The organism is Streptomyces sp. NPDC093252 (assembly GCF_040683675.1).
Classification (GTDB): domain Bacteria; phylum Actinomycetota; class Actinomycetes; order Streptomycetales; family Streptomycetaceae; genus Streptomyces.
The window spans coordinates 434,151-490,830 of sequence record NZ_JBFBEM010000003.1; the positions used below are offsets into that span (position 1 = coordinate 434,151).

General features: G+C 73.0%; 49 protein-coding genes, 3 pseudogenes and 1 riboswitch. Of the genes and pseudogenes, 20 read left to right on the top strand and 32 right to left on the bottom strand.

Annotated elements, in window-relative coordinates; translation table 11 throughout:
* The first annotated feature begins 237 nt into the window (after window positions 1–237).
* The 4 genes from AB0O01_RS07975 to AB0O01_RS07990 all read left to right on the top strand — a co-directional run bounded on the left by AB0O01_RS07975 (window position 238) and on the right by AB0O01_RS07990 (window position 3,797).
* Window positions 238–1,629: an MFS transporter gene (locus tag AB0O01_RS07975; protein ID WP_365311607.1), complete on the top strand. Its 1,392-nt coding sequence runs from the start codon at window positions 238–240 to the stop codon at window positions 1,627–1,629.
* Between the two features lie 89 nt (window positions 1,630–1,718).
* Window positions 1,719–2,192 carry a DUF2771 domain-containing protein gene (locus AB0O01_RS07980; RefSeq protein ID WP_365311608.1) on the top strand — a complete coding sequence of 158 codons (474 nt, stop codon included), beginning with the start codon at window positions 1,719–1,721 and terminating at the stop codon, window positions 2,190–2,192.
* A gap of 29 nt (window positions 2,193–2,221) precedes the next feature.
* A complete protein-coding gene (locus AB0O01_RS07985) occupies window positions 2,222–2,959 on the top strand; it encodes a futalosine hydrolase (RefSeq protein WP_365311609.1) in 738 nt (245 codons plus the stop codon).
* Window positions 2,928–3,797 (top strand): 1,4-dihydroxy-6-naphthoate synthase, encoded by an 870-nt coding sequence (locus AB0O01_RS07990; protein ID WP_365311610.1) that lies wholly within the window; start codon window positions 2,928–2,930, stop codon window positions 3,795–3,797. The genes AB0O01_RS07985 and AB0O01_RS07990 overlap by 32 nt, the downstream gene beginning before the upstream one ends.
* Window positions 3,798–3,878: 81 nt before the next feature.
* Here AB0O01_RS07990 and AB0O01_RS07995 read toward each other — a convergent pair whose 3' ends face one another.
* On the bottom strand, window positions 3,879–4,262 hold the full coding sequence (locus tag AB0O01_RS07995; protein ID WP_355734324.1) for a cold-shock protein: 384 nt from the start codon (window positions 4,260–4,262) through the stop codon (window positions 3,879–3,881).
* Between the two features lie 174 nt (window positions 4,263–4,436).
* Here AB0O01_RS07995 and AB0O01_RS08000 point away from each other — a divergent pair, with 174 nt between their 5' ends.
* Entirely contained in the window at window positions 4,437–4,712 is a 276-nt protein-coding gene (locus AB0O01_RS08000; protein WP_365311611.1) for a hypothetical protein, read from the top strand.
* Here the strand turns inward: AB0O01_RS08000 and AB0O01_RS08005 are convergent.
* Genes AB0O01_RS08005 through AB0O01_RS08015 form a run of 3 tightly spaced genes read right to left on the bottom strand, consistent with a single transcriptional unit; the run spans window position 4,664 to window position 8,028 of the window.
* Complete coding sequence (locus AB0O01_RS08005; protein WP_365311612.1) at window positions 4,664–5,323, bottom strand: haloacid dehalogenase-like hydrolase; 660 nt, start codon at window positions 5,321–5,323, stop codon at window positions 4,664–4,666. The genes AB0O01_RS08000 and AB0O01_RS08005 overlap by 49 nt on opposite strands.
* 43 nt (window positions 5,324–5,366) lie before the next feature.
* Window positions 5,367–6,374: a hypothetical protein gene (locus AB0O01_RS08010; protein ID WP_365311613.1), complete on the bottom strand. Its 1,008-nt coding sequence runs from the start codon at window positions 6,372–6,374 to the stop codon at window positions 5,367–5,369.
* Between the two features lie 28 nt (window positions 6,375–6,402).
* Complete coding sequence (locus AB0O01_RS08015) at window positions 6,403–8,028, bottom strand: substrate-binding domain-containing protein (RefSeq protein ID WP_365311614.1); 1,626 nt, start codon at window positions 8,026–8,028, stop codon at window positions 6,403–6,405.
* 324 nt (window positions 8,029–8,352) lie between these two features.
* Between AB0O01_RS08015 and AB0O01_RS08020 the strand changes: the two genes are divergently transcribed.
* Window positions 8,353–11,055, top strand: a complete 2,703-nt coding sequence (locus tag AB0O01_RS08020; RefSeq protein WP_365311615.1) for a helicase C-terminal domain-containing protein — start codon at window positions 8,353–8,355, stop codon at window positions 11,053–11,055.
* Window positions 11,056–11,255: 200 nt separating this feature from the next.
* Window positions 11,256–11,504: a hypothetical protein gene (locus AB0O01_RS08025; protein ID WP_365311616.1), complete on the top strand. Its 249-nt coding sequence runs from the start codon at window positions 11,256–11,258 to the stop codon at window positions 11,502–11,504.
* On the opposite strand, the gene istB is transcribed toward AB0O01_RS08025, so the two are convergent.
* The 10 genes from istB to AB0O01_RS08075 all read right to left on the bottom strand — a co-directional run bounded on the left by istB (window position 11,488) and on the right by AB0O01_RS08075 (window position 26,279).
* Window positions 11,488–12,801: an IS21-like element helper ATPase IstB gene (gene istB, locus AB0O01_RS08030; RefSeq protein ID WP_365311617.1), complete on the bottom strand. Its 1,314-nt coding sequence runs from the start codon at window positions 12,799–12,801 to the stop codon at window positions 11,488–11,490. The two genes, AB0O01_RS08025 and istB, sit on opposite strands and share 17 nt — an antisense overlap.
* A gap of 103 nt (window positions 12,802–12,904) precedes the next feature.
* Window positions 12,905–14,245 (bottom strand): metallophosphoesterase, encoded by a 1,341-nt coding sequence (locus tag AB0O01_RS08035; RefSeq protein ID WP_365311618.1) that lies wholly within the window; start codon window positions 14,243–14,245, stop codon window positions 12,905–12,907.
* A gap of 116 nt (window positions 14,246–14,361) precedes the next feature.
* The gene (locus tag AB0O01_RS08040) at window positions 14,362–16,596 is read right to left on the bottom strand and encodes an MMPL family transporter (protein WP_365311619.1); all 2,235 of its coding nucleotides are present in this window, start codon (window positions 16,594–16,596) and stop codon (window positions 14,362–14,364) included.
* Between the two features lie 173 nt (window positions 16,597–16,769).
* Window positions 16,770–17,963 (bottom strand): alpha/beta fold hydrolase, encoded by a 1,194-nt coding sequence (locus AB0O01_RS08045; RefSeq protein WP_365311620.1) that lies wholly within the window; start codon window positions 17,961–17,963, stop codon window positions 16,770–16,772.
* Window positions 17,960–19,183: an alpha/beta hydrolase gene (locus AB0O01_RS08050; protein WP_365311621.1), complete on the bottom strand. Its 1,224-nt coding sequence runs from the start codon at window positions 19,181–19,183 to the stop codon at window positions 17,960–17,962. Before AB0O01_RS08050 ends, AB0O01_RS08045 begins: the two co-directional genes overlap by 4 nt.
* On the bottom strand, window positions 19,180–21,486 hold the full coding sequence (locus AB0O01_RS08055) for an MMPL family transporter (protein ID WP_365311622.1): 2,307 nt from the start codon (window positions 21,484–21,486) through the stop codon (window positions 19,180–19,182). Before AB0O01_RS08055 ends, AB0O01_RS08050 begins: the two co-directional genes overlap by 4 nt.
* A complete protein-coding gene (locus tag AB0O01_RS08060) occupies window positions 21,483–22,565 on the bottom strand; it encodes an NAD-dependent epimerase/dehydratase family protein (protein ID WP_365311623.1) in 1,083 nt (360 codons plus the stop codon). The genes AB0O01_RS08055 and AB0O01_RS08060 overlap by 4 nt, the downstream gene beginning before the upstream one ends.
* Window positions 22,562–24,511 (bottom strand): FAD-dependent monooxygenase, encoded by a 1,950-nt coding sequence (locus tag AB0O01_RS08065; RefSeq protein WP_365311624.1) that lies wholly within the window; start codon window positions 24,509–24,511, stop codon window positions 22,562–22,564. The genes AB0O01_RS08060 and AB0O01_RS08065 overlap by 4 nt, the downstream gene beginning before the upstream one ends.
* A complete protein-coding gene (locus AB0O01_RS08070; RefSeq protein ID WP_365311625.1) occupies window positions 24,508–25,239 on the bottom strand; it encodes an HAD family phosphatase in 732 nt (243 codons plus the stop codon). Before AB0O01_RS08070 ends, AB0O01_RS08065 begins: the two co-directional genes overlap by 4 nt.
* Window positions 25,236–26,279 (bottom strand): ScbA/BarX family gamma-butyrolactone biosynthesis protein, encoded by a 1,044-nt coding sequence (locus AB0O01_RS08075; protein ID WP_365311626.1) that lies wholly within the window; start codon window positions 26,277–26,279, stop codon window positions 25,236–25,238. Before AB0O01_RS08075 ends, AB0O01_RS08070 begins: the two co-directional genes overlap by 4 nt.
* 495 nt (window positions 26,280–26,774) lie before the next feature.
* Here AB0O01_RS08075 and AB0O01_RS08080 point away from each other — a divergent pair, with 495 nt between their 5' ends.
* Both AB0O01_RS08080 and AB0O01_RS08085 read left to right on the top strand, forming a co-directional pair.
* Complete coding sequence (locus tag AB0O01_RS08080) at window positions 26,775–27,578, top strand: BTAD domain-containing putative transcriptional regulator (protein ID WP_365311627.1); 804 nt, start codon at window positions 26,775–26,777, stop codon at window positions 27,576–27,578.
* Window positions 27,579–28,009: 431 nt separating this feature from the next.
* On the top strand, window positions 28,010–29,653 hold the full coding sequence (locus AB0O01_RS08085; RefSeq protein ID WP_365311628.1) for a DNA repair helicase XPB: 1,644 nt from the start codon (window positions 28,010–28,012) through the stop codon (window positions 29,651–29,653).
* Here AB0O01_RS08085 and AB0O01_RS08090 read toward each other — a convergent pair.
* From AB0O01_RS08090 to AB0O01_RS08100, 3 genes are all read right to left on the bottom strand, one after another.
* Window positions 29,605–30,732, bottom strand: coding sequence for a glycosyltransferase 87 family protein (locus AB0O01_RS08090; protein WP_365311629.1), 1,128 nt, complete (start codon window positions 30,730–30,732; stop codon window positions 29,605–29,607). The two genes, AB0O01_RS08085 and AB0O01_RS08090, sit on opposite strands and share 49 nt — an antisense overlap.
* 20 nt (window positions 30,733–30,752) lie before the next feature.
* On the bottom strand, window positions 30,753–30,923 hold the full coding sequence (locus AB0O01_RS08095) for a hypothetical protein (RefSeq protein ID WP_365311630.1): 171 nt from the start codon (window positions 30,921–30,923) through the stop codon (window positions 30,753–30,755).
* Window positions 30,924–31,535: 612 nt separating this feature from the next.
* On the bottom strand, window positions 31,536–31,895 hold the full coding sequence (locus tag AB0O01_RS08100) for an ATP-binding protein (protein ID WP_365311631.1): 360 nt from the start codon (window positions 31,893–31,895) through the stop codon (window positions 31,536–31,538).
* A gap of 394 nt (window positions 31,896–32,289) precedes the next feature.
* Here AB0O01_RS08100 and AB0O01_RS08105 point away from each other — a divergent pair, with 394 nt between their 5' ends.
* Both AB0O01_RS08105 and AB0O01_RS08110 read left to right on the top strand, forming a co-directional pair.
* On the top strand, window positions 32,290–33,156 hold the full coding sequence (locus tag AB0O01_RS08105; protein ID WP_365311632.1) for a helix-turn-helix transcriptional regulator: 867 nt from the start codon (window positions 32,290–32,292) through the stop codon (window positions 33,154–33,156).
* Window positions 33,153–33,404: a DUF397 domain-containing protein gene (locus AB0O01_RS08110; RefSeq protein ID WP_365311633.1), complete on the top strand. Its 252-nt coding sequence runs from the start codon at window positions 33,153–33,155 to the stop codon at window positions 33,402–33,404. Before AB0O01_RS08105 ends, AB0O01_RS08110 begins: the two co-directional genes overlap by 4 nt.
* Window positions 33,405–33,571: 167 nt before the next feature.
* On the opposite strand, the pseudogene AB0O01_RS08115 reads toward AB0O01_RS08110, so the two are convergent.
* A pseudogene (locus tag AB0O01_RS08115) lies at window positions 33,572–34,030 on the bottom strand (helix-turn-helix transcriptional regulator); the annotation flags it as partial.
* Between the two features lie 69 nt (window positions 34,031–34,099).
* On the opposite strand from AB0O01_RS08115, the gene AB0O01_RS08120 reads away from it, so the two are divergent.
* Together AB0O01_RS08120 and AB0O01_RS08125 are read left to right on the top strand one after the other, a co-directional pair.
* A complete protein-coding gene (locus AB0O01_RS08120; RefSeq protein WP_365311791.1) occupies window positions 34,100–34,621 on the top strand; it encodes a SigE family RNA polymerase sigma factor in 522 nt (173 codons plus the stop codon).
* Window positions 34,618–35,208, top strand: a complete 591-nt coding sequence (locus AB0O01_RS08125) for a PASTA domain-containing protein (protein WP_365311634.1) — start codon at window positions 34,618–34,620, stop codon at window positions 35,206–35,208. Before AB0O01_RS08120 ends, AB0O01_RS08125 begins: the two co-directional genes overlap by 4 nt.
* A 423-nt stretch (window positions 35,209–35,631) precedes the next feature.
* Here the strand turns inward: AB0O01_RS08125 and AB0O01_RS08130 are convergent.
* From AB0O01_RS08130 to AB0O01_RS08145, 4 genes and pseudogenes are all read right to left on the bottom strand, one after another.
* Window positions 35,632–35,890: pseudogene (locus AB0O01_RS08130) on the bottom strand (site-specific integrase); the annotation flags it as partial.
* 353 nt (window positions 35,891–36,243) lie between these two features.
* Window positions 36,244–36,450: a hypothetical protein gene (locus AB0O01_RS08135; protein WP_365311635.1), complete on the bottom strand. Its 207-nt coding sequence runs from the start codon at window positions 36,448–36,450 to the stop codon at window positions 36,244–36,246.
* Window positions 36,451–36,893: 443 nt separating this feature from the next.
* Window positions 36,894–38,099, bottom strand: coding sequence for a helix-turn-helix transcriptional regulator (locus AB0O01_RS08140; protein WP_365311636.1), 1,206 nt, complete (start codon window positions 38,097–38,099; stop codon window positions 36,894–36,896).
* Between the two features lie 212 nt (window positions 38,100–38,311).
* On the bottom strand, window positions 38,312–38,491 hold the full coding sequence (locus AB0O01_RS08145; RefSeq protein WP_355734267.1) for a hypothetical protein: 180 nt from the start codon (window positions 38,489–38,491) through the stop codon (window positions 38,312–38,314).
* Between the two features lie 493 nt (window positions 38,492–38,984).
* On the opposite strand from AB0O01_RS08145, the gene AB0O01_RS08150 reads away from it, so the two are divergent.
* Window positions 38,985–41,108 (top strand): UvrD-helicase domain-containing protein, encoded by a 2,124-nt coding sequence (locus AB0O01_RS08150; protein WP_365311637.1) that lies wholly within the window; start codon window positions 38,985–38,987, stop codon window positions 41,106–41,108.
* A 348-nt stretch (window positions 41,109–41,456) separates the two neighbouring features.
* Here the strand turns inward: AB0O01_RS08150 and AB0O01_RS08155 are convergent, their stop codons facing one another.
* Together AB0O01_RS08155 and AB0O01_RS08160 are read right to left on the bottom strand one after the other, a co-directional pair.
* On the bottom strand, window positions 41,457–42,152 hold the full coding sequence (locus AB0O01_RS08155; RefSeq protein WP_365311638.1) for a copper homeostasis protein CutC: 696 nt from the start codon (window positions 42,150–42,152) through the stop codon (window positions 41,457–41,459).
* A 249-nt stretch (window positions 42,153–42,401) separates the two neighbouring features.
* Complete coding sequence (locus AB0O01_RS08160) at window positions 42,402–43,061, bottom strand: maleylpyruvate isomerase family mycothiol-dependent enzyme (protein WP_365311639.1); 660 nt, start codon at window positions 43,059–43,061, stop codon at window positions 42,402–42,404.
* A gap of 117 nt (window positions 43,062–43,178) precedes the next feature.
* Between AB0O01_RS08160 and AB0O01_RS08165 the strand changes: the two genes are divergently transcribed.
* Both AB0O01_RS08165 and AB0O01_RS08170 read left to right on the top strand, forming a co-directional pair.
* Window positions 43,179–43,862, top strand: a complete 684-nt coding sequence (locus AB0O01_RS08165; protein ID WP_365311640.1) for a hypothetical protein — start codon at window positions 43,179–43,181, stop codon at window positions 43,860–43,862.
* Window positions 43,863–43,882: 20 nt separating this feature from the next.
* A pseudogene (locus AB0O01_RS08170) lies at window positions 43,883–44,371 on the top strand (GNAT family N-acetyltransferase); the annotation flags it as partial.
* Between the two features lie 10 nt (window positions 44,372–44,381).
* On the opposite strand, the gene AB0O01_RS08175 reads toward AB0O01_RS08170, so the two are convergent.
* Both AB0O01_RS08175 and AB0O01_RS08180 read right to left on the bottom strand, forming a co-directional pair.
* Window positions 44,382–44,648 carry a DUF4031 domain-containing protein gene (locus AB0O01_RS08175; RefSeq protein WP_365311641.1) on the bottom strand — a complete coding sequence of 89 codons (267 nt, stop codon included), beginning with the start codon at window positions 44,646–44,648 and terminating at the stop codon, window positions 44,382–44,384.
* Window positions 44,645–45,094: a hypothetical protein gene (locus AB0O01_RS08180; protein WP_365311642.1), complete on the bottom strand. Its 450-nt coding sequence runs from the start codon at window positions 45,092–45,094 to the stop codon at window positions 44,645–44,647. Before AB0O01_RS08180 ends, AB0O01_RS08175 begins: the two co-directional genes overlap by 4 nt.
* A gap of 76 nt (window positions 45,095–45,170) precedes the next feature.
* Between AB0O01_RS08180 and AB0O01_RS08185 the strand changes: the two genes are divergently transcribed.
* The 4 genes from AB0O01_RS08185 (at window position 45,171) to AB0O01_RS08200 (ending at window position 49,252) form a co-directional block, all read left to right on the top strand.
* Entirely contained in the window at window positions 45,171–46,091 is a 921-nt protein-coding gene (locus AB0O01_RS08185) for a MurR/RpiR family transcriptional regulator (RefSeq protein WP_365311643.1), read from the top strand.
* A gap of 131 nt (window positions 46,092–46,222) precedes the next feature.
* Entirely contained in the window at window positions 46,223–47,158 is a 936-nt protein-coding gene (gene murQ, locus AB0O01_RS08190; RefSeq protein ID WP_365311644.1) for an N-acetylmuramic acid 6-phosphate etherase, read from the top strand.
* A 139-nt stretch (window positions 47,159–47,297) separates the two neighbouring features.
* Window positions 47,298–48,686, top strand: coding sequence for a PTS transporter subunit EIIC (locus tag AB0O01_RS08195; RefSeq protein ID WP_365311792.1), 1,389 nt, complete (start codon window positions 47,298–47,300; stop codon window positions 48,684–48,686).
* The gene (locus AB0O01_RS08200) at window positions 48,683–49,252 is read left to right on the top strand and encodes a hypothetical protein (protein ID WP_365311645.1); all 570 of its coding nucleotides are present in this window, start codon (window positions 48,683–48,685) and stop codon (window positions 49,250–49,252) included. The genes AB0O01_RS08195 and AB0O01_RS08200 overlap by 4 nt, the downstream gene beginning before the upstream one ends.
* Window positions 49,253–49,323: 71 nt before the next feature.
* On the opposite strand, the gene AB0O01_RS08205 is transcribed toward AB0O01_RS08200, so the two are convergent.
* From AB0O01_RS08205 to thrC, 6 genes are all read right to left on the bottom strand, one after another.
* Complete coding sequence (locus tag AB0O01_RS08205; protein ID WP_365311646.1) at window positions 49,324–50,826, bottom strand: MFS transporter; 1,503 nt, start codon at window positions 50,824–50,826, stop codon at window positions 49,324–49,326.
* 106 nt (window positions 50,827–50,932) lie between these two features.
* Entirely contained in the window at window positions 50,933–51,817 is an 885-nt protein-coding gene (locus AB0O01_RS08210) for a metallophosphoesterase (RefSeq protein WP_365311647.1), read from the bottom strand.
* Window positions 51,818–52,169: 352 nt separating this feature from the next.
* Window positions 52,170–53,792 carry a chaperonin GroEL gene (gene groL, locus AB0O01_RS08215; RefSeq protein ID WP_365311648.1) on the bottom strand — a complete coding sequence of 541 codons (1,623 nt, stop codon included), beginning with the start codon at window positions 53,790–53,792 and terminating at the stop codon, window positions 52,170–52,172.
* 316 nt (window positions 53,793–54,108) lie between these two features.
* Entirely contained in the window at window positions 54,109–54,312 is a 204-nt protein-coding gene (locus AB0O01_RS08220) for a cold-shock protein (protein ID WP_004986573.1), read from the bottom strand.
* 389 nt (window positions 54,313–54,701) lie between these two features.
* On the bottom strand, window positions 54,702–54,980 hold the full coding sequence (locus AB0O01_RS08225) for a MoaD/ThiS family protein (RefSeq protein WP_365311649.1): 279 nt from the start codon (window positions 54,978–54,980) through the stop codon (window positions 54,702–54,704).
* A 93-nt stretch (window positions 54,981–55,073) separates the two neighbouring features.
* Window positions 55,074–56,357, bottom strand: a complete 1,284-nt coding sequence (thrC, locus tag AB0O01_RS08230) for a threonine synthase (RefSeq protein ID WP_365311650.1) — start codon at window positions 56,355–56,357, stop codon at window positions 55,074–55,076.
* Window positions 56,358–56,375: 18 nt separating this feature from the next.
* Window positions 56,376–56,557, bottom strand: a riboswitch (SAM riboswitch).
* Window positions 56,558–56,680: the final 123 nt, after the last annotated feature.

A 56,680-nucleotide genomic window follows, 5' to 3' on the forward strand; every position in this document is an offset into this window, starting at 1 on the left:
GTGCGGGGCTCGGGTTCCCCGCCGGAAGCACGCCCGGGTTCCCGCCGGACGGATCCCGGGTTCCCGCCGGCCGGGTCCTGGGTTCCCCGCCGGAGGCGCGCCCCGGGGTCCCCGCCCGAAGCACGCCCGGGTTCCCCGCCGGACGGGTCCCGGGGCCCCCGCCGGAGGCGTGCCCCCGGGGCCTGGAAAACACCCGGCTCCGGCGATTCCGCCTACCGGGCGATATCTCGGGGCACTATGAACGGCGTGGCAGCCGCGGGCAGGCGTGGGCGTGGGGCGGGTCGGGCGGGTGAGGCCGTCCGGGCGGTCGGGCGTGCCCTGCGGTCGCCGTTCTCCGGGACGGCCCGGGGGATCCGGAAGGCCACCCACGCGCACGGGGCCGGTGAGTCCGGGCTCGGCAAGCTGATCGAGCTGCACGCGGTGAACGGCGCCGGTGATGTGATGATCACCGTCGCCCTCGCCTCCACCGTCTTCTTCTCCGTCCCCACCGACGAGGCCCGCGGCCGGGTCGCCCTCTATCTCGCCATCACCATGGCGCCCTTCGCACTGCTCGCCCCCGTGATCGGGCCGCTCCTGGACCTGGTGCCGCACGGGCGGCGGCTCGCCATGGGGTGCGCCATGCTGGCCCGCGCGCTGCTCGCGCTGGTGCTGTCGGCCGCCGTGGTCAGCGGCGGGATCGAGCTGTACCCGGCCGCGCTCGGGGTGCTGGTCGCCTCCAAGGCGTACGGGGTGGTGCGCAGCGCGGTCGTGCCGCGGCTGCTGCCGCCCCGGTTCTCGCTGGTCAAGGCGAACTCCCGGGTGACACTCGGCGGGCTGCTCGCCACCGGGGTCGCCGCGCCCGTCGCCGCCGGGCTCCAGTTCATCGGGCCGCGCTGGCCGCTGTACGGGGCGTTCGTCATCTTCGTCGCCGGGATGTTCCTGTCCTTCTCGCTGCCGCCGAAGGTGGACTCCGCGAAGGGGGAGGACACGGCGCTGCTCGCCGCCGATCCCGACCATCTGCACGGACCGCACCGCAAGCCGATAAGGCGGCCGGGGCTGCGGACCGTCGGGACCGCCGTCACCCACGCCCTCGGGGCGAACGCCGCCCTGCGCTGTCTGTCCGGGTTCCTGATCTTCTTCCTGGCGTTCCTGCTGCGCGAGCATCCGCTGACCGGGCAGAGCGCGGCCGTCTCGCTCGGCACGGTCGCGGTCGCCGCGGGCGCGGGCAACGCCTGCGGTACGGCGGTGGGGGCGTGGCTGCGGGCCCGCGCGCCCGAGATCATCATCGTGACGGTGGTGGCGTTCGTGCTGGGCGCGGCGATCGTCGCGGCGGTGTTCTTCGGGGCGTTCCTGGTGGCCTGTCTGGCGGCGGCGGCCGGGTTCGCGCAGGCGCTGGCCAAGCTGTCGCTGGACGCGCTGATCCAGCGGGACGTCCCGGAGCAGGTGCGGACCTCGGCGTTCGCCCGCTCCGAGACGCTGCTCCAGATGGCGTGGGTGGTGGGCGGCGCGATCGGGATCGTGCTGCCGCTGAACGGGCCGTTCGGGCTGTCGGTGGCCGCCGTGATCGTCGCCGCCGGGTGGCTGAGCACCGTACGGGGGCTGCTGGGGTCGGCGCGGCGCGGGGGGCGGGCGCGGCCGAGGGTGGCGTGAGGGCCATCGGCTGACGGCCGGTTCACGTACCCCGCATGGCCCCCACCCCGCATGACCGGCGGGGCCCGTGTGCCCGATAACCTTCCGCCATGACCACCATGCAATCCCGTGTGCGACGCCGCCGCGCCGTCGCCACCGCCGGCGCCGTCTCCGCCGGACTGCTCGCCCTGTCCGCCTGTGAGAAGCCGACGCCGATGGCGACGATCACGGTGGGCACGAACTCCGTCAGCTCCGAGGCGAACTGCTACAACGACGGCAAGGCGCTGTCCACCGCCGAGCTGACCGCGTGCCTGCGGGACACGGACATCAAGACGATCTCGGTGGACCCGGACGAGACCGTCCGCTTCGGAGTCGACCCGGACATCGCGGACAAGGGCTGGACCATTCTGATGAACGGCCAGCCGCTGACCGAGTCCTCCACCAAGACCTACCGGACCATCCCGGGCAGCGTCTTCTTCAACGCCCAGTACGGGGCCAGCGGCAACACCACCACGGTGTCCGTCAAGGAGGGCGAGACCGAGAACATCGGGCTGTGGTCCTTCAAGCTGGAGAAGGACGCCTGATCCCGGCCGCGTCCGGATCGGCACCCGCCATGCTCCGCGTACTCGTCGCCACCGCCGTCCCGGCCGAACGGGACGCGGTGGCGCGCGCCTTCCCGGGCCCTCCGCCTCCGCAGGAGGGCGCGCTGCCCGGCGGCACCGCGCTGGTCCGCACCTCGGGGCCCGATCTGCTCGCCGCCGGGGTCGGGCCCGCCCTCGCCGCCGCCTCCACCGCCACCGCGCTCACCGCCGCCGCCCTCGCCGGGGCGCCCTACGGGCTGGTGATCAGCGCCGGGATCGCCGGTGGTTTCGCGCCCCGCGCGCCGCTCGGCGCCCTGGTCGTCGCCGATGCCGTCACCGCCGCCGATCTGGGCGCCGAGACACCCGAGGGATTCGTACCGGTCACGGAGCTGGGCTTCGGAACCGTCACCCACCGGCCGCCCGCCGCCCTGGTCGCGTCCGTGGCGCTCGCCACCGGCGCCCTGCCGGGGACCGTGCTGACCGTCTCGACCGTCACCGGCAGCGCCGCCCGCGCCGCCGCGCTGCGGGCCGCGCACCCGGAGGCGCTGGCCGAGGCGATGGAGGGGTTCGGGGTCGCCGAGGCCGCCGCCGCCCACGGGGTGCCGGTGCTGGAGCTGCGGGCGGTGTCCAATGCCGTGGGTCCGCGCGACCGGGCCGCCTGGCGCATTCCCGACGCCCTCGCCACCCTGACGCAGGGGTTCGGGAAGCTCCCGCCCGCCCTGGAGAGTTGGAAGCGACATGACGACACCCGAGTCCCCGACGTCCCCTGATCCGGTGCGGATCGCCTACTCCCCCTGCCCCAACGACACCTTCGTCTTCGACGCCCTCGCCCACGGCCGTCTCCCGGGCGCCCCCGCCCTGGACGTGACCTTCGCGGACATCGACCTCACCAACGGCATGGCCGAGCGCGGTGAGCTGGATGTGCTGAAGGTGTCGTACGCGGTGCTGCCCCATGTGCTCGATGAGTACGCGCTGCTGCCGTGCGGTGGGGCGCTGGGGCGCGGCTGCGGGCCGCTGGTGCTGGCGCGGGAGGAGGGGACGGAGCTGACCGGGCGGACGGTCGCCGTGCCGAGCGAGCGGTCGACGGCGTATCTGCTCTTCCGGCTGTGGGCGGCGGAGGTGCTGCCGGGCGGGGTCGGCGAGATCGTGGTGCTGCCGTTCCACGAGATCATGCCCGCCGTGCGGGACGGGACGGTGGACGCCGGTCTGGTGATCCACGAGGCCCGCTTCACCTACCGGAACTACGGGCTGTACAAACTGGCCGACCTGGGCGAGCACTGGGAGCACACCACCGGGCTGCCGATCCCGCTGGGCGCGATCATCGCCCGCCGGTCGCTGGGCGCGGAGCGGCTCACCGCGCTGGCCGACGCGATCCGGCGCTCGGTGCGGGCCGCGTGGGAGGACCCCGAGGCGTCCCGGCCGTATGTCCGCGAACACGCCCAGGAAATGGACCCGTCGGTCGCCGACCAGCACATCGGGCTGTACGTCAACGAATTCACCGCCGACCTCAGGGCGGACGGGTATGCGGCGGTCCGCGGTCTGCTCACCCGCGCGGCGGCCGAGGGACTGCTTCCGCCCCTCGGCCCCCACGCGCTGGATTTCCCGTGAGAAGTCCCGCGACGACCCGCGAAGTCCCGCGACATCCTGAGAGGTCGCGGGAATGCGTGGGAAACGGGATGGCCGGTACCGCTATACGTCGAGCTGGTCGGCGACCGCGCGCAGCAGCCCGGCGACCTGCTTGCCCGCCGTCTTGTCGGGGTAGCGGCCCCGCTCCAGGGTCTGGGTGACGTTCTCCAGCAGGGTCGTCAGGTCCTGGACGATGGAGGCCAGCTCGTCGGGCTTTTTGCGCTGGGCGGCGGCGACCGACGGTGTCGGGTCCAGCAGCACCACCGAAAGGGCCTGGTCACCGCGCTGTCCGGCGACGACTCCGAACTCGACGCGCTGTCCCGGCTTGAGTGTCTCGACTCCGTCGGGGAGAACCGAGGAATGGACGAAGACGTCACCGCCGTCGTCGCGGGAGAGAAAGCCGAAGCCCTTCTCGCTGTTGAACCACTTGACCTTGCCGGTAGGCACGTCTGTCCTCGTCCTCGTACTCGTCGGAAAACTGCTTCGGAAACCGCTCTTGACAGCACTGGGGCGGGTCGACCGTGACCCGCCGCTACCAAGCGCTACCAAGGCTAATGGTCTTGGGGCGGGTGACAAGACGTCGCCCGGTTGTTCCTTTGCGCTGGGAACTACCCTGGTCGGGTGCGTGACAAAACCCAAACGAATTCCGCCGCGCCCGGTGACCGGCTGATCAGGGCCGGTGCCGCGGTGTTCCTCGTCGGTACGGTGGCCACGGTGGTCACGGTGACCCCGCTGTTCCTCGGGACGACTCCTTTTCCGACCTACATGTTCCTGCTGAGCATGCTGATGGGTGTCGGATTCCTGATCGCCGGGGTGGGGGTGTTGCAGTCGGTGGCGGCCGGGCGGCGTCAGGCGCGGGCCTCGGTCGCGTCCTCGCCGGGGGCGCCGTCGAGGTAGTCCGAAAGCCATCCGGGGAACTCGGTCAGATCGCGCAGGACGACATCCGCGCCCGCCTGCCGCAGTTCCCCGGCCGTGCACGGCCCGGTCGGCACGGTGACCGAGAGGGCGCCCGCGGCCCGCGCGCCCCGGACGTCCCCGAGGTGGTCGCCGACGTAGACGGCGGCGCCGTGCTCGCGCAGGGCCGCCGCCTTGGCCTCGGCCCACAGATCGCCGACCACCGCGTCCGGCTCGATGCCCAGGTGCGCCAGGTGCAGCTTCGCGTTGGGCTCGTACTTGGCGGTGACGACGAGCGCCCGCCCGCCGGCCGCCCGGACCGCCGCCACCGCGGCGTGCGCGCCGGGCATGGCCGGGGTCGCGGCGATGGCGACGCCCGGGTACATCTGCCGGTACAGGTCCGCCACGGCCGGGACGCGCTCGGCCGGGAACCAGTTGATCAGCTCCTCCTCCAGCGGCGGCCCGAGCCGGGTGATCGCCAGATCGGCGTCGATGAACGCCCCCGTCCGCTCCGCCAGCGCCCGGTAGCAGGCGTGGATGCCGGGCCGGGAGTCGATGAGTGTCATGTCGAGGTCGAATCCGACGGTGGGGGGCGCGGAGGCGGCGTGTGTCATGGGTCCATTGTGGGTGGCCACCCTCAGCGGCCGGAGGGGGATCTCAGCGGTCGCGCTGGGAGCGCCAGAGCAGGAAGACCGCCGACGCGACGGCCGCCCCCCTCAGGACCCAGGGCCAGGTCTCGCCCAGCGCGTCCTGCATCCGCCCCTCGGCGATGGGGTCGCCCCAGCGGCCCTCGGTGCGGCCCCAGAGCCACACCACCCCGGCGGTGACGGCGAGCGCGGGCAGCACCATCACCGCCCACTTGGTCTCGGCGGGGGTCAGCCGGCGCGAGGCCCAGGCGATGAGCCAGCCGACGGCGAGCGCGAGCAGGTTCCCGAGGACCGCGCCCGCGACCAGCAGGGCGGCGGCGATCAGCAGCAGCGGGTTGCGCCAGGAGCGGCGGACGCCGGTGGGGAGGCGGAGCAGACGGCGGGAGCGGCGGGGTTCGCCCTCGCCCTCGTCTCCGGCGTCCGGCTCGGGCTCGTCCTCCTCCGTCTCCGCCTCCGCTGCCGGCTCCCCCGGCTTCGTGCGGCGCGGGGGCGGTTTGAGGAGTTCGGGGATCTCCACGCCGCCGATGAAGCCGGGGACCTCGTCGCCGGGGCCGAAGGCGGTGCTGTCGGTGCGCCACCAGTCGGGCTGGGTCGCGGGGTCGCCCAGTTCGTGGGCGGGGGCGAGATGGGGGGCGGAGGGTTCGAAGGGCGGGCCCGGGTCGGGCTCGGGGGCGGGGTCGGCCGTACGGGGCCGGGGGATCATGCGGCGCAGCCGGCCGGGGCGGGCCGGGGGCGTCTCGTCCTCGCGCTGGAGAGGGACCGCGGCGCTCGGGGTGTCGGGGACGACCGCGCCGCCACCGGCCCTGGTGACGATCTCGTCCGGGGTGCCGAGCCGGGTCAGGATGCGGCGCACGGCTGCGGGGCTGTCCACGGGGACCCTGGCCCGCCGCCGGTCGATCTCGTCGCGCAACTGGCTGACCAGCCGCATCCGGGCCGACGACGGCAGTTGGCGCTGCTGCGCCACATCGCCGACCCGGCTCAGATACTCGTAGACGACCTGGTCGCTCTCGATCCCCACGGGACGACGGTAGCGCAGGGGGGCGGGGTCAGATCGGGCTGCATTCGTCCGCGTTCCGGGTTTCGGAGCAGAGGCCGTGGCCGCGGTCCTCCAGGATGTCCCGGCCGCTCTGCTGGGTGAGGAAGGTGAGGAAGGCGGCGGCGACGGAGCCGGGGGGCGGGTCGCCGAAGGTGTAGGCGAACTCGGTCTGCCAGAAGGGGTAGCCGTCGTCGCCGACCTGGTCGGCCCGCGCGGGCCGGTCGTCGAGGGTGATCTGCCGCAGGGGTGCCGCCGCCGAGCCGTCGACGGCATGGGCCTCGCTGTAGCCGATGGCGCCCGGGGTGTCGCCGACCGCGCGGAGCATGGCGTCGGTGTCGCCGACCTCGCAGACGCCGAAGGAGCCGTCGTGGAGGGCGGCGCAGTCGCGCTCGGTGAACTGGGGCGGCTGGTTCCCGTCGAGGACCTTGTCGACGAGGGTGGCGCGGGTGCCGGAGCGGGCGTCGCGGTTGACGAGGTGGACGGCCGCGTCGGCGCCGCCGACCTCGGCCCAGTTGGTGATCTCACCGGCGAAGATCCGGCGGAGCTGACCCGTGGTCAGCCGGTCCACTCCGGTGTCCTTGTTGACGACGACGGCGAACACGAGGAAGGCGACGGGGTGTGCCCGCAGTCCCTGGCGGTTCTCGTCGGCCTTGCCGTCGGTGAAGGCGAGATGGTCGCCGAGGCCGCCCGCGCCGACCCGGATCCCGGCGTCCTCGGCGGCGGCGACCAGGTCGCCGATGCCCTCGGTGCTGCCCTCGAAGATGTCGCCGTCCAGGTCGATGGCCAGGCCCGACCCCTCGCACCGCTCGACCAGGTCCTCGGCGGCGGCCCGCACGGCGGGGGCGAAGGCGCTGGAGCCATGGAGCCTCAGCTCGCCCCCGACGCAGTCCAGGGGCGGGCGCGGCCCGTTGGGGACGAGGACCAGGACCGCCTGCGCGACGACCGCCGCGGCCAGCACCCAGATGCCGTACCAGGCGGGGCGGGAGGCGAAGACATGGCTCTCGGTGCGGGTCAGCTTCAGCCGCAGGAAGCGGGTCAGGGGGTCGAACCAGCGGGTGCCGCTGCCGACCGCGCCGAGGAAGACCGGGTCGGGGAAGGGGCCGGTGCCGGGGTCGTCGGGCCGGCGTTCGAGGACCACCAGCACCTTGTACTCGGCGCCGCGCGGCAGGGTGGCCTTGGGCAGCCGGATGACGCCGGAGCCGTCGTTGTTGTCGAAGCGGAAGCCGGGGGTGGCGACGGTCTGCCCGGTCTCGTCCACCTCGGAGAAGAACTCGCCCAGTTCGGCCTGGCTCAGCTCGGTGACGACCATGGCGGCGACCTGGCGCTCCCGGAAGGTGACCTTGACGCCGTGCTCGACATGGGCGGGCGCGAGATAGTCGGCGGCCTCGATCTGGGCGGATCCGGCGTTCTCGATGCGCAGCAGCACGAAGGAGGGGTCCTTGAGGCGGTGGCCGTCGCGTTCGAGACCGCGCAGCACCTCGGCGTGCTGGGACTGGATGGCGTCGGCGGCCAGGGTGTCCATCTGTACCCGGTAGCCGAGCCGCTTGCGGCCGACGACGAAGAACTCCCACAGGAACGCCGCGACCGGAACGGCGAGCGAGAGCACGGCGATCCACCGCTCCACCTGATCATTCACCGGATGTCCCCCTGATCCGTCGGCCGACCCCCGGTCACCGTTGACCGGGGGTCAAGGGTGACCGGGGGCGGGCGGGATGTGACCCGGGTCACGGCATTTCGCCCGGTGCTGTTTGCCCCCGGGCCATCTCGGCAACGTCCCGTTCGCCGGACGGACCCCCGGACCCCCGGACCCCGGCCCTCCGGACCCCCCGGGCCCCCGGGCCCCCGGGCCCGCGGGTGGCGGCCACCGCCCGGCACTCCGGCGCACGGGCCGTGCGGGCGCCGCGCACACCTCACGCCGACGGCGGGCGGGCTGTCACACCGACCCGCTACCGTGGAGCGGATGAGCGACGAGAAGCCGGCGGCAGCCCCGCGCTCCCTCGCGGAAGCGCTCCGCGCCAGGGACGACGCCTCACTGGCCGCGCTGCTGCGCAGCCGCCCGGATCTCATCACCCCGGTGCCGACCGATCTGACCCAGCTCGCCACCCGCGCGGCCACCCGCGCCTCGGTGCTGCGCGCCCTGGAGCGCCTGGACCGGTTCGCCCAGCAGACCGCCCAGGCCCTCGCCGTCGCCCCGGACCCGGCGTCGTACGGCGAGCTGCTCGCGCTGCTGGCCGGGGACGAGGGCGACGCGGCGGTCGCGGGCGCGCTGCCGGGGGCCGTGGGAACCCTGCGCGAACAGGCCCTCGTGTGGGGCGGTGACGACCGGCTGCGGCTGGTGCGCACCGCCCAGGAGCTGCTGGCGCCCTCCCCGCAGCACCCGTCGCCGACCGGTCTGGGGCCGACCGTGCGGGAGGCGGCGGCCGGGATGTCGCCGGGGCGGGTCCAGGAGATCGTGACGGCGGCCGGGCTGCCGGGCACCCATGACGCGGTGTCGGCGGCGGCCTCGCTCAGCGCGCTGTTCAGCGACCGGGCGCACCTGTCGGCGCTGCTGGCGAAGGCCCCGGCGGAGTCCCTGGAGGCGCTCGCCCGGCTGGTCTGGGGGCCGCCGTACGGGCAGGTCACGGCGGATCCGGCGCCCCGGCTGCGGTGGCTGCTGGACCGGGGGCTGCTGCTGCCGACCGCGCCGGGGACGGTCGTCCTGCCCCGCGAGGTGGCCCTGCATCTGCGCGACGGACGGGCGCACCGCACGCCGGAGCCGCTGCCCCCGGCGCTGGTCCCGGCCGCCGTCCACGCGCCCCGGGTGGTGGACGCGACCGCGGCCGGCCAGGCGTACACGGCACTGGCGACGGTCGAGGAGCTGCTGGGCGACTGGGACGAGGGCGGCCCGGCCGTCCTGCGCGCGGGCGGCCTGAGCGTCCGCGATCTGAAGCGTACGGCGGTGGCGCTGGACGTGGCGGAGCCGGTCGCCGCGTTCTGGGTGGAGCTGGCCCTCGCCGCCGGGCTGATCGCCTCGGACGGCGAGGCCGACGAGCGGTTCGCGGCGACCCCGTTCCACGACCAGTGGCGCGAGCGTCCGGCCGCGGAGCGCTGGGCGGGGCTCGCGGGGGCCTGGCTGACGGCGACCCGTACCGCGGGGCTGGTCGGCGGGCGGGACGGCAAGGACCGCACGCTGGCGGCGCTCGGTCCGGGCCTGGACCGCTCCGCGGCCCCCGAGGTGCGGCACCGGGTGCTGACCCTGCTGGCCGAGCTGCCGCCGGGCGGCGCCCCGGCCCCGGAGACGGTCCTCGACCGCCTGCGCTGGGAGCGCCCGGCGCGCCGCGAGGACGACCTGCGCGCCCGCCTGGCCCGCTGGACCCTGACGGAGGCGGAACTCCTGGGGGTGACCGGCCGGGGGGCGCTGTCGGGGCACGGGAGGGCGTTGCTGGGGGTCGCGGGGATCACGGGGGCTGCGGGGGCTGCGGGGGCGGTGGAGGGGGATGCCGGGGGCGGCGGCACGGCGGAGACGGCGGCGCCGGGTACCGCCGAACCGGTCGGCGGCCCGTCCCTCACCCTTCCCTCCGCCACCGCCCCCTCCGCCACCGCTCCCTCCCCCTCCAGCCCTTCCGCCGACGGCCCCGCCGCCGCTGGTGACAAGCTCCCCGTCCACCATCACACCCCCCTCCACCGCCTCCCCCACCCCGAGCCGCTCTCCGCCGCCGAGCAGGCCGTGGCGTGCGCGGCGGCGGCCGGGCTGCTGGCGCCGCAGTTGCCCGAGCCGCTGGACCACGTCCTGCTCCAGGCCGACCTGACGGCCGTCGCCCCCGGCCCGCTGCGGCGTCCGCTGGCCGAGGTGCTGGGCGTGATCGCGGACGTCGAGTCCAAGGGCGGGGCGACGGTGTACCGGTTCACCCCGGCGTCGGTGCGGCGGGGCCTCGACGCCGGGCAGACCGCCACCGAGCTGCACACCTTCCTCGCCGCGCACTCGCGCACCCCGGTGCCGCAGCCGCTGGCGTACCTCATCGACGACGTGGCCCGGCGGCACGGGCATCTCCGGGTGGGCGCCGCCTCCGCCTACGTCCGCTGCGACGACGACACGGTGCTCGGCGAGATCCTCGCCGACAAGCGGTCCGCCGGGCTGCGGCTGCGGCGGCTCGCACCGACCGTGCTGGCCGCGCAGACCGACCCGGGCACGCTGCTGGAGGGGCTGCGGGCGATGGGCTTCGCCCCGGCCGCCGAGTCCGCCGAGGGGGACGTGGTGATCACCCGGGCGCTGGCCCACCGCACCCCGCCGCGCGCCGCGCCGGAACCGGTGCCGGACGGTCCCCCGCCGCCGGACGCCGTGCTGCTGACGGCCGCGATCCGGGCGATCCGGGCGGGCGACCTCGCCGCGACCGCCCCGCGCAGACCGGCGGCCACCCCGGAGCCGGGCGCCGGGCACCTGCCGCGCACGGAGCCCGCGGACACCCTGGCCGCGGTGCAGGCCGCCGTACTGACCGGGCAGCGGCTGTGGATCGGGTATGTCAACGCCGAGGGCGCGGCCAGTCAGCGGGTGATCGCCCCGGTGCGGGTCGAGGGCGGTTTCGTGACGGCGTACGACCACACCGCGGACGAGGTCCGCACCTATCCGCTGCACCGGATCACCGGGGTGGCGGAGCTGGCGGACGGACCCCCCGACCCCGCCTGACGGGCGGGGCGGAGCGGGGGCCTCACCCGGCCGGGTGTACGCGGCGTTCCATGCGCGCCACGCCGGGCGCTTCCCACCCATGGGGGAGCTTGCCCGGCGTGCCGTGTCCGGGGCGGGGGGCGGGGGCAGTCACGGGGTGTCGTGCTGTCTCTCCCCCGTCAGCCGGGCCGCAGCCCCCTCCGGAAGGAATCCCGACGCCCATGCCCGACAAGCGCTCCACCCTCGCCGTCTCGCTCGCCGCGCTGATCTCCGTCGCCGCGCTGCTCGCCGCCCTCGCCCCGGAGGCCGGTGCGGCCCCCCGGGCGTCCCCGGCCCGGTCGGCCCCGGCCGCCGCCCCCCACAACCCGCCCGTCCTGCCCCTGCCGGAGCAGTTGATCGGGGAGGGGGTGACGATCGAGGGGCCGCTGCTCCAGAACATCGCCCTGCCCTCGCTCACACCCCTGCTGTGAGGCGTCGGGTGCGGTAGCTGTCCCCGTCGAGCCGGACGATCTCGGCGTGGTGGGCCAGCCGGTCCGCCATCGCCGCCGCGGCCGGGCCGCCGAAGATCTCGTCCCAGCGGTCCGGCGGGCGGTCGCCGGTGACGACGATCGAGCCGCGCCGGTAGCGGTGGGCGACCAACTGGAAGAAGAGCCCGGTGGTCTCGGCGTCGAAGGGCAGATAGCCGACCTCGTCGAGGATCAGCAGCCCGTAGCCGTCGAGTTCGGCCAGTTCCCGGTCCAGTCGCCCGGCCGAGCGCGCCGCGGAGAGCCGTACGGCCCATTCGGCGGCGGTGGCGAAGCGGACCCGGTGGCCCGCCTCGCAGGCCCGGATGCCCAGGCCGACGGCGAGATGGGTCTTGCCGGTGCCGGGCGGGCCGGTGAGGACGGCGTTCTGGCGGGCGATCAGGAAGTCCAGCTTGCCGAGCCGGGCGACGGTCTCCCGGTCGTAGCGCCGGGGGTGGTCGGCGTCGAAGTGCTCCAGCGGGGTCCGGGCGGGGAAACCGGCCTCGGCGATCCGGGACTCGGCGCCGGGCTCGCCCGTGCGGGGCGCCGGGATCGCGGCCAGGGGGCCGCCGGGTGCCGGGCCGGGGTCCGGCGTGTCGGGGAAGGACGGTCCGTCGTGGTCCCCGGGCCGGGGACCGGCCTCCCGGTGCTGCTGGTGGTGCTGGTGCTGGTGCTGGATCTCGCTGTGGATCTGGTCCGCGCGCGCCGACATCGGCCCCGACATATAGGCGAGGATCGCCGCCGACAGGATGAACGCCATGTGGATCACCGTCCCCCACAGCAGCGAGTGGCGTGAGGTGCCGTGCACGTCCACGAACATCTGGAGCAGATGCACCGAGGAGATCCCGACGATCGCGGTGGCCAGCTTGACCTTGAGGACGTTCGGGTTGACGTGCGAGAGCCATTCCGGCTGGTCCCGGTGGCCCTGGAGGCCGATGCGGGAGACGAAGGTCTCGTAGCCGCCGACGATCACCATGATCAGCAGATTGGCGATCATCACCACATCCACTAATTTCAGGACGGCGAGCATCACATAGGTCTCGGTGGCCCGTCCTCCCACACAGGTGAGGATCAGTTTCCACAGTTCGTAGAAGAACTTGTAGACGTACACCCCCTGCACCGCCACCAGGCCGAAGTAGAGCGGCGCCTGGAGCCAGCGGGTGGCGAACAGGGCCAGTCCCAGGGTCCGGGGCGGCGGTGACGAGGTGGGGGCGTAGGGGCCGGAGGGGACGGGGGGCGGGGTTGTGGGGGAGAAGTGCTGCACACCGCCTGATTCTCCGGACCCCACCGCCGTCCGGCTCAACTCCGGCCACCCTCAGGACTGAATAGACATCCCGTACTAAGGGTGACCATGTGAGAGTTTATTGTCACGTTCCGTGCAGTTCGATGACGCTGATGTCCGGCGCGGCACCGACCCTGAGCGGTGGACCGAACGTTCCGACCCCCTTCGTGACATAGAGCTGGGTGTCCCCGACCCTGCCGAGGCCGGACAGCACCGGGTTGGACAGGGCGGCGATGGCGTTCAGCGGGAACATCTGGCCGCCGTGGGTGTGCCCGGAGAGCTGGAGGTCCACCCCGTGGTCGGACGCCTGCTCGGCGAGGACGGGCTGGTGGGCGAGGAGGACCACGGCGCGGTCGGCGTCGCGGCCCGCCAGGGCGCGGGTGAAGTCGGGGCCGCGGTCGTGCTCCTCGCCGGTGACGTCCTCCACCCCCGCCAGATCGAGAAGACCGCCGTTGTGATGGATCTCGACCCGTTCGTTGAGCAGCGGGCGCACCCCGAGATCGCGCAGTTCCTCCACCCAGCCCTGGACGTCGTCGTAGAAGTACTCGTGGTTGCCGGTGGCGAAGAAGGTGCCGTGGCGGGACTCCAGGGACCGGAACGGGGTGATGGCGTGGCCGAGCTGGGCGCTGGTGCCGTCCGCGAGGTCGCCGACGATCGCCACGAGGTCGGGCTCCAGTCGGTTGATCAGCCGGACGACCCGCTCGGTGTGGGAACGGCCCAGGATCGGGCCGAGATGGAGATCGCTGATGGTGGCGATGCGCAGCCCGGTCACCCGGGGGTCGAGCCGGGGCAGCCGGACCGGGACGCGTTTGATCACCGGGTCGCCGAGGGCGCTGCTCATCCCGTATCCGGTGGTGGCGAGCGCCGCCGTGCCGACCGCGGCGCCCACGGTCCGGCCGAGGAACAGCCGGCGGTCCATGGTGGCGACGGGCCGGATCGTGGGGCGGCCCCGGGTGATCCGGACCCGCCGGGTGCTCTCCGTGCCGTCGGGGGTGCCGGAGGTGTCGTCGAGGGGGTCGGTGCCCGCTCCGGCGGGGACGGCCCCACCCGTCCCCGCCGGCACCATGGTGTCCACCGGCACCATGGCGTTCACGGCCCCCTGGGCGGCCCGCTCGGCGGCGCGGATCCGCCGTACCGCGAGGGCACGCGGGATCTCCGCGAGGGCGAGGCCGGTCAGGAGGTAGAGGATGACGCCGATCAGGATGTAGCCGGGCCAGGCCAGCCAGCGCCCGTTCTCCGGCCCCAGATAGGGCATCAGGATGCGGGTCGCGGGGGCGACGGCCGCGGAGATCACGATGGCGACCGTGCCCCAGCGGCGGCCGGTGCCGCCCGGCCGGGTGGTGTCACGGACCAGCCGTACCCACAGATAGAAGTGGAAGAGGGCGGAGCCCGCGACCATGGCCGCGTAGAGGCCGATACCCAGCATGGAAGATCTGCTTTCCGTGTTCTGTGTGAGGTGCTACGTGTTGTCGTCGCTCGGATCTGGACGGGGCACCGCCCGCCGGGGCGGCCCGTGCGGGCCGGTCCCGGCGGGCGGTGGCGTCAGTCCGCGATGCCGAAGCGGTCGTGGAGGCGGCGCAGGGGCGACGGGGCCCACCAGTTGGCGCGGCCAGCCAGGCGCATCAGGACCGGGACCAGCACCGCGCGGATCAGGGTGGCGTCCACCAGGATGACCACGACCATGCCGAGGCCGAGCATCTTGAGGTAGACGATGCCGGAGGAGGCGTATGTCGCGAAGGACGCGGCCAGGATCACGGCGGCGGCGGTGATCAGCGGGCCGCTGCGCTCCAGGCCGGTGGCGACGGCCGCCGCGTTGTCGCCGGTGCGGTCGTACTCCTCCTTGATCCGGGACAGCATGAACACCTCGTAGTCCATGGACAGTCCGAAGGCCGTGCAGAACATCAGGATCGGGATGGACGGCTCCAGGCTGCCGGTGGCGGTGAAGCCGAGCGCGGAGGAGAGATTGCCGTCCTGGAACACCCAGACCAGCGCGCCGAACATGACGGCCATGGAGAGGGTGTTGAGGATCATCGCCTTGGCCGGCAGCAGCAGGCTTCCGGTCATCAGGAACAGGATCACAAAGGTGACCAGCAGGATCAGCCCGAAGACCAGCGGCAGCCGGTCGACCAGGACGGTGCGGAAGTCGGCGAGTTCGGCCGGGTAGCCGCCGATCTCCACGTCCGTGGCTCCTTCGCCGCCCCCGGCGAAGGAGGTGCGGACATCGGCGATCACCGCGTCCGGGTCGTCGGCGAGCGCGTCCTGTTCGGCGATGACGGAGAACCAGGTGGCGTCGGAGCCCTCGAACCGCGCGGAGGACTCGCCGGGTTCGAGGATGCGCTGCCCCTCGGCGTAGGAGCCGGTGAGCGCGTCGACCTGGGCGATCCCGTCGAGGCGGGACAGCTCCTGGGCCCTGGACTCGATGCCGGTGCGGTCGGTGAGGCCGGGGGTGAGGACCTGGAGGGCGTCCATCTCCTCGGCGGTGAAGTTCGCCCGGATCTGGTCCTGCACGACCCGGCTGGAGACCTCGGCGGGCAGCACCCGGTCGTCGGGGGTGCCGAAGTTGACGCCCAGGGCGGGCGCGGCGAGGGCGAGCAGGACGCCGAGCGCCGGGATGCCGTAGACCAGCGGGCGGCGCATCATCCGCAGGGCGGTGGTGTGCCACCAGCCGTCACCGCCGCGCTCACCGGCGCGGGCGGGCTTCTTGCGCTGGATGCGGTGGCCGAGCCGGGCGAGGGCGGCGGGCAGGATCACCACGGCGGCGAACACCGAGGTGAGGACGACGGCGATCCCGGAGTAGGCGAAGGAGCGCAGGAACGGGAACGGGAAGAGCAGCAGGCAGGCCAGGGAGACGATGACGGTCAGACCGGAGAAGGCGACCGTGCGGCCGGCCCGGCCCACCGCCTGCCGGACGGCCTCGGGGACCTCGCGCCCGTCGGCCAGTTCCTCGCGGAAGCGGCTGATGATGAACAGGGAGTAGTCGACGCCGAGGCCGATGCCCATGACCAGGGTGAGGTTGGCGGCGAAGGTGGAGACATCGGTGAGGCTGGTCAGCAGCCGCATCAGGGCCAGCGTCATGATCACCGAGAACAGGCCCATGCCGAGGGTCAGCAGGGCGGCGTTGAAGCGCCGGTAGATGACCGCGAGCAGCAGCAGGACCAGCGGGAAGACGATCAGTTCCGCGCGCAGGAAGTCGGTGCGGGCCTGCTCGGCGGCCTGCCGGAACACCTCGTCACCGCCGCCGACCTGCACCCGGACGGTGTCGCCGTCCCGGTCGAAGTCCGGGGAGAACTCGGCGAGGTTGGTCCGGGCCTCGGTGACCGTGCCCGCCATCCGGGCGATGACCAGGGCCTGTTCGCCGTTCTCGGAGCGCATCACCGGGGAACCGCCGCGCGACCAGTACGAGGCGGTCTCGGCGACGCCCTCCTGGGCGGCCAGCTCGCGCTCCAGCTCGCGGCCGGCGTCCGCGACGGCGGCCGAGTCGACATCGCCGCCGTCCTTGGCGGTGATCAGCAGGAGCACGCTGGGGGTCCCGGTGCCGAACTCCCGTTCCAGGGCGGCGCGGGTGTCCAGGGACTCGGAACCCGGGCTCTCGAACCGGCTGAGCACCAGCCGGTCCATCGCCCCGGCCGCGAGGGCCAGCCCGATGACGGTGAGCAGCACGCTCAGCCAGATCACCAGGCGCGGGCGGCGGGCGGTGGCGGCACCGAGCCGGTGCAGGGCGGTATCGCCGCCGGGCGGTGCCGCCGTGTTCCGGGAGGGGGTGGAGGTGGAGGCCACAGTTGTCTTCCTTAGGTCGGTGAACGCCTGCCCGGGGCCGTTCGTCGGTGGGCGGTCGTTCGTGGGGGTGGGCTTGTGGGGAGCGGGAGTGGGTGGGGAGGGGACGGAGGTCGTGGGGGGTACGGGTCGCGGGCCGGGTCCGTGGGGCGGGTCGCCGGACCGCGACGGGGCGGTCAGTCCAGGTGGGTGTCCAGCCAGCCGTCCATCTCGTCCTGGAGACGGGCGGCGTCCTGGTCGAGCGTCACGAAGTGGCCCGAGTCCGCGAGGGTCACGGTCCGTACGTCGTCGCTGGCGGTGAACAGCGCGGGATAGCCCTCGACGCCCTGGCGCAGGACGTCCTCGGCGCCGAAGGCGAGGAACACGGGAGTCTCGATCCGGCCGATGAGCTGGAGGTCGGTGAGGATCCCCGCAGGTTCGGAGGCCATCACCCCGCAGGGGTTGCGGGGCCACAGCGGGGCGACGTCCGCCAGCACCTCCGGATCGGTGCCGGGACCGAATCCACCGGCCAGGAAGTCCTCGCGCACCGGGTCGAAGTGGACGTACCCCTTCGGGTCGCCCGCCTTGTCCTTCGGTTCCCCGCCCTGCTGGCAGACGGCGTACGCGGCGAGGAAGCGCCGGTTGGTCTCGCCGGTGACGCCGACCGCGGCCCAGCCGGTCAGCAGCAGGCCGTCCACGGCACCCTCGAAGGAGGCGGCCACGGTCTCGGCGACCAGGGCACCGCTGGAGTGCCCGGCGAGGAACACCTGGCCGAAGCGGGGGCGGCCGTCCGTTCCCCGGGGCATCTCCCGGACCGTGTAGGAGCCGCTGCGCACCTGCTGCACGATCTGGTGGGCCATGTCCGCGTGGGCGCCGCTGCACGAGGCGAAGCCGTCGGGGATGTCGCTGGATCCGTAGCCGAGCCGGTCGATGGTGACGGAGGCATGGCCTCGGCGGGCCAGCTCATGGGTGAGGCCCGCGCGGGGGCCGGGCGGGTCGAGCCGCCAGACCCACTCGCCGGTGTTGGTGCCGTGCACATAGAGTGTGACGGCCGGAGCGGCGTCCGCGCCGCCGTCGCCGGTGGCCGTCTCCAGGACGGAGCGCGGGGCGGTGAGATGGCCGCGCAGGGTGTAGGGCTTTCCGTCGCTGGTGCACTGACTGGCGGTCCGGTTGCGGTTGACCACCTCGAACTCGACCGGGAGGTCGACGACCTCCGAGTCCGGGAGGAGGGGGGCGGTGTCGGCGGCCGGGGCGGAGACCGGGTTCGCGGGTGCCGTGGCGCGTGGCCCGGTCCCGTCGGCCGCCGCCATGACCGTCACCAGCTCACAGGTGACCATGAGCAGGGCCGCGGTCACCACGACCGCGCGGGTGAGCAGCTTCTTGGCGGTCACGGGGCGAGTCCCTTCGCGTCGAGCCACCCGGCGAGGAAGTCCTGGGTCCCCCGGGCGCCGGGCTCCAGGCCGAGGAAGTGACCCGCGCCGGGCACGGTGTGCAGCGCGGTGTCCGGGGCCGAGGTGAACCGCTCCCGGTGCTCGGCGGCGCCGCGCACCCGGACGTCCCGCTCGCCCTCGACCAGGGCGACGGGCACCTCGATCTCGCCGACCCTGCGGGTGTCCACCAGCACGCCCTCCAACTGGGAGACCAGCACCCCGCAGGGCAGCCGGTTCTGGAGGCCGACGGCGGTGGCGAGGACCCTCGGGTCGGTGCCGGTCCGCCGGAAGTTGCCGCGGACGAAGTCCCGTTCGCCCACGTCGAGATGGACGTATCCGGGTGCGTCGGCGGCGTCCACGGAGGGCACCCCGCCCTGCATGCAGGAGGTCAGGGCGGCGAAGAAGCGGGCGTCGTCCTCGTCGGTGAGTCCGGAGTCGGCCCAGCCGGAGAGGATCAGCCCGTCGAAGTCGTCCGGGAAGGAGTAGGCGGCGATCTGGGCGATCTGGGCGCCCCGGTCGTGCCCGGCGAGCACCACCTCGCCGAAGCGCCGGACGGTGTCGCCGCCCTCGGTGGCGTAGGTGCCGTCGCGGAGCTGGCCGGCGATCTGCTGGGTGATGTCGGCCTCGCCGCCCAGGCAGAGCTGTCTGCCGTCCGGGCGGTCGGAGGCGCCGTGGCCGAGGCGGTCGACGGTGAGGGAGGCATGGCCGCGCCGGGCCATCTCCTCGGCGTGGTGGTAGCCGGGGACGTCGACCCGCCAGTACCACTCCCCCGACTGGAGACCGTGCTGGTAGACGGTGACCGGGGGGAGGGCGGTGGAGGCCGTCGCCAGGGCGGCGGGCAGGGTGAGGTGGCCTCGTACGGTGTAGGTCTTTCCGTCCGTGTTGCAGGCGAGGCCCGACCGGTTGCGGTTGACGACCTCGAAGGAGACCGGGACATCCACGATGCCCGCCCGCTCCATCCGCTCCGCGCTGCGGGCGGCGGCTGCCTTCGGGTCGAGGTCCGGGCCGTCCGCGGGGGCGGCGGTGCCGCTGCCGGGGGCGATCAGACCGAGCACGGGCAGGACCGACAGGGCGGCGAGTGCCATGACGTACCGGGCGATCCGCCGCAAGGGTCCGCCTGCCTTCTCCGGGTGGGGTTGGGGGTGGGGTTGGGGGTGGTTCCCCTGGGTGGGGGCTGTCATCGGGAGCCGATCCGTTCCTTCGCGGCGGGCGCCGGGGCGGCCGGGCCGGTGTCCCGGTCCGCGGAGTCCCCGGCGGGGCCGTGCTCGTGGAAGCCGAAGCGTTCCTGGAAGCGGCGCAGCGGGGCCGGGGCCCACCAGACGGCCCGGCCGGTGAGCGTCATCACCGACGGCACCAGCAGACAGCGCACGACGGTCGCGTCGACCAGCACGGCGAGCGCCGTACCGAGGCCCAGCACCATGGTGTTGGTGATCCGGGACCAGCCGATGGCGATCAGCACCACGGACAGGATCAGCGCGGCGGCGGTCACCACCGCCCCGGTCCGGCGCACCCCGAGGGCGATCGCGGCCCGGTGGTCGCCGCCCCGGTCGTACTCCTCCTTCATCCGGGCGAGCAGGAACACCCCGTAGTCCATGGAGAGTCCGAAGGCGAGGCAGAACATCAGCACCGGCAGGGCCGTGTCGACGAAGCCGGTCGGGGTGAAGCCGAGCGGCCCGGCGAGATGGCCGTCCTGGAAGACCCAGACGACCGCGCCGAACATCGCGGTGAGACTGAGCGCGTTCAGGACGACGGCCTGGAGCGGGATCAGCAGGCTGCCGGTGAGCAGGAACACCAGGACGAGGGTGGTGAGGACGATGAGCAGCAGGGCCGGGACGAGCCGGTCGGCGATCGCGTCCTGGGTGTCGACCAGTTCGGCCGCCTGGCCCGCCGCCTGCGCGTCGATGCCCGCCGCCGCGCCCAGCGCCTCCCGGGTGTCCGGCAGCGCCCGGATGTCCCGGACGATCTGCTGGCTGCGCGGGGAGACGGTCTCCACGCCGTCCACCGGGACCACCTGGAGCCAGGCCAGCGGGCCGGACTCGCGCAGGGCGTCCACGGGCGTGCGGGGTTCGGTGAGCCGCCCGTCGGCGAAGACCCCGGCCGGGGTGCGCACCTCGGCGATGTCCGTCAGCCGGGACACCCGGGTGGCGTACGCGGTGAGGGCGGCCGGTGAGGCGTCGCCGTCGACCAGGATGTCGATGGCGGCGGTCTCGCTGCCGTCGAAGTCGTCGCGCAGCGCCTGCTGGACGGCCCGGGGTTCGGCGGCGGCCGGGAGCTGGCGGTCGTCGGCCATGCCGAACTCCACGCGCAGGAACGGCAGGCCGAGGGCGATCAGCAGGGCGAGCGAGCCGAGGGCGAAGACCGGGGCCCGCCGGGAGACGACCAGGTCGGTGAGGCGCTGCCAGCCGTCCGGGCGGCCGGTGCCGCCCTTCGTGCCGCGGCGGCGGCGCCAGCGGCGGGTGAGGTCGAGGGCGTCCACCCGGTCGCCGAGCACCACCAGCAGCGCGGGCAGCACGATCAGCGCGGCGGCGGCGGCCAGCACCACCACCGAGACGCCCGCGTAGGCGAAGGACCGCAGGAAGAACAGCGGGAACAGCAGCAGCGCGGCCAGCGCGACGGAGACGGTGAGGGCGGAGAAGGCGACGGTACGGCCCGCGGTGGCGAGCATCACGGTGACGGCGGCGCGGGTGTCCGCCCCGGCGGCCCGCTCGTCGCGGTAGCGGCGCAGCATCAGCAGCGCGTAGTCGATGGCGAGACCGAGGCCGAGGGCGGTGGTGAGGGACTGGGCGAAGACGGAGACATCGGTGTACCCGGCGATCACCCACAGGACGAGATTGGTGCCGGTGATGGCGACCGCGCCGACGGCCAGCGGCAGCAGGGCGGAGACCGCGCTGCGGAAGACGATCACCAGGATGAACAGGGTGATCGGCAGGGCGATCAGCTCGGAGGTGACCAGGTCCTCGGCGATGGTGCGTTCGACGGTGTTGAGGACCTCGCCGGTGCCGCCCGCCCGGACGGTCAGCCCGTCGTGGTCGCCGCGGTACTCCTCGGCGAGCCTGCGGGCGGCCTCGCCGACGGCCGCCTCGTCGCCGTCCAGATGGGCGGCGATCAGGGCCTGGTCGCCGTCGGTGGAGCGCAGGGCGTCCTGGCCGGTCTGCCAGTACGAGACGACCCCGCTGACGCCGTCCTCGTAGGCGAGCCGGTCGGCGAGGGCCAGTCCGGTGCGGGCCGCCGCGCGGTCGTTGACGCCCCGTTCGTGCTCGGCGAGGAGCACGAAGTTGGGGCGGCTGGCGGGGAAGTTCTCCTCCAGGACGTCGGCCGCGAGGGCGGAGGGCGCGGCCGGGTTCTCGGTGCCCTGTCCGGCGCGCAGCCGGTCCGCCGCGCCCCCGCCGAGCACGACCGACAGGATCACGAAGGCGAGGGCGCCGAACAGGATCGCGCGGGGGCGGGTGAGCGCGGCGTCGGCGAGGCGGCGCAGCACGGTCATCGCCTCCCCACGAGCCGCCGGGGGTCCGGCAGTTCGCCCCGGTCGCGGTGGAACGCGGCCTGGTCGGCGAGGGTCTCGTCCAGCGGGCGGAAGGTGACGCCGAGTTCCCGTTCGGCGCGGGCGGAGGAGAAGCGGGCGTGGTGGCCCTCGGTCAGGGTGCGGATGCCGGTGCGGGTGGCGACCGGGGTCTTCCCGGTGAGCCGGGCGGCGGTCTCGGCGAGGGCGGCGATGCCCAGGGCGGTGCCCGAGGGGATGGGGCGGGGCACGGTCCCGGTGCCGGTGGCGGCGACGATGCCGCCGCTGATCCCGGCGAGGGTGTGCCAGTGCCCGGCGGCGATGTACCGGCCGTCGGGGGCGCCGCGCAGGGCCGCCGCGACCAGGGTCGCCGCCACGTCACGGGCGTCCACCAGATGGTTGCCGACCTTCGGCAGGGCGCGGATGCGTCCGTTGGCGACGGCCAGGAAGAGCCGCCCCGCCGAGGTGGGGGCCTGGTCGCCCGGCCCCCACATCCAGCCGGGCAGCACCATCGGGACCCGTACGCCGTGCTCGTCGTGGCGGGCGGTGAACTCGGCGACCACCCGTTCGGCGCGGACCTTGCTGGCCCGGTAGGCGTGCGGCTGGCCGGGGTCGCCGAGGGGGGTGGACTCGTCCGCGAGGCGGCCGGGTACGGGGGCGAGCGCGCCGGTGGAGCTGGTGTGCACGACCGTGCGCACCCCGGACCCGGCGGCGGCGTCCAGCAGTTCGCGGACGGCCTGGACATTGGTCCGCATCAGCAGCGCGGGGTCGGCGCCCGGCTGGTAGTACTCGCGGAAGTACGCCGCCAGATGGAACACGGCGTCGGCGCCGCGCAACTGCCGCGCGAAGCCGGGCACATCGGTGACATCGCCGGGCACGAACCGCAGGGCGGGGTGGTCCGGCAGGATGCGCCGGGCCCGCTGTTCGTCGCGGACCACGGCCCTGACCTCGGTGCCGCGCGCCAGGAGCGCGGCCACGACGGCGGTGCCGAGCAGCCCGGTGGGGCCGGTGACGACGGCGGTGGTGAGGGGGGCGTCGGGGCCGGGGGGCGGGACGGTGCTCATGCCGCGCTCCGTTCCCCGGGCGCCGGGTGGGCGCCGGTCCCGTCGGTGTCCCCGGCGTCGGCGAAGGTGCCCGCGCCGGAGAGTCCCCGCCGGATCAGTTCGGGCAGCCCGTCCGGGCCCGCCCAGGCGGCGGTGACACCGTCGGGGCGGACGTACAGCACCAGGGGCGCGGTCCGCGCCCAGGCGGTGAGTCCGGCGCCGCCCCGCTCGACGGCGACGGCGTACGCCGGCGGGTGGCCGGCCGGGTCCGGGGTGTCCCCGGTGGCCCGGGGGGCGGGGTGGCCCTCGTCCTCGCCGGGTGGGTACGGGGCGGGTGCGGACCGGGTGTCCTGGGGGGCGGGTGCGGACCGGGTGCCCTGCGGGGCGGGTGCGCTGGACGGACCATCCGCGCCGCCGACCGGATCCCGATCCCGTCCGTCGCCGGGATGGCGGACGCCGTCCCCGTCCTGAGTGCCGCCCGCGTCCCGGGTGCCGTCCGGGGTGCGTCCGCCGAGGAGCAGTACCTCGGTCTGGGCGTGGGCCGGTGAGCGGCGGGCCTGCCGGGCCGCGCTGCGGGCGAGTTCGGCGGCGGCGCCCTCGGGCGCGCCGGGGGTCAGGACCAGCAGGACATGGCGGCCCGCCGCCAGATAGCCGTGCAGGGTACGGGCCTTGGTGCCGGAGAGCGGCTGCCAGTCGGTGTCCGGCAGCCGGCGCCCGGCCCGCGGGCCCGCGGCCACCGTGCCGCCGGTGAGCGCGCCCGCCACGGCGGGGCTGCCGTCGAGCCGCGGGTCGATCTGCGCCAGTTCCGGGACCAGCTTGCGGTCCAGGGCGCCGGAGCGGGTGGCGGCCTGGAGGATGAAGTCCCGCACGACCCGGCGGGGCCCGGCGCGCAGCATCCACAGCTTGGTCTGGCGGTCGGAGTTGGCGAGCGCCCGCAGCGCCGCCGGGCGGCGTTCGGCCTCGTAGCTGTCGAGCAGCCGGACATCCGCGCCCCGGCTGACCGCGGCGAGCTTCCAGGCGAGGTCGTAGCCGTCCTGGACCCCGGTGTTGAGGCCCTGGCCGCCCGCCGGGCTGTGGCAGTGCGCGGCGTCACCGGCCAGGAACACACTGCCCTTGCGGAAGGTGGCGGCGACCTTGGTGTGGACCCGGAAGGTGGACCGCCACCAGGTGCGCCGCAGCCGCCAGCCCGCCGGACCACGCTCGTCGATCAGCCGCTGCAGCTCCTCCTCGTCGGGTGCGGCGGTGGACGGGCCGGGGGCCCGGTCGAAGAAGATGCGGTGGCCGCCGCCCGGCAGCGGCACCACCACCAGCACGCCCTGCGGGGTGAGGTGGTACTGCACCTCCTCGGCGGGCAGATCGCCGTCGTACTCGCCGTCGCCGAGCAGGAAGTCCCGGGCGTAGGAGCCGCCTTCGAAGGCGATCCCGGTGGAGGTGCGGATGCTGCTGTGGGCGCCGTCGGTGCCGATCAGCCAGCGGGGGGTGGCGTCCTGGCGCTCGTAGGCGCCCTGCCGGGCGAGGGTGACCTCGGCGACCGAGCCGTGTCCGGCCCGCACGACCCGGGCGTCGATCGCCTCGGTGTTCCACTCGACCTGCCCGCCGAGCCGGAGCAGCCGCTCGTACAGGACGTTCTCGGTGACCGACTGCGGTACGCAGAGCGGGCGGGGGAAGGCGGTGCCTTCGAGCGCGCCGAACCGGACGCCGCCGACGGCCCGTCCGCGCGACCAGTAGGAGGCCCCGGCCAGCGGGAGACTGCGGTCGCGCAGCGGTCCGTCGACGCCGATCCGGCGCAGCACCTCCAGGGCGCCGCTCCACAGGATCAGTGCCTTCGGTTCGGAGGCGGGGCCGCGCCGGCGGTCCACGATCCGGCACTCCACGCCGTGCTGGAGCAGGGTGCAGGCCAGTGCCAGGCCGGTGGGACCGGCGCCGACGACCAGGATCTCCCCGTCGAGGGGGGCGGAGGTGCTCATCGGGTGGCGCTCCTTTCCGGGCGGTGGGCGCCACGGCTGTCGAGCAGGGCGGCGACGGCGGTCAGCGTCAGCTCGGTGGTGGTGAAGCGGACGGCGGTCATGCCGAGCGCCTCGGCGGCTGCGCAGTTCTCCGCCAGGTCGTCCACGAACAGGCACTCGGCGGCGGTGTGCGGGAGCCGGTCGAGCAGCCGCCGGTAGATCTCCGGGTCGGGTTTGCGCACGCCCTCGGCGGAGGAGTCGACGACGGTGTGGAACAGCTCGTCGACGGGGATGTGGGCCCGCCAGCGGGGTCCCCACTCGGCGACGTTGTTGGTGAGCAGGGCGAGGGTGTAGCCGGACGCGCGCAGGGTGCGCAGCGCGGCCAGCAGTTCCCGGTTGGGGTGGCGGGCGCGGAACCACAGCTCGCCGAAGGGGCGTCCGCCCAGGAGTTCCAGTCCGGGGGAGCCGGGGAGCCGGGACAGGACGCGCAGCACCATCTCCTCCTCGGTGCAGGCGCCGGTCTCCAGGTCGGCCATCGGGGAGCGGCCGTCCTCGGCGGTGGCGCGGGCGAAGGCGTCCCGCAGCAGGGCCACCGGGAGGCCGACGGCGGCGGCGAACGCGGCGAAGGTCTCGTCCAGCGGGTTGGTGAGGACGCCGCCGTAGTCCACGACGACGGCCCTGACGGGCGGGGCGGGCGCGGCCGGACCGTCGCCCTGCCCCGCCCCCGGGGAACCGATGACGGTGCTCACTGGGCCCCGTCCCGCTGGATCCCGTCCCGCTGGATCCCGTCCCGCTGGATCCGGTCCCGCTGGACGTCGACCCGCTGGGCGAGTTCGAGCTGGAACACGGCCACGGCCCGGTCGCGCTGCTCGACCTGCACGGTGACCGGCACCACCAGGGTGCCCAGTTCCTCGTCGTGCCGGAACGGCCGCGCGGTGGCCACCGCGCGGGCGGGCAGATCGAGTTCGGCGAACTCACGGAAGTCGCAGTCGAGGGAGACGACCTGGAGGCTGTCGGCGGCGGGGCCGTGCAGGGTGGCGACGGCGGCGGTGGCGAGCTGGCGGGCCGCCTCGAACAGCAGATTGCCGGGGATGTGGTCGAGCCGGTGGTCGAAGAGGTGCGGATGCGTCTGGTCGGCGATGACCAGGGCGGACACGGCGCTCTCCCCGGCGGGCCGGGGCTGGGTGACGACCACGTTGTACGGGTTGCGGCGGCCGACCGTGTCCGGGGTGGCGGCCGTGGGCGCGAGGGCCAGGCCGATGGCCTTGGCCAGGCCGTCCCGCTGGCGGGTGCGCAGGGCCTGGTACACGGACCGGCCGAAGAAGGCGAGGCCGCCATCGAAACGGAAGGCACGATTCCCGTCGATGGTGACGGCGCCGTGGAAGTCCAGTGCCTGCACCCGGCCGTTGCGCTTGCGCTGCGGGACGCAGGTCATGGTGGCGACGGCCTCGGCGGGCCGGTCGCCGGTGCGTATCGCGGACAGATCGGTCAGCCGGGTGTTCAGGCCGCGGAAGATGAACGCGTCGTCCAGGGGCACGGATTCATAGGTGTGGGCGATGAACACCCCTGCCTGGCGCAGGACTTCGACCAGGAGCAGGAAGTCGTGCGCGTCGGTGTTCTCCCCCATGATGTGCGCCCGCGGCAGTTGGGCGGCCACCTCGAAGGTGCTGTCCTGGGTGGGGCTGGGCCGTGAGTCGGTCAGGAACACCTCGGCGACGGCGGCGCGGTGAACCATGGAGCGCGGGACGGTGGCGTCGTAGCGCAAGGGAGCGGGCGGCTGGTCGGACACGGCGGCCAACCCGGCTGCCGACTGGGCGTCTTGTGGTGCTGCGGTACCGGTCACAGAAGTTCCCCCAACTTGGATCGGTGCGTGTGCACATACCTTGCACGGAGGCGCTGGACCGGACCGCAGGAGGAAGAGGGAAGGCCCAGGGAAGGCACAGGGAAGGATCCTGGAAGGTTCCGTGAAGGAAACTTGCCGAAGACTTGACTTGTGCGGTCCACTTGTCTTCGGTTCGGCTCCGGGCCGGCGACGGTCACCCGTCAGAGCCGCGTCAAGAGCCGTGCACCAGATTTGGGAAAGACGTTTCCATGGACCCATGGGTAACCCGTTAGTGTCGAACTGTTCGATCACGCGCCTGGATCACGCGCGGGCGGTTCGACACCGACAGCACAAGGCCGAACGGGGGAGAGGCCAATGTCTACGGTTCTATTACGGCATACCAGTCCGGGAGGGGACGAAAACCAACCCGGCGTCCGTTTCCATCTCTTCGGCCGGTTACAGATGCTGGTCCACGGCGAAGCGGTCACCCTGGGTCCACCGAAACAGCAGGCGCTGCTGGCGACCCTGCTGCTCCGCCCCGGACTCACCACCAGCACCGAGCAGTTGATCTCGGCGCTGTGGGGCATCGAGCACCCGGCCTACGCCAAGAACCTGGTGCAGAAGTATGTCTCCGGGCTGCGCTCCGCGCTCGCCGCCAGCACGGAGAAGCTACCGGGCACCGCCCCGGAGATCCTGTGGAACGCCGGCGGGTACCGTCTGGAGACCGGGGACTCCCTGGTCGATCTGCACGAGTACGAGCGGCTCGCCTCGGCCGGCACCACCCTGGCCCTCACCGGCAGTCTGCACCGGGCCGCGCAGTGCCTGGACGGCGCCCGCATCCTGGTCACCGGCGCCCTCGCGGAGGGCCTGGACGCGCCGGTCCTGGAGCGGGAGCGGATCTACCGCGACGAACGGTTCCGGGCCGACATGGAGCTGCGCGCCGAGGTCGAACTGGACCTCGGCCGGCACCGCAACGCCGTCCCGTACCTCTACTTCGTCCTGCACCGCTACCCGCTGAGCGAGCGCTTCAGTTGGCTCCTGATGCTGGCCCTGTTCCGCGCGGACCGGGGCGCGGACGCGCTCGCCTACTACCTCGACTACCAACGCCAGGTCGCCGCCGAACTCGGCACCGATCCGGGCCTGGCCCTCCAGGAACTGCACCAGCGCATCCTCGCCCAGGACCCCGAGCTGATGACCCTGGCCACAGTGCCGCGGCCCGATGTCGCGCCGCAGGGCTCCAATCCGAGCGACCAGCACAGGAAGTAACGGTGCCATCACGACAAAAGGGCTGACGGTAGGCCGTCCCGGCCGGTCCGGCAGCGCCCACCGCCTCCGGCCGGGGCTCTCCCCCCGGCCGGTCAGGTACCGCCCCCGACAGGGGTCCCCCGGCCGGTCCGGCATCACCTCCGGCGGGCGTCTCCCCGGGCCGGTCCGGCACCGCCCCCGGCAAGGGGGTGCCTGACCGCCCCGTCCGGCACCACCTCCGGCGAGAAGGTGCCCCGCCCGTCCGGCACCACCTCCAGAGGGGAAATGCCCCCGCCCGTCCGGCACCACCTCCAGCGAGGAAGTGCACCGGCCGGTCCGGCACCGCCCCCGGCAAGGAGGCGCCCCCGGCCGGTCCGGCCCCGCCTCCGGAGTCGATCAGGCAGACTGGATGTTTGGCCGAATCCTCCGGCCGCAGGGAAAGGGTGCCGCGCGTGAATGGTCCGTTGATCGTCCAGTCCGACAAGACCCTGCTCCTCGAAGTGGATCACGAGCGGGCGGACGACTGCCGCCGGGCCATCGCGCCCTTCGCCGAGCTGGAGCGGGCGCCCGAGCACATCCACACCTACCGGGTGACCCCGCTCGGCCTGTGGAACGCGCGGGCCGCCGGGCACGACGCCGAGCAGGTGGTGGACGCGCTGGTCGAGTACAGCCGCTACCCGGTGCCGCACGCCCTGCTGGTCGACATCGCCGAGACGATGGACCGCTACGGGCGTCTGACCCTTTCCAAGCACCCGGCGCACGGCCTGGTGCTCACCTCCACCGACCGCCCGGTGCTGGAGGAGGTGCTGCGCTCCAAGCGGATCGCGCCGCTGGTCGGGGCCCGGATCGACCCGGACACGGTGGCCGTGCACCCCTCCGAGCGCGGGCAGATCAAGCAGACCCTGCTGAAGCTGGGCTGGCCGGCCGAGGACCTCGCCGGGTACGTCGACGGCGAAGCCCACCCGATCGCCCTGCACGAGGAGGGCTGGGCGCTGCGCCCGTACCAGAAGCAGGCGGTGGAGAACTTCTGGCACGGCGGCAGCGGGGTCGTCGTCCTGCCCTGCGGTGCGGGAAAGACGCTGGTGGGGGCGGGGGCGATGGCGCAGTCCCAGTCCACCACCCTGATCCTCGTCACCAACACCGTCTCCGCCCGCCAGTGGAAGCACGAGTTGGTGAAGCGGACCTCGCTCACCGAGGACGAGATCGGCGAGTACAGCGGTACGCGCAAGGAGATCCGCCCGGTCACCATCGCCACGTACCAGGTGCTGACCACCCGCCGCAAAGGCGTCTACCCCCACCTGGAGCTGTTCGACTCCCGGGACTGGGGCCTGATCCTCTACGACGAGGTCCACCTGCTCCCCGCGCCCGTCTTCAAGTTCACCGCCGACCTCCAGGCCCGGCGGCGGCTCGGCCTGACCGCGACCCTGGTCCGCGAGGACGGCCGCGAGTCGGACGTCTTCTCCCTGATCGGCCCGAAGCGGTTCGACGCGCCCTGGAAGGAGATCGAGGCGCAGGGCTATATCGCGCCCGCCGACTGCGTCGAGGTCCGGGTCAATCTCACCGACTCCGAACGCCTGGCGTACGCGACGGCCGAGACGGAGGAGAAGTACCGCTTCTGCGCGACGACGGCGACCAAACGAAAGGTCACCGAGGCGATCGTCCGCCGCTTCGACGGGCAGCAGATCCTGGTCATCGGCCAGTACATCGACCAGCTCGACGAACTCGGCGAGCATCTGAACGCCCCGGTCATCAAGGGCGAGACCTCCAACGCCCAGCGGGAGAAGCTCTTCGACGCCTTCCGCGAGGGCGAGATCAGCGTCCTGGTGGTCTCGAAGGTCGCCAACTTCTCCATCGACCTCCCGGAGGCGACGGTCGCCGTCCAGGTCTCGGGCACCTTCGGCTCCCGCCAGGAGGAGGCCCAGCGCCTGGGCCGGGTGCTGCGCCCCAAGGCGGACGGCCATCAGGCGCACTTCTACTCCGTGGTCGCCCGCGACACCATCGACCAGGACTTCGCCGCGCACCGCCAGCGCTTCCTGGCCGAGCAGGGCTACGCGTACCGGATCATGGACGCCGACGACCTCCTCGCCGAGAGCTGAACCACCACGCCGTACGCGATCAGCCCCAGCACCAGCAGCGCGTACGGCGAGGCCGCGGCCTGCTGCCACCAGGGCAGCCGCAGATCCAGCTCCCCCCGATGCGGAACGAGCCACATCGTCCGCCCCGTGAACACCACCCCCAGCAGGACAGCACCACCGCGCCGCCCCTCAGCGAGGGCGACGACCAGCAGCGGCACACACCACACCCAGTGATGGCTCCAGCTAATGGGCGCCACCAGCAGCGCGGTCCCCGCGGTGAGCAGCACAGCCGTACGCTCCTGCGCCGCGCGCCGCACCAGCCACAGCCCGGCGACGGCGGCGACCAGCGCCGGGACCGCCCAGACCACCCCCGGCTCCGGATCGCCGAGGGCGCGGGCGACCAGCCCCTGCAAGGACTGGTTGTCGACGATCCACGCCTTCCCGACCCGCCCGGTCTCGTACAGATGCCGCGTCCAGAACCCCCCACTGGCCCCCGGCAGCACCAGCCCCCCGACCACAACGGTCCCCGCGAACGCGGCCAGCCCCGCCGCCGCCTCCCGGTACCGGCCGCGCAGGGCGAGATGGACGAGGAACACGGCGGGGGTGAGTTTGATCCCGGCGGCGATCCCGATGGCCACGCCCCGCCCCCGGGCGCCGGGTGCCCGGGTCAGATCCCACAGCACCAGACAGACCAGGGCGAGATTGATCTGCCCGAAGAGAAGCGTCTGGAAGATGGGCTCCAGCCAGAGCGCGAGGGCGGTCCCGGCGCAGAGCAGGGAGAGAGGGAGCCTTCTGCCGACAAGTCGGCCGGACAGCCCGATCAGCAGGCCCAACAGCAGGAGATTCCCGGCGAGGAACGCGGCCTTGAGCACCGGCACCGGAAGCCAGACCAGCGGGGTGAACAGGATCGCCGCGAACGGGGGATAGGTGGCGGGCAGATGCCACTCGGTGACGGTGAACCCGTACAGATCCCGCCCGCCGAGCACGGCGGCGCCCTCGGCCCGGTAGACCAGCAGATCGGCCATGGGGAGGCCGTGGAGGGCGCAGAGGGCGAGGAAGGCGGCGAGCGAGACAGTGACCAGGAGTAGCGATCGGCGCATCACCCGGTGACCATAAGTGGTCAGGGTACGAGCACCCAGCCGGGCCCGTCCGGCGAGTCCAGCCAGACGCGCTGCTGGTCTTCAGCGAGGGTGATGCCGTAGCGGTCGGGGCCTGGAGCGCCGTGCTCGCGGTGGACCCGGTGCGCTTCTTCGAGGCGCGCCCACAGGGGGCGGGGGCCGGTCTCGGCCACGGTGCCGTCGGGGCGGAGGTGAGCGAGGGAGCCGTCGGGGGACCAGAGGCGGGCGGACCTGGGGGTGCCGTCGCACTGCCAGGTCAGGTGGGGTTTCGCGGTCGGGAAGTCGACGAGGTCGGCGAGGGTCGGTGCGCCAGAACTGCACCCTGCGGGCGTTCAGTTCCCGCAGCACGTGGTCCGCCGTGGGATCCAGCGCGTAGGTGACGACGAGCACGCGCGGCGATGCCTCGTCGCGCGCGCTCCGACCGGTGGGGACGGTCATCAGTCGTCGTTCGTGGCGGTACCCGGCAGAACAGGGGTTGCGGCTTCCGATCCAGGCCCTATGCGGTGACAGCGGTGTACAGCAGCACCGCCGACAGGACTACGGCGGACAGGCTCAGGGCCACGGCATCCACACGGGGCCGGGCGGCACGGTGGCGGGGGCGGCCTCGTCGGCGACGGCCGGTCACCGCCCCGCCTGCCCGTGGCGCAGTGCGGAGACCACGAACACGGTGACGGCGGCGGCGTACAGCGCCAGAGCGAGTACACGCCAGGCAAGCCGGGGGCATCGCCGCACGCGCCGGCCGGAACGGAGGGCTGGTGACCTCGCGCGATCGGAGGCGTCGAACATCAGGGGCACGCCTCCAGTTCGGCCCAGCACTGTTTCCCCCACGGCCGCCCCGCCGGTCCGAGCCGAACCCAGCACCATCGAAGGGCATACGCGTCGATCAGCAGCAGACCCCGGCCCGACGTCGACTCCAGGTCCGGATCGGCGACCCGGGGCAGGTCACACGGAGCCCGATCCACGACTCCGAAATACAGCCGGTCGGCAGTGGGCCGGTCGACCAGGATGCGGATCGACGGCCCGCTCGCGTACCGCACGGCATTCGTGACGAGTTCCGACAGCACCAAGGCCGCGACTGCCGCAGTCTCGTCACCGAGATTCCAGGCAGAGCACGCGGCACGGGCCGAGCGGCGCGCTATGGCCACCGTGGACTCCTGGCGCGGGTGGATCTCGCTGTAGCCGGGGGGCCGCTGCGTACAGGACCTTGCTGCGGTCATCGTCATGTTCTGGCCTTCACGCTCGTGGGGGGAGTGGGGGCGCTGCACTTGTCCCCCCTGAGATCCGGGGGGGGGGAAGCACAGCCAGCCGAACAGACAAGTGACTACGCCGGGTTGATCGATCCACCACAGCATGTCACTGCCTGGATGGCAGAATGCACGTGTGGAACCTAGGTGCGCAACCTATGCACCCGAAAAATCACAGAGCGAACCCCTGTGCCAATCGACCTGCGCACCACAGGGCGGCACAATGCAACCCCGGGGTTCCCACCACCCACCCATTGGGGACAGGAAGTCACCCCGGAAGTCAGGAAGAGGCACCATGCCGAACCAGCGGGCAAGGCCCACCCTGAGGCGTCGTCGCCTCGGCGCTCTACTCCGCGACAGCCGCAACAGGGCTGGGCAGACCCTCGAAGAGGCAGCCGCCCGCATGGGGTGGGACGACCACACCAAGCTCAGCAAAATCGAGAACGCGCGGGCACATCTGCCTCAGAAGGACGTCAACCCGCTGATGAGCGGCTATGGCGTGACCGATCAGGCGCTGATCACCGCCATCGCGGGTCTTGCCCGCGGCGCGGGCAAGGCCGGTTGGTGGGCGCCCTACGGCGACACCCTCGCCCATGCCTACACCGACTACATCAGCATCGAGTCGGACGCCTCGGGCATTCGCTTCTACGCTCCCACCGTCATTCCCGGGCTTCTTCAGGTCGCTCCCTACGCGCGTGAGGTCATCGCCGCGACCACCACGCGCACGCCGGAGGAGATCGACGCGCGGGTCAATGTCCGGATCGCGCGCCAGTCCATCTTCAGCCGCCCTCGGCCACTGAAGTTCTGGGCTGTGATCCACGAAGCCGTGCTGCGGCAGGAGTTCCCGAACAACCCCGAAGCCATGCGGGAACAGCTTCGGCACCTGCTGTACGTCGCCGATCGGCCCCACATCACCCTTCAGATCATGCCGACGCCAGTGGCGGCCCACCCCGGCCTTCTCGGTCTCTTCTCACTGGTCGAGTTCCCCGCTCCCTGGCCTGCCCTCGTCCAGCTCGAAAGCATCCGGGGCAGCTCGTTCATGGAAGAACCCGACGATGTGGCCGAGTTCGCACACGCCTTTGACCGCATCGTCGCCGCAGCGCTTCCCACGGACACCTCGCGGGAAGTGATCAAGACGATCATGGAGGAGAGCAACTCGTGACCCGCCCGAAGGCGCACCGAAAGGCCACCCTTTCCCCGGAGTTGACCGGGACCGACTGGTTCAAATCCTCATACAGCGGCGGTGAGGGAGACTGCATAGAGGTCGCCCACCTCCGCGCCCTCCCATGCCACTCCATCGCGGTCCGCGATTCGAAGAACCCCGATGGGCCCGTGCTCCTTCTGCGCTCAGCCGCCTTCGCACAGTTCATACGGTATGCCGCCGACGGGCAGTGCAACGACACCCCTTGACCCGACCAACTCGGCCTTACCCGTTCGCCCGCCCTGCACCTTCGGGGCGGGGGACGTACGTCTGCTGATGCGGAGCGACCTAAGAGCTTCGCGACGTTCGCGGGCGGGGTAGGCAGGTCGCCAGTGGCGGTCTTGCGGATGCCGACGTTCTCGGCGGTGGTGGCCACCAGGTCGGCCGGGGTGCAGGACAGGATGTCGCAGAGCGCGGCCATGACCTGCAACGAGAGGCGTTCGGGGGTGCCGGAGACCAGGCGGTGGACCTGGGAGGCGGACAGCTCGATGCCGCGTTCGTGCAGCAGCGGCACGAGTTCGGTGGCCGTGAAGATCCGGTGCTGGGCCATGACGTCGCGAAGCCGCCACGTGTAGCCGACCTTGCGTTTCATGCCTGCCTCCCGGCCTGGGTCTGGAGGGCTGCGGCGATGGTGCCTGGAGGTCCGGGGTGCCGGTCGAGTTTCTGACGGCTCGGCCGACTGCGGGCCGCCCGCCCGGCGGCCCTCCGCTTTGCGGGGCCCCGCCCGCACCCCGGGCGGCAGCGGCGCGAGGTCCTGGGACACCTTTCCGTCCCGGCTGTGATTCACGTCACTGCCGGCGGCTCGGTGCAGCACTCGGCCCCGTTCCGCCGTCATGGGGGCAGTGATCGGGACGGGACGAGGAGAGGAGGTCGGCGGGTGAGGTTTCGCAGGAGCGGTCCGGGCATCGGATTCACGGAGTTCGTCGCACAGCGGTCGGGAGCGTTGTTCCGCACCGCGTATGCGCTGACCGGTGACGTGCACGTGGCCGAGGATCTGGTGCAGGAGGCGCTGGAGCGGGCGTGCCGGCAGTGGGGGAAGGTCGCGGTGGCGGACTCGCCGGAGGCGTACGTGCGCAAAGTGCTGGTCAACCTGGCCAACGACCGCTGGCGGCGGCTGTCGCGCCGGGGCGAGCGCCCCGGGCTGTCGGGGGTGCCCGAGACGGCCGACCCCCGGGACCGGTTCGGGCAGGTGGATCTGCGCGCGGAACTGATCGAGGCACTGCTCGGGCTGCCGATGGGCATGCGCAGCGTGGTGGTCCTGTACTACCTGCACGATCTGGACGCCCGGCAGGTCGCCGACGTCCTGGACATCTCTTCGAGTGCGGTGAGGTCCCAGCTCGCCCGCGGCCTGGCCAAGCTGCGCGATTCCGTATCGGGCGCCCAGGCGCCGCACACGCCGTCGGCCGCTTTCGGAGGTACGAAGTGAGGAACACGTCGTCCGGACCGGCCCCGTTCGAGCCGGGCCTCGAAGCCGAGCTGCGTGCCGCGGTGGCCTCCTTCGCCGACGGGCCGACGGCGCCGGTCGTCGACGCGGCCGCGATCGAGCGAGCCGTCAGCCGCAGCCGCACCCGCCGGGCGCTCCTCGGCGCCGCTGCGGCGTGCTGCGTGCTGGCGGGCGCCACGGTGGGGTTCCTCGCGCTGAAGCCCGTGCCGCCCGCGCCCGGCGCCTCCCCGTCCCCGTCCCTGTCCCTGTCCCCACCGGCGAACGGCGCGTGCACCCCGCTCGCCACCGGCACCCCCAAGAGCGGAAGCGCCGATGCGACTCCGACACAGGAGCAGGAGCAGACCGTGGGAGCGGGCATCGCGCTGCCGGACCTGGCCGGCATGCCGGTCGAACAGGCCGGAAGCCTGCTGCGCGGACTCGGACTGAGCTGCACGATCATGCGGCACACGGACTGGAACGCTCCCGCCGGGCAGGTGATCAGCAGTCAGCCCCGGGGCGGCGCAGAACCGGTGGCACCGGGTTCGTCCGTCCTCCTGCTGGTCTCGACGGGCAAACCCGGCGGAACCTGAGCGACCGGGCCCTTCGGCCCCCGCACCGGCCGAGTGACCCAGGGGCCGGTGCCGGGCAGTCCGTCGACCGCGGCGCACCGGCTGGACGCCCGCCCCTCCGGGCCGCTGCCGGACTTTTCCTGGACGCGCGGGCCTGGACGACCGGGGAGGGCCTGGTGGTCGAGGAACTCCTACAGCACCGCATCGACACGGCGACGCACGTCCCGCAGGTCCAGGGGGTCAGGGGGTCAGGGGGCAACCGCACGACGTTCACGCTCCTCCGGCCAGCCCGTGGCCCGTCACCGGGTAGCCGGTGTCGGCGTGAAGGGCGGTGCACCGCAGGGCCTGGCCGTGAACCAGTTCACCAGCCCCGCCACCAGGACGAACAGCCCTGCCGGGGAGCGCGCCGGAGCGCACACCAGCGCGCACCGCTCCGCGGGCGGGTCAGCGGCGGGCGTCCCCGGGCGCGAGCAGAGCGGTGACGTCCGCGATGGCGGCCCGCCGAGGGTTTGAAGTACCGGCGGACGTTCTCGGCCTTCTTGTGCCGGGACTTGGCCATCAGCATCAGCTCGGAGGCGCCCTGCTCGCCGAGGTGGGTCAAGCGGGAGTGGCGGTACTCGTGCAGGTTCCAGCCGGTGCCCGGCCCGGCGTGCGCGGTGTGCTGGTCGAGCAGCGCGCGGGCCTGGCCGTAGGAAAGGCGGGCTGGGAATTCCGAAGTTACGTCACAGGCCACCAGAGCACACGAAGGAGGAAAAACCCCCGGCCACGGGCCCAGGGAGTCGGCAGAGCTCAGGGGAACTCACGGGATGTCGCACAAGCGGCTGTGGGCCGTTGCCGCCGCGTTCACCGGGCCGCTCCTCATCGCGGTACTGAGCGGCTCCTGCGGATTCGCACTCGGCGTGGCCTTCCGCACCTAGATTCCCGTTCCCCCTGGACGGGGAGCCGGGCGGCGAGGGAGCCGTTGGGGGACCAGACGCGGGCATGCCCCGCCGGGCTCGGCGCTCGGTGGATGCGTGAGCGAGGGCCGGGCCCAGGCAGGGGGGTGTGAGGGTGCGGCTACGGGACGTCGGGCCGTCCGTCGCCCGTCCGGCAGCGCGGGCAGCGGCAGGGGGGCCAGCGGTGCGACGCGAGCATCAGTGGGCCGGGGACACCCCGGTACGTGCGTCGCCGGATGGGGCTGATCCGCTTGCCGTCGGGGCCCACCCGGTACGTCTCGATCGTCACGCGCGACATGCCCTCGTCGGGCGGGACACCCGCGTTCACCGCGCACCCTCGGGGCTGACGGCGTGCCGGTGGGAATCGGCGCCGAAGCCTACGGCCGGGACGGAAGGGCGGATGGCGGCCGGGACGGAGGGGCGGATCAGCGCCGAGCCGCCGGTACCCGCCTCAGGCTCACCGAGTCCGTGGGGAGAGCGGGGTGAGGGGAGCCGGGCAGCGGTGGTCGGCCGCCGCGCCCCGCTCCCCCGGACCGGTCGGACGCCTGCCCGCCGACCGCCCGTACCGGGCAGGAAGACGCCCCGTACCTGTCGAACGACGCTGTGGATAATGCTCACTGTCATCAGCTCCTCTGAGGCTGTTGGCCACGCCCCCGGGCCGGTCGGACGGTCGCGGGGGTCCTCTGTGCTGACTCAGCGTGCCGATAAAACAACGCTCCGCTGTCCCCTGGTTGGGAACAGCAGAGCATTGACCTGTCTGTAGAGGCTGTGCTAGACGCCGCTCCACGCCGCGAACTCGCGCAGGGTCTCGGACGCTCGCGTCCGCGCCCGCAGCAAGGTCCCCACTGTCTCGTGCACTTCGGGATGGAATCTCGTCATCTGCGGGGCGGCATCGCGTGCGTTCGCCAGCGACATCAACGCGTCATCGTGGCGCGCGGTCCATGCTTCCGCCCGCGCGCGGTTGATCCAGAAATGCGCTCTCCGGTTCGGCGGGTAGTCGTCCGGCAGCCGCAACCCGTTTGCCTGCCGCAGCGCTTCATCGTGATCGTCGGTGTCGTTCAGGTCCGAGACCCGGCTCATTCGAACCCAGCGCGGCCCGAAGGAGAGCGCGTAGAGATCCACGTCTCCGGTGGTCGAGGCGATCTCCTCGGCCTGCTCGATCCAACTGTCGGCCGCGCTGGTGTCCCGTGCGCGGCGGGCGTAGGTGGCTGCCCGCAGCACGAGGATGCCGCGCACCGCACGCACCGCCTGGCTGCCGTCGTCGTCGAGGTCGCGGAGGGCTTGGCGCATCAGGGCAACGCTTCGGTCCGCCCGACCGGCGGAGCCGTGGGTGATCGCCGCCCGCTCGAACCGTTCGATGGCGACGAGGCAGGGGTCCCCCGACTCCCGGGCCGCAGCACCCATGCGCGCCACCGCCAGCCGCGCCAGGTCGGCGTAGCCGAGGCGGTAGGCGACGCCGGCAGCCGTCCGCGCGAGCTCGGTCTGAAGTGCGTACAGGCTTTCGCGCCGACGCCCCGGGGTGTCGTGTCTGCGGGCCGCGGAAGCCACCTCCGTGATCAGTCCGGGGAGGATCTTCGCCGTCTCCGAGAACTCCGCACCCATGCGCAGACCGACCACGCGGCCGACCTCCGCTTCCAGGGTGCCGATGGGTCGTGGCTCCGGATCATCGTCCAGCTCGATGTCCCATGCCTCCAGGGCACTGCCGATCGGGGACACCATCGCGTCGAGTTGCTCCTGCTGAAGGATCTCGATGTACGGCTGACCGTGGAGCACCGAGATGTCCACGGACAGCGCGCGGGCAACGGCGGCCAGCACAGAAGGGCTTGCCGGTTGTTCACCGTTCTCGACTCGGGAGAGCTGGCTCTTGGACACATGCGCGAGCCGTCCCAGTTCGGAGAGCGTGTAGTCGCGGATCAGCCGCATTGCGCGGATGCGTGTGCCCACGCTCTCGGTGGGCCTGTCAGCGGAGTAAGGCATGCCGAATCCTTGTGTTCTGACGTCGTAATCAGAACGCTACTCCCTGCAAGCTTTGGCCAGCATCGCGATCGGTTCTCATCCAACGACAGCGCGACCCTCCCCCTTGCCCCACCGCACTGCAACTCGTTCAGGGCGGACTCCCTGACGGTCGGATGCGTTGACGGCCAGGTGCGTTCGTGCCGCTCGGCGCGCGAGTTGATCAACTCAAACGCTCACCGACGCCGCACGCCCGCCTCCTCCGCGTACTCGCCGAGGATGACGACATCGAACGCCGCGCCAGCGAACACCCGTACGGCACGTACGGCTTCGCCTATGCGATGCCGGTGGGAGCCGGCGACGGCGGTGGCGCCTGCGGGGCGCCCGGGAACTGGGGTGATGGTCGCTGCGCTCATGTATCCATAGTGCGTTTCCGGAGGTAAAGACGGCATCGGTCTGGGGAGCTAATTCCACTGCCCCCTCCGTCCACCCCGGGATGGACCCCACCCCTGCCGTACACCCCTCCGGGAGGACGGCCCGTCCCCTAGGGGATCCAGGGGCGGGGCCCCTCGGGCCGGTGACTCGGGCCAGTGGCTCGGACCGGTGGCTCGGACCGGTGACCCGGGCCAGTGACTCGGGCCGGTGATCGGCGCGCGGATAATCGGTGGCTCGCTCCCCCGCCGTTCGTCTAGGATCTCCGCTCTTGCCCGCCTCCCTCCCGGAGTGCCGCCGACCGGACGGAAACCGGTCGGTATCCCGCATCGCACCCGCTTCGCACCCGTACGGCACCCCTACCGCACCCGTACGGCACTCCCACCCCACCGGTACCCCATCCGGTACCGCACGGGTACCCCACCCGGTACCGACGGGTACCCCACCCAGCGCACGCACCCCTCCGGAGGCACCCCCTTGTCCACGCCCGCCGCCGACTCCACCGCCCCCACCACCGGTGGCGCCGCCCTCACCACCGACGCCACCGCCCCCGCCACCGCCGGCGCCGCCCCCACCACCGCTGGCGCCGCCCCCCTCCTCCGTGAGCGCGCCCACCTCTCCTCCTCCCGGGCCGCCCTGCGGGCCATGCGGGAGGAGGCCGAGGCGCTCGACATCAGCGATGTCGCCGCGAACTGGGTCAGCGCGGAGGCGCTCGCCCACCAGATCGAGCTGCGGGTCAAGGCGCTCGCCGACCTCACCGGCACCCCGCTGTTCTTCGGCCGCCTCGACTATCTGCACGCCCCCGACGCCGACGGCGAGCGCTTCTACATCGGGCGCCGGCATGTGCACGACGGCGACGGCGACCCCATGGTCATCGACTGGCGGGCGCCGGTCGCGCAGCCGTTCTACCGGGCGTCCAAGAAGGACCCCCTGGACATCGCCCTGCGCCGCCGCTTCGGCTTCACCGGCGGTGAGCTGACCGCGTACGAGGACGAGCGGCTGTCGGAGCCGGGGGACCCCTCGGAGACGGCCGGGACCAGTCGGCTGCTCCAGCGGGAGATCGAGCGGCCCCGCGTCGGCCCGATGCGGGACATCGTCGCGACGATCCAGCCCGAGCAGGACGAGATCGTCCGGGCCGGGCTCGGCGGGACGGTGTGCGTGCAGGGCGGGCCCGGCACCGGGAAGACGGCGGTCGGGCTGCACCGGGTGGCGTATCTGCTGTACGCCCACCGTGAACGGCTCGCCCGCACCGGCACGCTGGTGATCGGCCCGAACCAGTCCTTCCTCCACTACATCGAGCAAGTACTGCCCGCACTGGGGGAGTTGGCGGTACGGCAGGCCACCGTGGACGACCTGGTCGCGCGGGTGGAGGTGCGGGGGACAGATGAGTCCGCGGCGGCCGTCGTCAAGGGTGACGCCCGGATGGCCGAGGTGCTGCGCCGGGCGCTGTACGCGCACGTGAGCATGCCGGTGGAGCCGGTGGTGGTGGTACGGGGGTCCCGGCGGTGGCGGGTTCCGGCGTACGAGGTGGAGGAGTTGGTGCGGGAGTTGCTGGCGCGGGACATCCGGTACGGGGCCGCCCGGGAGGCGCTCCCGCAGCGGATCGCGCACGCGGTGCTGGTGCAGATGGAGCGGTCCGGGGAGGCGCCGGACGACCGGGTGCAGGACGCGGTGGCCCGCAACAGCGCGGTGAAGGCGGCCGTCAAGGCGGTCTGGCCGGTGGTGGAACCGGCGAAGCTGGTGCTGCGGCTGCTCGGCGACGCGGAGTTCCTCGCCGAGCACGCCGAGGGGGTGCTGTCGGCGGAGGAGCAGCGGGCGGTGCTGTGGGCGCGGCCGGTGCGGTCGGCGAAGTCGGCGAAGTGGTCGGCGGCGGACGCGGTGCTGGTCGACGAGGCCGCGGATCTCATCGAGCGGACGCACTCCCTGGGGCATGTGGTGCTGGACGAGGCGCAGGATCTGTCGCCCATGCAGTACCGGGCGGTGGGGCGCCGCTGCACGACCGGGTCGGCGACGGTGCTGGGGGATCTGGCGCAGGGGACCACTCCGTGGGCCACCCGGAGCTGGGCGGAGGCCCTGGGGCATCTGGGGAAGGGCGACGCGGTGGTGGAGGAGCTGACCGCCGGGTTCCGGGTGCCGACGGATGTCATCGCGTACGCGTCCAGGCTGCTGCCGCACATCGCGCCGGGGCTGGCTCCGGTGGAGTCGGTGCGGGAGAACCCCGGGGTCTTCGAGGTGCGGGAGGTCGTCGACGACTCCGGGGTGATCGACGCCGTACGGGAGGCCCTCGGGCGGGAGGGGTCGATCGGGCTGATCGCGGCGGACGCGCGGGTGGGGGTGCTGGGGGATGCCCTGCGGGCGGCCGGGATCGGGTATCTCGACCCCGGCGAGGAGACGACCCGCGAGACCCGGCTGACGCTGGTCCCGGCCTCGTTGGCGAAGGGGCTGGAGTACGACTACGTGGTCTTGGACGAGCCGCAGGCGGTGGTGGCGGGGGAGCCGGACACGAGGACGGGGCTGCGGCGGCTGTATGTGGGGTTGACCCGGGCGGTCTCGGGGTTGGTGGTGACGCACCGGGGGGCATTGCCGGGGGCTTTGGGGTGACGGGGGTTGTTGCTTTCGGGGGCGGGTGCGGGTGGGTAGGGGTGGCCGGTCGCGCAGTTCCCCGCGCCCCCCCCGGGGGGGGGTGGTGGCAGGTACATGGTGCGGTGCAGGTGGGTGGGAGGTGCGCAGTTCCCCGCGCCCCTGAGGGGGTGGTGACGGGTGCGTGGTGAAGCGCGGGTGGGTGGGGGGGTGGAGTGCGCGTTTCCCCGCGCCCCCGGACGGTGGGTCGGGTACTCGGTGCCGGAGTGGGGCAGGGCTTTCAGGGGCGCGGGGAACTGCGCGCCCAGCCCCCACCCACCCGCACCCGCACCCGACCATGCACCCCCACCCACCCCACCCCCCTACCGCCTACACACCCCCGTCAAGCACCGCCCTCCACTCCCCCACCGCCGTCGAGGACACCGGCCCCGCCCATCCCTCCGGGCGGGCCGCGCCGCCGATGTGGAAGGCGTCGATGCCGGCCGCCCGCAGGGCGGGGACGTGGTCCAGGCGCAGCCCGCCCCCCACCAGCAACTGCTGCTCATACCCCGGCTCGCCCTGCCGTTCCGCCTCCGTCAGGAGCGTGGTGCGGCCCTCGTCGACGCCGCCCGCCGCGCCCGCGGTGAGGTAGGTGTCGAGGCCGGGCAGGCCGTCGAGCTGCTTGCGCAGCGCGTCACGGTCGGCGGCGCGGTCGATCGCGCGGTGGAACGTCCAGGAACAGCCGTCCAGCTCCCCCACGAGCTGCTCGACCGCCCCCAGATCCAGCGCCCCGTCCGGATCGAGGAACCCGAGCACGAACTCCTCCGCCCCCGCCCCCCGCATCCGCCGCGCCGCGTCCACCAGCCGTCCGGTGTCCCCCGCGGTGAACCCTCCCGCGAGCCGCAGCATCACCCGCAGCGGAATATCGACGGCGGCGCGGATCGCCGCGAAGGTGTCGGCGGACGGGGTGAGCCCGTCGGCGGCCATGTCGGTGACCAGCTCCAGCCGGTCCGCACCCCCCGCCTGGGCGGCGACCGCGTCCTCGGGATCGAGCGCGATCACCTCCAGGACTGCACGCGAAACCATCAGGACCCCTTCCCGTTTCCCCTGGCGACTACAGGTCTAGTCCAATATCAGGGTACGCCGGGAACCCGCAGGCCGCGAGGAGGGGCCCCGGCCAAGAACGGTTCCGTCGCAGTTGTCACGCGTAAATCTTTGCCCTGCGAAAGGATTTCTGCCGCGTAACGGACGATCGGCCGCGCCCTCCCGGCGCGGCACAGCACACCGAGGCGCGGCATCCGGCCATCGGCCGTCCCGGGTGTCCGCCGGGCGGGCTCACCCGTAGATGTTCAGCTCCGCCGCCGAGGCCCCGATCAGTTCGAACTCCGCCCCCCGCACCGACCGCCCCGAGCACAGCCGGACGAGGGTGGGCGCGTCGCCGAGGAAACGGGCCGGCGGGCGCTGTCCGTCCGGCTCGCCCAGCAGCAGCGGCTCGTCCCGGTCGTCGAGGTCGGCGTGCAGCGCGACCTTGCCCTTCTCCCGGCTGATCTGCGCGAGCAGGGTCAGCGCGTCCGGCAGCCCGGCGCCCCCGTACGCCCCCGGCTCGCCGAGCGCCTCGCGCACATCGCCCGCGTGCACCCACTCCCCGAGGCCAATCCCGTCCAGGATCCCGCCCGCCCTCGCGATGACCGGCCCCGCCTCGGACATCCCGCGCTCCAGCTCGTCCACGATCCCCTGCGGGGACAGATGGGACAGCGCCTCGATGTCCCGCTGGTTCGCGGACGGCGAGAACACGCCCTTCTCGTACCGGCTCTCCACCACCCGGGACAGCACCGAGGCGCAATGCGCCAGTGCGTCCCGGACCGTCCACTCCGGGCACGCCTCGGTCAGGATCCCGAAGTCCGCGTCCGCCCGGCCCCGCAGCAGCGGCACCAGCGCGTCCCGCTCCACCGCCAGCAGCCGCCCCGGCACCTCCGGATCCCGTACGGCCCCCACGGCCCCCGCAGCACCCTGAACCCCATGCACACCGTGCACACCTTTGTCTGTCATGGCCCCCAACCTAGGCACAGGGCGGAGCCGAAGAGCACACCCCGGCAGGGAGAGAATGACCGCATGGCCGATCCCGACGCCCTGCGCGCCCGTTTCGCCGCCGCCCTCACCGGGGCCCGCGGCGGGGCGGACGGACCCGATCCGCTGCCGTACGCCGATCACCTGCTCGCCCGCTGGAACGAACCCTGGCGCCGCTACCACACCCTCACCCACCTCACCGCGGTCCTCGACCACCTCGACGGGGTGCTGGCGGGCCACGCCGCCGATCCGGACGCCGTACGGCTCGCGGCCTGGTTCCACGACGCCGTGTACCGGCCGGAGCGGGACGGGAACGAGGAGCGGTCGGCCCGGCTCGCCGAGCGGGCGCTGGCGGAGGCCGGGGTCCCCGGGGCGCGGACCGCCGAGGTGGCCCGGCTGGTCCGGCTGACCACCGGTCACGACCCGGCCCCGGACGACCCCGACGGACAGGCCCTGTGCGACGCCGATCTGGCGATCCTGGCCGCGCCCCCGTCCGCGTACGCCGCCTACACGGCCGCCGTCCGCGAGGAGTACGCCTTCGTCCCCCCGGACGGCTTCCGGGCCGGACGCGCGGAAATCCTCCGCGGCCTCCTCGCCCTCCCGGCCCTCTTCCGCACCCCCTACGGCGCCGAGCACTGGGAGCGCACCGCCCGCTACAACATCGCCGCGGAGATCGACCTCCTCACCCCCATCGCTCCCAACGACCCCCCGGAAGGACCCCGCCCATGACCGAACCGGCGACGGCCCCCGCCCGCCTCACCCTCCACCCCGTCTCCCCCGCCACCGCCCGCGCCCTCGCCACCGGCGGCGACGGCGGCTTCACCTGGGCCGGGGGCACGCCCTTCGAGGGCACCCGGGTGGCCGCCGGAATGCTGGTCAGGGCGGACGAGGCGGGGGTGTACCGGCCGGGGTTCGGGCTGTACGTCCTCGTCCGGCACGACGACGGACAGGCGCTCGGCGCCATGGGCTTCCACGGCGCGCCCGACGAGGACGGCCGGGTGGAGATCGGCTACGACCTGGTCGAGGCGGCCCGCGGCCGGGGGTACGCCACCGAGGCGCTGCGCGCGCTGGCCGCCGACGCCCTCGCCCGCCCCGGCGTCCGCTCCCTGTTCGCCACCGTGGAACCGGACAACCTCTCCTCGCAGGCCGTCCTCACCCGCGCCGGTTTCACCCGCGCCGACGACCCCGCCGACACCGATGCCCCCCTGCTCGCCTACGAGCTGCGCGGCGGACGGTGACCGGAAGGGCTCACCCCCGCCGCCCCTTGGGCCTGCGCAGGCCCGCGCCCGTCAGCAGCCGCACCACCTCCCGGCTGCTCACCTCCCGCGCGCCCGCCCGCACCGCGTCCCGGTAGCGCTCGGACGGCAGGTCGTAGTGGTCGCGTTCGAAGGCCCTGGGCGGGACGCCCAGCCCGGCCGCGAAGAGATGGAGTTCGGCGTAGGAGGCGTCGCTGATCAGATGCGACCAGAGGCGACCGTGGCCCGGCCAGGTGGGCGGGTCGATATAGATCGTCACGCCCCGGACCCCGCCCCACCCGACTCACCGGACCCACCGAACTCACCCGACTCACCTACGGGTCCCAGCGCGCCCAGCGCCGCGACCTTCACCCCCGCCTGGTGGCACACCCAGTGCGGGTCGGGGCCCAGCTCCGGTTCGATCTCCAGGGCGTGCGGGTCGCCGGAGGCGCACACCGGGCACAGCGGCCAGCGCCCGTAGCGGTCCAGCAGCGCGTCCTGGACGTCCTGCGCGACCAGCCCGGCGACGAATCCGGCCCCGTCCGGCCACTGCTCCACCCACCAGCGCCGCTCCCGCACCGCGTCCTCGACCAGCGACACCACGTCCGCGTCCGCCACCTCACCGGCGGCCAGATCCGCCAGCACCAGCGCGCGGGCCGTGTGCAGGGCCTGTTCCAGGGGGCTGACGGGCCGGGACGGGGGCGGGGATGCTGAGTGCGGAGCCATACCCCCCATTGTGCGTACCCCGCGCTCTCTTGACCCGCCCCCGTCCCGAAAATATCTTTCAGGAGTGACCCAGGACGTGAAGGAAACTTTCACCCCCGCTTCCCCCACCTCCCCCACCGCCCCTGCCTCCCCCGCACCCGGCGCCCTCGCCGCCAAGGTGCGCACCCTCGGCCCCTCGATGACCCGCTCCATGCAGCGCGTCGCCGAGGCCGTCGCCGGGGACCCGGCCGGCTGCGCCGCCCTCACGGTCACCGGTCTCGCCGAACTCACCGGCACCAGCGAGGCGACCGTGGTCCGCACGGCCCGGCTGCTCGGCTACCCCGGCTACCGCGATCTGCGCCTCGCCCTCGCCGGGCTGGCCGCCCAGCAGCAGTCCGGCCGCGCCCCCGCGATCACCACCGACATCGCCGTGGACGACCCCATCGCCGAGGTCGTCGCCAAACTCGCCCACGACGAGCGGCAGACCCTCGCCGACACCGCCGCCGGACTGGACACCGTCCAGCTCGGCGCCGCCGTCGCCGCCGCCGCGACCGCCCGCCGCATCGATGTCTACGGCATCGGCGCGTCCGGACTGGTCGCCCAGGACCTCACCCAGAAGCTGCTGCGGATAGGGCTCATAGCCCACGCCCACTCCGACCCCCATCTCGCCGTCACCAACGCCGTCCAGCTCCGCGCGGGCGATGTCGCCGTCGCCATCACCCACTCCGGGACGACCGGGGACGTCATCGAGCCGCTGCGGGTCGCCTTCGAACGGGGGGCCACCACCGTGGCCATCACCGGGCGGCCGGACGGCCCGGTCACCCAGTACGCCGACCACGTCCTGACCACCTCCACGGCCCGGGAGAGCGAGCTGCGGCCCGCCGCGATGTCCTCCCGGACCGGACAGTTGCTGGTCGTGGACTGTCTGTTCGTCGGCGTGGCGCAGCGGACGTACGAGACGGCGGCGCCCGCCCTGGCCGCGTCCTACGAGGCCCTGGCCCACCGCCACCGCCGTTAGGGCGTGCCCCGGAACGCCCAGAAGCGGGACGCCCGGAACTGGGACGCCCAGAACCGGGACGACGCCCGGAACCCGTCCATGGCCCACAACTCGCCGATGGCCCACAACTCGCCGAAAGAGCCCCCGCCACCATGACCCCCACCTCCCGACCCCACACGCTCCGCACCGAGTTGGAGTCCCTGACCACCGAGGCGTTCCGGCCGGAGCTGGCCGGGATCGACCGGCTCGACACCCTCGCCCTCGCCACCCTGATGAACGGCGAGGACGCCACCGTCGCCGCCGCCGTCGCCCGTCAGCTCCCCCGGATCGCCGCCGCCATCGACGCCGTGGCCGACCGGATGGGCCGCGGCGGGCGGCTGATCTACGCCGGGGCCGGGACCGCCGGACGGCTCGGGGTGCTGGACGCCTCCGAGTGCCCGCCCACCTTCAACACCGACCCCGGCCAGGTCGTCGGGCTGATCGCTGGCGGCCCGGACGCCATGGTGACCTCGGTCGAGGGCGCCGAGGACTCCCCCGAGCTGGCCCGCGCCGACCTGGACGCGCTCAGGCCGACCCCGGCCGACACGGTCGTCGGCGTCTCCGCCTCCGGCCGCACCCCGTACGCCCTCGGGGCGGTCGGGCACGCCCGTGCCCTGGGCGCGCTGACCGTCGGGCTGTCCTGCAACCCGGGCAGCGCGCTGGCCGCCGCCGCCGAGCACGGCATCGAGGTGGTCGTCGGACCCGAACTCCTCACCGGCTCCACCCGGCTGAAGGCGGGCACCGCCCAGAAACTGGTCCTCAACATGTTCTCGACGATCACGATGATCCGGCTGGGCAAGACCTACGGGAATCTGATGGTGGACGTGCGCGCCTCCAACGAGAAGCTGCGCGCCCGCTCGCACCGGATCGTCGCCCTGGCCACCGGCGCCCGCGACGACGAGATCGAGCGGGCGCTCACCGCCACCGACGGCGAGGTCAAGGACGCCGTCCTGACCATCCTCGCCGGGGTGGACGGCCCCACCGCCGCCCGCCTTCTGGAGGAGTCCGGCGGCCATCTGCGCGCCGCGCTCGCCGCCGCCGCCCCCTGACCCGCACCCTCGGGAGGTGCGTACCGACCCCTCCGCCACCGACCCCTCAGAGACCGGCCCTTCAGCGGCTGGCCCTTCAACGACCGGCCCCGCCGCGCTCGCCGCCGCCCTCCTCCCCCTCCTCGGCGGCCCGGCGAACATCACCTCCGTCGCCCACTGCATGACCCGGCTGCGCCTCGGCCTCGCCGATCCCGCGCTGGCCGACGAGCCCGCGCTGCGCGCGCTGCCCGGCGTCCTCGGCACCGTCACCGACGGGGACTCGTACCAGATCGTGCTGGGGCCGGGGGTCGTCGCCCGGGTGACGGCGGAGTTCGAGACCCGGATGAGGACGGCCACCGCCGCCGATCTATCCGCCCCCGGCACCTCCACCGCCCCCGGTACCCCCACCGCCGCCGGTACCCCCACCGCCGCCGACCTCTCCGCCCGCGGCGAGCGGATCCGCGCCGGGCGCCGGGCGCGCAACGCCACCCCCGCCAAGACCGCCCTGCGCCGGATCGCGAACATCTTCGTCCCGCTGATCCCCGCCCTCATCGGCTGCGGCATCCTCGCCGGGCTGGCCGGGCTGCTGCGCAACGCCGGGTGGCTGCCCGGGGTGACCCCGGCGCTGACCGCCGTCGCCTCCGCCTTCATGGCGCTGATCGCGGTCTTCGTCGGCTACCACACCGCGAAGGAGTTCGGCGGCACCCCGATCCTCGGGGGCGCGGTCGCGGCGGTGGTGGTGTACCCCGGGGTCGCCCAGGTGACCGCCTTCGGTGTGACCCTCGCCCCCGGCCAGGGCGGCGTCCTCGGCGCCCTCGCCGCCGCGCTGCTCGGCACCGTCGTGGAGAAGGCGTGCCGGGGCCGGATCCCGGCCGCGCTCGATGTCCTGCTCACCCCCACCCTCACCGTCCTGATCGCGGGCCTGGCCACCCTCTACGGCCTGATGTACGCGGCCGGGGCCGTCGCCGCCGCCCTCGGCACCGCCACCGACTGGCTGCTGAGCACCACCGGCGCCCTCGCCGGACTCGTCCTCGGCGGGCTCTTCCTCCCCCTGGTGATGCTGGGCCTGCACCAGGCCCTGATCCCGGTCCACGCCACCCTGATCGAACAGCAGGGCTACACCGTCCTCCTCCCCCTCCTCGCCATGGCGGGCGCCGGCCAGGTCGGCGCCGCGGCGGCCGTCTACGCCCGCCTGCGCGCCGACACCTCCGTGCGGACGACGATCAGATCGGCGCTCCCGGCCGGACTCCTCGGCGTCGGCGAACCGCTGATCTACGGCGTCTCCCTCCCCCTCGGCCGCCCGTTCCTGACGGCGTGCGTGGGCGGGGCGGCGGGCGGGGCGTTCATCGGGGTGTTCGCGATGCTCGGGGTGAGGGTCGGGGCGACCGCGATCGGCCCGTCCGGCTGGGCCCTCTTCCCCCTGCTGGCCGGGAACCGCGGCCTCGGGGCGACGGCGGCGGTGTACGCGGGCGGCCTGGCCACCGGTTACGCGGCCGGTTTCCTCGCCACCTACGCCTTCGGCCTGCGGCATACGACACTGGACCCATGAACCACGCCCAGCTCACCGCCCTGGGCCGTGCCCTCCGACTCGTCGGCGAGCACGGCGAAGCCCTGACCGGGACGACCCCGGACGCCAAGCTGCACGAGATCCGCGTCGATCTGCGCCGCGCCCTGGACCTGCTGGAGGAGGGCGTCAGCACGGCGGCGCCGACCACCCGCTGCGCCGAGCACCCGGGCGGCCCGGTCGACGAGAGCGCGCCGGATCTGTGCCTGCTGTGCGAGACCCGGCGCCGGGCGGCCCGCCGCGCGGAGTTCAACGGCCCGGCGGGACCGGCGGGACCCCCCGCCCAGGCCCCCTCCCGCTACGGGGTGCGCGGCGACCGGCCGCAGCCCCAGCAGCGCTGGCTGCCGGAGCTGTGGAACGGCCAGGAGTGGCAGTTGTGCGGCACCCCGCGCCGCGACCGGCACGAGGCGGAGCTGTATCTCGCCGCCCAGCGCCGCGGCTCCCGCCCGGCGGCGGCCTACCGCCTGGTCCACGAGTTCACCGACTACGAGGTGCTCCGGGTCTGGGGCACCCCGGTCCGCACGGACATCGAGCCGCTGGGGAACCTGTAGGGCCGGTCACTGCGTCCAGCAGCCCGCCGACCGGATCCCGGCCGCGCCGCTGGGCAACCCGTGGCCGCCGGTCACCCCTCGCGGACGGCCTCCGCGCCCGCCGCGTCCTCAGCCGAGGCCGCCCGCAGTGTCCCGGCCCCCACCGCGTCCGCCGCCTCCACCCGCCTGCCGGGCAGGAACGCGGCGACCGCGAACGCCAGCAGCGCCGCGCCCGCGCCGACCGCGAGCACCGTACGGAAGCCGTCCCGCGAGGGCAGCGCGACCGACCCGAACGACGTGGTCATCTGGGCCAGGATCACCCCGGCGAGCGCGCTGGCGAAAGAGGTGCCGATGGAGCGCATCAGCGTGTTGAGGCTGTTGGCGGCGGCGGTCTCGGACGGCTCCACGGCCCCCATGATCAGCGCGGGCATCGAGCCGTAGGTGAAGCCGATCCCGGCGCCGATGACACAGGACACCAGCACGAAGTGCCAGACCTCGGACATCAGGGCGATGCACAGCCCGTATCCGGCGGCCACGATCAGGGCGCCGATCATCAGGGTCGTCTTGGGCCCCCTGGCCTTGGTGACCAGGGCGGAGACGGGCGCGGTGGCCATCATCACCAGCCCGGAGGGCGCCATCACCAGCCCGGCGGCCAGCATGGACTGCCCGAGGCCGTAGCCGGTCGCGGCCGGCATCTGGAGGAGCTGCGGCATCACCAGGGACATGGCGAACATGGCGAAGCCGACCGCGATCGAGGCGAGGTTGGTGACCAGCACCTGGCGGCGGACGGTGGTGCGCAGATCGACCAGCGGCTCCCGGGTGCGCAGCTCGTAGCCGCCCCACACCAGCAGCACCAGCACGGCGGCGGCGAACAGACCCAGGGTGGTGCCGCTGGTCCAGCCCCAGTCGGCGCCCTTGGACACCGCGAGCAGCAGACAGACCAGCCCCACCGCGACCCCGACGGCACCGAGCACGTCGAACCGCCCGCCCGTGCGCACCCGCGACTCCGGGACGAGGGCGAGCACCAGCGCCCCGGCGACCACGCCGAGCGCGGCGGAGGTCCAGAACAGGGTGTGCCAGTCGAAGTTGTCGGCGATCAGGGCGGCGGCGGGCAGTCCGAGGGCGCCGCCGACGCCGAGCGAGGCGCTCATCATGGCGGTGGCCGAGGCGAGCCGCTCGGCGGGCAGTTCGTCGCGCATGATGCTGATGCCGAGCGGGATCACCCCGGAGGCCAGCCCCTGGAGCACCCGGCCCACGACCATCGGGGCCAGCGTGTCACTGAGCGCGGCGACGACCGACCCGGCGACCAGCAGGGCGACGGAGACCAGCAGCATCCGCCGCTTGCCGTACATGTCCCCGAGCCGCCCCATCACCGGGGTGGCCACGGCCGCCGCGAGCAGGGTCGCGGTGACGGCCCAGGCGGCGTCGGACGCGTTCGCGTCCAGCAGCTTCGGCAGCTCCGGGACGATCGGGATGACCAGGGTCTGCATCAGCGCGACGACGATCCCGCTGAAGGCGAGGACCACGACGACGGCCTGGCTCCGCGGCGGTGCCGCGCCCCCGGTCGCGGGGGTGGGGGCGAGCGAGTGGGACATGTCGGAGCCTCCGTCGGGACATCACCAGACCATTGACCGAGGCAACGATAATTCTCTTGCTTGAGTTACTCAAGAAACACAGCTCAGCGGGCGGCGCCACAGGGGGCTACCGCACCCAGCCCCGCGCCTCGATGGCATCCAGCACCTGGTCCTCGTCCAGCTCGTAGACGGTCTCGTGGGCCCGGGGGTCACGGGCGTGCAGGGTGTGGAAGAGCGGCCCCGCTGCCCCGCCGACATCGACCACCGACGCGGACGCCCCCCGCACGGCCCGCTCGGCGCCGGGGCGGGCGGTGAGGTCGACGCGGTGGACCACCGCCGGGCCGACCCAGACCGGGATCGAGGCGAGCAGCCCGAGGAGCTGGAGATGGAAGTGCCCGGTCAGCACCACCCGGACATCGCTGCCGCGCAGCACCTCCGCCAGCGAGCGCGGATTGCGCAGCCCGAAGGCGCGCTGGTTGTCGACGTCCATGGCGATCGGCGGATGGTGGAAGGCGACGATCGTGCCGCGCTCGGCGGTGGTGCGCAGCAGATCGTTCAGCCAGTCCAACTGAGCGTCGCTGAGACCGCCGTAGACCTGGCCGGGGACGAGGGAGTCCATGGTGATGAACCGGTAGCCGCGCACCACACTGACCGCGGCCTTCTCGCCCTCGGCGGAGGAGAGGACCGTTTTGGCACCGTCCGAGCCGTCGACCGCGAGATGCCCGCTGCCGAGCACCTTCCCGAAGGCGGCGCGGTCGTCGTGGTCGCCGGTGGTGAAGAACAACGGCACCCCGAGCTGCGCCGCGAACCCCCCGATCAGCTCCCTGGCCACGGTGTACGACTCCGCCGTGCCGTCGTCGGCGATGTCCCCGGTGACCATGATCGCGTCGACCCCGCGCTGATGTCGCAGCTCGCCCAGCATCAGCCGCAGCGATTCGGTGGCGTCGACGCCGTGCCGGTTGGGTCCGGCGGTCCGCTCGATATGAGTGTCGGACAGATGGAGGATCCGCATGGCGGCACGCTAGCGACGCCCCCGCCCCGGCGTGCGGCGTATGAACAGGAATCCCCCTCCGGGGGCAGCCGAATTGACAGGGTTTGCCGAGGGAATGTGCCGGACGGGTTTTCGGGTGCGGGCCCGGTGGGGGCCGCTCGCGCAGTTCCCCGCGCCCCTGAAAAGACCCGGCGCTCACGCCCTGTCTTTCAGGGGCGCGGGGAACTGCGCGAAAAGCGACCACCCACCCGCACCCGCCCCCGAATCCCGCACCCCCTCCCCCCTAGGCGCCCCGGGAAACACCCAAGGGCGGCACCCCCGGTCTCCCGGAAGCACCGCCCTCGAACGAAAGGACGTGATCGACAGCAGCCGATCAGAAGTCCATGTCACCACCCGGCATCCCGCCACCGGCAGGCGCGGCGGCCTTCTCCGGCTTGTCGGCGATGACGGCCTCCGTGGTCAGGAACAGCGCGGCGATCGACGCGGCGTTCTGGAGCGCGGAGCGCGTCACCTTCGCCGGGTCGATGATGCCCTCGGCGATCATGTCCACGTAGTCACCGGTCGCGGCGTTGAGGCCGTGACCCGGGGTGAGGTTGCGGACCTTCTCCACCACGACGCCGCCCTCAAGACCGGCGTTGACGGAGATCTGCTTCAGCGGAGCCTCCAGCGCGAGCTTGACCGCAGCCGCGCCGGTCGCCTCGTCACCCTCCAGCTCCAGCTTCTCGAAGACCGAGGAAGCCTGGAGCAGCGCCACGCCACCACCGGCGACGATGCCCTCCTCGACGGCCGCCTTGGCGTTGCGCACGGCGTCCTCGATGCGGTGCTTGCGCTCCTTCAGCTCGACCTCGGTCGCGGCACCGGCCTTGATGACGGCCACGCCGCCCGCGAGCTTCGCCAGGCGCTCCTGGAGCTTCTCGCGGTCGTAGTCGGAGTCGGAGTTCTCGATCTCGGCGCGGATCTGGTTGACCCGGCCGGCGACCTGGTCCGAGGACCCGGCGCCGTCGACGATCGTGGTCTCGTCCTTGGTGATGACGACCTTGCGGGCCCGGCCGAGCAGGTCCAGGGTCGTGTTCTCCAGCTTGAGGCCGACCTCCTCGGAGATCACCTCGCCGCCGGTGAGGATGGCGATGTCGTTCAGCATCGCCTTGCGGCGGTCACCGAAGCCCGGGGCCTTGACGGCGACGGACTTGAAGGTGCCGCGGATCTTGTTGACGACCAGGGTCGACAGGGCCTCGCCCTCGACGTCCTCGGCGATGATCAGCAGCGGCTTGCCCGACTGCATGACCTTCTCCAGGAGCGGGAGCAGGTCCTTGACGTTGGAGATCTTGGAGTTCGCGATGAGGATGTACGGGTCCTCCAGCGACGCCTCCATGCGCTCCATGTCGGTGGCGAAGTAGGCGGAGATGTAGCCCTTGTCGAAGCGCATGCCCTCCGTCAGTTCGAGCTCCAGACCGAAGGTCTGGGACTCCTCGACGGTGATGACGCCTTCCTTGCCGACCTTGTCCATGGCCTCGGCGATCAGCTCGCCGATCTGGGTGTCGGCGGCGGAGATGGAGGCGGTGGAGGCGATCTGCTCCTTGGTCTCGACCTCCTTGGCCTGGTCGAGCAGCGCACCGGAGACGGCCTCGACGGCCTTCTCGATACCGCGCTTGAGGGCCATCGGGTTGGCGCCCGCGGCGACGTTCCGCAGACCCTCCTTGACCAGCGCCTGGGCCAGGACCGTAGCCGTCGTCGTGCCGTCACCGGCGACGTCGTCCGTCTTCTTGGCTACTTCCTTGACCAGCTCGGCGCCGATCTTCTCGTACGGGTCTTCGAGCTCGATCTCCTTGGCGATGGAGACACCATCGTTGGTGATCGTGGGGGCGCCCCACTTCTTCTCAAGGACGACGTTGCGGCCCTTGGGGCCGAGGGTGACCTTGACGGCGTCGGCGAGCTGGTTCATACCGCGCTCAAGGCCGCGCCGCGCCTCCTCGTCGAACGCGATGATCTTGGCCATGTGAAGTGGTCCCTCCAGGACTGGGGGTGATTCTTCGGACCGCGCCCGCGCCCGCGACGGACGGCTCGCTCACCTCGTGGATCCTTGCCCCACCCGGCTTGCGGCCTCACCGACCCGGTCCTTCGTTGTCACTCTCACCTTCAGAGTGCTAACGCCAATGATTAGCACTCGCCCTAGGAGAGTGCAAGCGCCTGCCGTGATCCACCGCCCCGGGACGGGCCCTCCCCGGGCCTGTCCCGCCCCCTCCGGGACGGCCCCCGGGCAGCCGGAAGGGCCCGCACCCAGGTGGGTGCGGGCCCTTCCGAATCAGAAACGTTCAGGCGGTGACGCGAACCATATCGGCCTGCGGGCCCTTCTGGCCCTGCGAGATCTCGAACTCGACCCGCTGGCCCTCTTCCAGGGTGCGGTATCCGTCCATCTGAATGGCGCTGTAATGGACGAAGACGTCCGCACCACCGTCGACCGCGATGAAGCCGTACCCCTTCTCCGCGTTGAACCACTTGACGGTGCCCTGAGCCATGCCTAACTCCCCTATTACTGGCCCTTGCACAGATCCACACTTCGCGGATCCGGGTCATACCTCGCACCCCGATGGGTTGGGGGCGTGCGCCGGAACGCGTCGACCGCGGCCGAATGTATCTGCCCAACTGCCCTCTGCAACAGGTCAATCGGACGAGAAATCCAGGCAGGACCGGTCGGGAATTTCTGGAGAATTCCCCAGAGTTCGGGGCAAGTCGGGCCCGACAAAGAGAACTAAAGACGCAAAGAAGCCACACACTTTGGCTACTTCTCATCGCTGCTTCGGAAACGGGAACGGCAGCGGTTCCCCAACTCTACCGCGCCTAACCATGCAGAATTGCCCCCTCCGTTTCTCTCACGGAGGGGGCAATGGAAAGAACCGTGCGTAACTCAGCAGCCGCCGGCCACGGCGGGGATGATCGAGACCCCGGCACCGTCGGGCGTGGCCGTCTCCAGCCCCTGCTCGAAGCGCACATCGTCATCATTGACGTACACATTCACGAACCGCCGCAACTTGCCCTGATCATCCAGAACCCGGGCGGCGATCCCGGTGTGCTTGGCCTCGAGGTCGGCGATGACCTCTCCGAGGTTGGTCCCCTCGGCGGCGACTTCGGCCTGCCCACCGGTGTAGGTACGCAGAATGGTCGGGATACGAACGGTGACGCTCACTTCAAACCTCCGGTCAGACAAACGCCCCAGGGGCGCGGGGAACTGCGCGACCGGCCCCCACCGGGCCCGCAGACGAACAACAAATCCAAACGGTCAGACAAGCCCCGCGTCGCGGAACGACTCCAGACTCGGCCGGATCGTCGCCGTGAGCCCCGCGTCCGCCACCGCGTCCAGCGTCTTCAGCCCGTCCCCGGTATTGAGGACCACCGTGGTCAGCGAGGGATCCAGCACCCCGCTCTCCACCAGCTTCTTCGTCACCCCCACGGTCACCCCGCCCGCCGTCTCGGCGAAGATCCCCTCCGTCCGGGCCAGCAGCCGGATGGCCTCCACCACCTGTGCGTCGGTGACGTCCTCCACCGCTCCCCCGGTCCGCCGCGCGATGTCCAGCACATACGGGCCGTCCGCCGGGTTGCCGATGGCCAGCGACTTGGCGATGGTGTTCGGCTTCTGCGGGCGCACTACGTCGTGCCCGGCCTTGAACGCGGCCGACACCGGCGAGCAGCCCTCGGCCTGGGCGCCGAAGATCTTGTACGGGCGGTCCTCGACCAGCCCGAGCGCGATCAGCTCCTTCAGCCCCTTGTCGATCTTGGTGAGCTGGGAGCCGGAGGCGATCGGCACCACGATCTGGTCGGGCAGCCGCCACCCGAGCTGCTCGCAGATCTCGTACGCCAGGGTCTTGGAGCCCTCGGCGTAGTACGGCCGCAGATTGACGTTGACGAAGCCCCAGCCCTCGCCGATCGGGTCGCCGATCAGCTCGGAGCAGAAACGGTTCACGTCGTCGTAGTTGCCGTCGATGCCGACGAGCTGGCCGCCGTAGACCGCGGCCATGACGACCTTGCCCTGCTCCAGGTCGTGCGGGATGAAGACACAGGAGCGGAAACCGGCGCGGGCCGCGGCGGCGCCCACCGCGCCGGCCAGGTTGCCGGTGGAGGAGCAGGACAGGGTGGTGAAGCCGAAGGCGCGGGCCGCCTCCAGGGCCTGGGCGACGACCCGGTCCTTGAAGGAGTGGGTGGGGTTCCCGGAGTCGTCCTTGACGTAGAGCGGGCCGGTGATGCCCAGCTCGCGGGCGAGGTTGTCGGCCTGGACGAGCTTGGTCCAGCCGGGGTTCAGATTGGGCTTGTCCGCCACGTCCGCCGGGACCGGCAGCAGGGGGGCGTAGCGCCAGATGTTCGCGGGGCCCGCGGTGATCCGCGCACGGAGTTCCTCGGTGTCGTAGCCCGAGAAGTCATAGGCGATCTCCAGCGGGCCGAAACACTCCTCGCAGGCGAAGAGGGGGCCGAGCGGGACGCGATGGCCGCATTCGCGACAGGAGAGCGCGGCGGCGGGTCCGAGATCGACGGTGGAATGTGCGGTGGTGGCGACAGTCTGCACAGCCATGGGAGGCGAGGCCCTTTCTCCTCATCTTCCTCACGACGCATCTCGCCGTGAGACGGATTTGGCACCTTCCCTAGCCGGGAGCCTCGCGGAGACGATCGTCACGTCACACCGAAACCGTCGGTGGACTGATCGCTACGAGACCGGCTGGAGGGTTGCCGGGGCTTCATCGGGCCGTTTCCCTCTGCCCCTCTGGATGAGCAATATGTGGTTGTTCATGCGGTTGTCTGAGCGGTTGTGGATGCTGCGGACCCCCGACATGCGATGGTCATCAGCGTTGTTCAAGACTGTAACCGAAGGCCAGCACAGTTGAGATAGTCGTCCGA

What these genes read in the sequence shown, in the direction of transcription:
- AB0O01_RS07990 (WP_365311610.1), top strand. Translation starts at nt 2,928, where the DNA reads ATGACGACACCCGAGTCCCCGACGTCCCCTGATCCGGTGCGGATCGCC.
- AB0O01_RS08165 (WP_365311640.1), top strand. Translation starts at nt 43,179, where the DNA reads ATGGCCGATCCCGACGCCCTGCGCGCCCGTTTCGCCGCCGCCCTCACC.
- AB0O01_RS07985 (WP_365311609.1), top strand. Translation starts at nt 2,222, where the DNA reads ATGCTCCGCGTACTCGTCGCCACCGCCGTCCCGGCCGAACGGGACGCG.
- AB0O01_RS08050 (WP_365311621.1), bottom strand. Translation starts at nt 19,183, where the DNA reads ATGACAGCCCCCACCCAGGGGAACCACCCCCAACCCCACCCCCAACCC.
- AB0O01_RS08145 (WP_355734267.1), bottom strand. Translation starts at nt 38,491, where the DNA reads ATGAGCGCAGCGACCATCACCCCAGTTCCCGGGCGCCCCGCAGGCGCC.
- AB0O01_RS08180 (WP_365311642.1), bottom strand. Translation starts at nt 45,094, where the DNA reads ATGGCTCCGCACTCAGCATCCCCGCCCCCGTCCCGGCCCGTCAGCCCC.
- AB0O01_RS08025 (WP_365311616.1), top strand. Translation starts at nt 11,256, where the DNA reads ATGCCCGACAAGCGCTCCACCCTCGCCGTCTCGCTCGCCGCGCTGATC.
- AB0O01_RS08090 (WP_365311629.1), bottom strand. Translation starts at nt 30,732, where the DNA reads ATGCGCCGATCGCTACTCCTGGTCACTGTCTCGCTCGCCGCCTTCCTC.
- AB0O01_RS08140 (WP_365311636.1), bottom strand. Translation starts at nt 38,099, where the DNA reads ATGCCTTACTCCGCTGACAGGCCCACCGAGAGCGTGGGCACACGCATC.
- AB0O01_RS08035 (WP_365311618.1), bottom strand. Translation starts at nt 14,245, where the DNA reads ATGCTGGGTATCGGCCTCTACGCGGCCATGGTCGCGGGCTCCGCCCTC.
- AB0O01_RS08065 (WP_365311624.1), bottom strand. Translation starts at nt 24,511, where the DNA reads ATGAGCACCTCCGCCCCCCTCGACGGGGAGATCCTGGTCGTCGGCGCC.
- AB0O01_RS08210 (WP_365311647.1), bottom strand. Translation starts at nt 51,817, where the DNA reads ATGCGGATCCTCCATCTGTCCGACACTCATATCGAGCGGACCGCCGGA.
- AB0O01_RS08060 (WP_365311623.1), bottom strand. Translation starts at nt 22,565, where the DNA reads ATGAGCACCGTCCCGCCCCCCGGCCCCGACGCCCCCCTCACCACCGCC.
- AB0O01_RS08105 (WP_365311632.1), top strand. Translation starts at nt 32,290, where the DNA reads ATGCCGAACCAGCGGGCAAGGCCCACCCTGAGGCGTCGTCGCCTCGGC.
- groL (WP_365311648.1), bottom strand. Translation starts at nt 53,792, where the DNA reads ATGGCCAAGATCATCGCGTTCGACGAGGAGGCGCGGCGCGGCCTTGAG.
- AB0O01_RS08220 (WP_004986573.1), bottom strand. Translation starts at nt 54,312, where the DNA reads ATGGCTCAGGGCACCGTCAAGTGGTTCAACGCGGAGAAGGGGTACGGC.
- AB0O01_RS08155 (WP_365311638.1), bottom strand. Translation starts at nt 42,152, where the DNA reads ATGGTTTCGCGTGCAGTCCTGGAGGTGATCGCGCTCGATCCCGAGGAC.
- AB0O01_RS08020 (WP_365311615.1), top strand. Translation starts at nt 8,353, where the DNA reads ATGAGCGACGAGAAGCCGGCGGCAGCCCCGCGCTCCCTCGCGGAAGCG.
- AB0O01_RS07975 (WP_365311607.1), top strand. Translation starts at nt 238, where the DNA reads ATGAACGGCGTGGCAGCCGCGGGCAGGCGTGGGCGTGGGGCGGGTCGG.
- murQ (WP_365311644.1), top strand. Translation starts at nt 46,223, where the DNA reads ATGACCCCCACCTCCCGACCCCACACGCTCCGCACCGAGTTGGAGTCC.
- AB0O01_RS07980 (WP_365311608.1), top strand. Translation starts at nt 1,719, where the DNA reads ATGACCACCATGCAATCCCGTGTGCGACGCCGCCGCGCCGTCGCCACC.
- thrC (WP_365311650.1), bottom strand. Translation starts at nt 56,357, where the DNA reads ATGGCTGTGCAGACTGTCGCCACCACCGCACATTCCACCGTCGATCTC.
- AB0O01_RS08055 (WP_365311622.1), bottom strand. Translation starts at nt 21,486, where the DNA reads ATGACCGTGCTGCGCCGCCTCGCCGACGCCGCGCTCACCCGCCCCCGC.
- AB0O01_RS08200 (WP_365311645.1), top strand. Translation starts at nt 48,683, where the DNA reads ATGAACCACGCCCAGCTCACCGCCCTGGGCCGTGCCCTCCGACTCGTC.
- AB0O01_RS08205 (WP_365311646.1), bottom strand. Translation starts at nt 50,826, where the DNA reads ATGTCCCACTCGCTCGCCCCCACCCCCGCGACCGGGGGCGCGGCACCG.
- AB0O01_RS08080 (WP_365311627.1), top strand. Translation starts at nt 26,775, where the DNA reads ATGCTGGTCCACGGCGAAGCGGTCACCCTGGGTCCACCGAAACAGCAG.
- AB0O01_RS08005 (WP_365311612.1), bottom strand. Translation starts at nt 5,323, where the DNA reads ATGACACACGCCGCCTCCGCGCCCCCCACCGTCGGATTCGACCTCGAC.